The following is a 57,246-nucleotide window of genomic DNA, read 5'->3' as shown; positions in this document are numbered from 1 at the left end:
GAGGTGGGATGAATTGGATGAGAAGAAAGGGATCTGGACTGTCCCTGCTTCACGGATGAAGAACAACAAGGACCATCACGTCCCACTGACCAATCAGATCCTTGATGTCCTCGAGGACCTCAGGACGCTGAACGGTCATCAGGACTATGCGTTCTTCACAGGCAGAACGGGGAAGCACCCCTACATGAACCCTTCATCGATCAACGCCCACCTGATCAAGTTGGGATACATGGGATCCTTGTCGGGCATGGAGTGCGAGCAATCCCACTGACGTCAGGTCAAGAGGTGCTGGGATTTGCTCCTGAAGAAACAAGGAAGATTCTACTAAAGCTGTTGTGTGCCGTCCCAGGCCGTTCAGGTTCTAATGTCTCGTGGCCATTTGTGCCAGCAAATTCTAGCGAGGATTGGATGGAATGTTTACAGAATTCAGTCAATTAACTGGTACAGAAATCCAGGCAACGAGTTGAATTTGCTCAACTTTTTATACGAAAGCTGCCCAACTTAGGCCATTGAATTGATAATTGGCTTAATACTTTGCACAAAATATCAGCCTTCAGTTCTTCCTCAGCAGATTTCATGGCCTGCAGGGGTAGATTATCACATGAAAACAAGGTTTCCATATCTCAATGCCAAGAGACATAGAGAAAAGAGTTGAGTCTATAACTTCCATTATGTTTCCAGACCGGACTAAGCAAAATACAAGAAGTGCACAAAATAAGAAGCAACAAAATATAGGCCGTACGGATACAATATAATATTTCAAAACTGAAAAGCCTTCAAAATACAAATAAAAAGGGTAATCTTGAGCCGATAAATCAGGCAGCAGAATGATTTATCGACTTCAAGAGAAACGGACGCAAAAAGAATCAAGACTAGGCAGATATGCAGCAAAGAATATAATTAGAGCCTCAGGATTAAGCAAATCAATAAACTATGCTTAAGCCAATTAGCGATTCAACCAAGGATGTCCTTCTTGTTAGATATAGACGAAAAAAGATTATTATAATATTGCTCTGCTTTTCGTGAGTTCATGTATTTTTTAGTGTATTGAAGCCCTAGATCTGCATATTTATATATAAGTGAGCGATCACACAATAAATCTCTCAATTTGCAATATAGATTATGATTATAAGCAGTTACCCATAGACCCTTTTCACATGAGATAGAAGTATTCCTTTCTGGATCAGCGGATGTTATGAGGGCGTTATGGTTAGCCAAAGCTTCATAAGCAAACAATCCAGGAGCCATTGAATAAAGTTCATTAATGACGATATGAGAAGAGCGCAAAGCCCTCAATACTTCTTCGCGTGAAAGATCTACAAGCTCAATATATTCAAATAAAAACCCTTCAATTCTTAATCTGTCAATGACTGAGTGAATGACTTGAGTGCCTTTAGAGATGGGATCACGTGGACAATGTAGCAATATTAACTCCTTTGAATAGAAGTGGGACATACTTTTTTCAATTGGTATGTATACATAATCTTCTAGAAAAAATCTTACGGGAAGTGAGGGTTTTGAAAAATAAGATATCTGGCAAAAGTCATCATTTATGATCAAGCTGGCATATTTTTCAGATATTTTCGCGTACTGTTTGAGAATTTGCTCATAGTTCTCTTGGCGGGCTATTTTAACAGTCCAACCCATATAGGAATTGATTAGTCGAAGGTCAGGGAATTTATTCTTTTGCATTTCTATAGACCTTATATCATTGCCAGTGAACTGACAAATAATAGGAATTCTAAACCGGCTAACAATTTTAAACTCCCAGCTTCTGAAATCGACAGAATCCAAAAGTATGGAACTTCTTGAAAAGTAGAGAATGCATTTAGGGCGACCTATTAAAATGCAAGCTAGCCATAAAGGCCGCAAAAGATGGAGGGAATAACCAAAACGTAGTATGGCATTTCCAAAGATATACTTTTGCGGATGAGCCTTTAAGTCTGCAGATTCCTTATTAAAGGCTATTGGTATTGAATTTTGAACAGAAGATGAGATCGATAGTATGTTGCTACAGTGTTCATAAAAGCCAATAACAGTTTTATCGGCAAATATCGCCAAAAAATAATGAGAAAATGGTTTTAATGCAAACAGCAATATTTTTGTAGAGCAAACTTGATACCGAAAAAGGCAAATACGAAGGAATCGCTTGAAAGTCATTTATTAAATCCGTTTGCGAAGATGCTTAAGAACAAAAACACAAATAGCTTTTCTAATTAATTACTTTAACAAAATCAACATTCATTTGTTGTGCCATATCAAAATCTACCTTACTATCGCCTACCATGACAATACTCTTAAAGTCACAATTCGCAAATAATTTTGCACATTTAGGGGAAGGCTTGCCTCCTGAATCAACAGCAAAATAAATATTTTCAGTGCAGATGTATGAATCCAAATTGGCTAATGCAATTTTTCGCTTTTGTTGGATTTTGTTTCCATCGGTAAGTACATATAATTCGCAACTTGGTTTCAGATTTTTTAGCAAAATTTCCCTATTAGGGAGATAACGAACAGACAATTCTGATGAATCAGAGCGGAGAATTTCTAAAAAACGTTGAATAAGATTTTTTCCGATATGCTTTTCAAGAACAGCATCATAAATAAGATAATTACCATTTATTTTGTACCAAACTTCTAGCTCTAGAAGCAATGGTTGAATATCAACTTTGGGGTAGCCGATCTCGCTCAAAAGCTGAAGAACTGATGATTTCAAATAAAATAATTCATCGATTAGAGTATTATCAAGGTCAAAAATAACCAGATCATACTTTAGCAGTAAACCATATAAGTCAGAGTGTGATACGTCAATTTTATAATCATTAGACTTAGATGACAGGTTACAGGGAATACTATACAATGATGAATAAAAATTAGATTTGATGGAACGTTCTATTTTATGAGGAACAAGAGGAGCTAGTGAGAGAGGAGGCTCTTTGCCATTTAGAAGATCAAAACATGATTTAAGCAAATTACAACCTACATATTCTGGCAACAATTGGGTGCCAGCGATACGTGGATTAATTTCAATCAGCTTATGCAATCCTTCTGAATCCTCTTTAAGTTGAATATTATTCAAAAGATCTAGAGACTGCTCTTTACAAATGGTTTTACAGATGGACAATATTGATTCACTATATACATGATCAGCACTAGCAGAGTTAGTAGTGCTCCCTAGGTTACTTTGCTTTTCGTGGATTGAACAGGCGATCAGATTACCTCTGTCCGCTAATACATAGCAGCTGTATTCAACTCCAGGAAGATACTCACAAAGCAGCAGCGGGGGTAATTGATTCAGCTTTTCCGCAATTAATGCATCTTGATAATATCTCTCAATGCTCATATGACGTGAAGGCTCTGATATAAATGTATTGACACAAAAATCAGAACTTGCATCAATAACCCGAAAACCCTTACCACTACCGTTGACGCCTTCGTTAGGTCTAACCGCTATTTTTTGCTTCGGGTAATTTAGTTCTGATGCAACTCGAAGTAAATCATCGGAACTGTTGGCAACACTGTATTGGGGGGATAAATTAGGTGATAATTTATAAACATTAGACTTGATTGAGTATCTAGAAGGGTTTTCAAATCGATTAATCCAAAGACGGACACCTAAATGCTCAAAGAATAATTTGTTGTCGTGCAAATAGCAAACCTCAGAATCAATCATAGGGATTATGTCTGTTATATGATATTTACTGATAATTGTTTCTAGCTGAAGCTTATAGGCAGGATCTTGATTAGAACTAACCAAGAAAGAAATAATATTTTTATTCCGATCACCAAGCGTATCTGTACTTGCTTGGAATAAATTCACAAAAGTGTCAAGAGACTGGAAAATACTTAGGAAATCATCATCCAAAGTTTGGCCTACACCTGTGAATAAAAAAGAATATTCGGTATAAGTGCAGTATTTAATTACCATAAGAGGATGCTCTTGTGTAGTCTTGATATAGCAAGTTGGGTTTGAGCATTGAGAATGACAATTATGTGTAAATTGTGATTAATTGATCTATTGTCAAGAGTAAATCCATGTGCTGTCAAAGATTCTAATCACTGGACATCCCCCTCAGAAATTTTTACAGAAGAGTCTCTACCTACCCTACCTACCCTGCCTACCAACAATGGGTCCCCTGAGAAACAAGAAAAGATATGCTGCTTATCAGCATTGATCCACTCCAAGCGGCTTACGAGAGGGTCAGTACCAAGTACAGGCAATACCTGTTTGAACAGCATGTTGTAGTGGTTCTTAACCGTAAAAAGACCGTTGTTTATATTATGGCACTCAGGAATTAACATGACTATGGAAAGGACCAAACTCAGAGAGTTCGTGATCAGAATCTAATCAATACGGACTACAGAATAATGGAAGTCCTATATAGATCAATATTTATCAGGCTAATTTATTTGTATACTTAAGCGAACGTCCATGGAAAATTTTTTGGCCAACTCAAATCATTAGACTTACTCTGTGTTGAGCCATCAATGTTCTTCAACAGTTGATTTAATTAGTCAACACATCTGCGAAGAGGAGTCTATTTTGATATTATATTGATGTTATCAATAAGCCAGGTGATGTCAGTTAGAAAAATTTACTTTTTGGGTAATTATTTGCAGGTGACAAGGCACGTTGAAACTGCTTATTAGAAGAAAAGAGTCTCTTGAGTGCAATAGACGAAACCTGAACAGCAATTAGGCTAGAGTTGGTTGCGACACTAATTAATACAAATAAAAACCCATTATACTGATCCCTTTGCTCTTGTCTTAATTGCCGCACATAGAATTTTTCCAAAATGCTTGTTGTCTATTCCAAGGCAACGAAGGTTCCGGTATTCTTTGCGACCCGTGGTTTAATGATGGTGCTTTTATTGGATCATGGGCTCTTCCGCAAAAGCCGCACAGAACACCTATCTACGGAATAGATTTCGATTGCATATATGTATCACACATACATCCGGACCATTATGATTTAGAATTTTTGTGCCATCAACCGAAGGATATACCCATAATCATACCCCACGAAAAAATCCCTATTCTGTACAGGGCATTATTAACAAATAAATTTTCAAATGTAATTAGACTGAAAGATCGCGAAAACCTCAATATCAATGGTTTTAAGTTAACAATGTATCTTCCATTTGAAAGCCCCCGCTTCGATAAAGAGATACTCGACACTGAGAATGTTATTGATTCTGCCATTGCAATACAGAATGGCAACTTCACAATGCTAAATACAAACGACAACTTCCCAACCAAGGAATCACTATTGGCTCTTCAAAAAGAACTTGGCAAGATTAGTCTAATTACTATACTTTATAACAGTGCAGGTTTTTATCCGCAATGTGACCAAGATCTAACGCATGAAGAAAAAATTTCACTCAAGTCATCTCTTATATCCAACTGCATCAAGTCTATGCTTGATGTCCTTAGCTCAGTAGATGAGGAAACGATCATAGTACCTTTTGCTGGTGATTATATTTTGCAAGGTAAAAATTCTTCGCTCAACAAATATCTTCCAGTCTCTACTCCAACAATTGCAGCCGAAATATTAGTTAAAAACAAATATAACGCAATAAACCCGGGAAGTGGAGGTATTTTCGATGCAAAGACTTTAGCCATGAGTAGGCAGGGAAGATGTTATAGCATTGAAGAGGCTTTCAAGCGTGGCAATGATCTTACGAACGTTAAATACCCCTACGAATGTAGAGATTTTCCTTCATTAATCGATTTACGTAGTAAGGCAAAGAAAGCTGAGGCTCGATTAATTCAGCGTCTTCAAAATATTGGATGGTACGACAAATCAAGCATCCTTGATTGGGAGGTTGATTTTTACTCAAATGATGATAAATTTATTTATAAGTTGGTTATTAACCATGAATCTAAACCTAAGTTTGTACTAAAAGTACAACTTGACACTAGGCTGATGGAGGGGATTCTTAATCGTGAATTTCATTGGGACAATGCTCAAACCGGCTGTCATCTTAAATTTTCACGATCGTGTCATCCCAAGTGGAGTCCTGATCTACACTGTGCAATGAGTTTTTTTCATCTGTAGCACTAAAACATCAAAAAAAAAAGATGCATTCTAATAAAGGGCAAGGAAATAAAAAAAGATGCAATTCGCGAAATATATAAATTTTAAATGTTTTTACCGAATTAATTTTTCTGGGCAATCGAAACCTTTTCGCTACAATTCATGAAACAATCTAATTAGTAATAACAGTCTAAGTTTTATTTAGTCGGAAGGCAGGGGATGCCTTCAATAGGCCACTCCTCGCCCTTTGCCATTGCTACCAATCCGAATGTTGGCCTGCTTCCCCCAGTCCCAGGGTGAAAACATCCGACCAAGAAAGTACTTACCTGGACCTGGGTAGACGTTTACAAACTAGCCATTACCAGTCGCGATGCAATTACGATTGGTCTTGACCTCAAGCACTTGTAGATCGATTCAGAAAAAGGTAACCACCAAATACCCTAATCGTAAATTTTTTCCCTATCCGTCAAGGATTTAACCCTTACCGAGATTTAGGACTAAGCGTCACTTTGCGGGTCCCTTAATTCTTTAAGATCCACATGACGGCTGGCTATCTGGGACTACAGGTGACCCTGAGTGAATTGGTCAAAACGGAGAGGGTGGGATTCGAACCCACGAGGGTGTTACCCCTACACGATTTCGAGTCGTGCGCATTCAACCGGACTCTGCCACCTCTCCATGCGTCGTTAGACGCTTCGTCATAGTAACGGTCAATGCATGATGCTCGTTACGGCTGCAGTCTCAACTGAGAGCGCTGCAGGCTGACCCGGCGATGGCCTGCCTGCAGCACAAAACGACGGCCGCTACTCCCAATCGGTTGCAGTACTAAGCCCGCGGAAGCCAAGCGCTGGCCTGCCAGCAAAGGGAACTGCCCCAACTGCTCAGCGTGCAACGTTCTGGCCAGGCTGTGCCAACAGTCCAGCTTTGACGCGGCAACGGGGTCGAGTACCGCAATCCAATCGAGGCGAGCATGACCATGGCCGTGCGCCAACTGCTGAGCCGGTCTCCATGGCTGCTGATCAGGGCTGCCCGTCCGTGATGGCGCAACAAGACCCATTGCCGGCCCCATTGATCAACCTGCTCCACAGCATCCGCCAGCAGACCTGCTCCATGCACCAGAAGAGCCATCAACGCCAGGGGCATCAACACCCAGCGCCAGCGTCGCGAACCAGACAGCCAACACGAGGCAACCGCCACCACGATCACCAGCACTATCCACCCCGATGGGCGTCCGATCAATAGCTGTGCATGAGGCCAATTGCTGATCGCGGTGACCAGCCCCTGCAAGCAAGCCGCAAGGACTTTGACAGGCACGGCTAACACCGGGAGAAGCAGGCTCGCCACGGCCTGCGGCAACAACAGCACCAGCGTGGCCAAGAACATCGCAGCAAGGGTGAGTGCCATCAAGAAGGGCGAGGCCAACAAATTCGCCAGCACGCCATAGAGGGGCATGGCACCGAAGTGAAGCCACTGCAACGGCAACGTCCAGGCCATGGCTGCCAAGGGAACGGCCAACGCCGGAGCCATGCTGCTCAGTGCCTTCGGCAACCGAGATGTCAACCACGTTTCAATGACCGGTGCGCTCAACACCAACCCTGCTGTCGCAACAGCACTGAACTGAAATCCGATCGACCGAGCCCAGCCGGGCTGCCACCACAACATCAGCACCAGGGTGGCCAGCAACAAGCCGATGGGTCGACTGCGGCTTCCTCCTTCGCGGATCAACAGAGCCGATGCACCCATCAGCACAGCACGCACCACTGAGGGTTGCGGTCCCGCCAGCAGCAAAAACACAACCATGAGGCCACAGCCTGCGAACATCCGCCAGGAGGCCAGCCAACGGCTGCTCAGCAGCAACACACTGCCCAACAACACCGAGAGATGGAAGCCTGATGCGGCCAGGGCATGGGAGAGGCCAGCCACCCTGAAGGCCTGTCTCACACTGTCCGGAAGGTCAACCTAAGCCCCTCCAAGCACCAAGGCTGCCACCATCGCCCCATGATTAGGGCCTAGGTGAGCAGACAGTTGGGTGATGATTCGTCGCCGGGCCATTGCTAAGGGAGCCCATCCATTCGCGATCCGCTCCAAGCGTGAGACCTTGAATTGTGTCCAGCAGCCCAGCCTTGAGAGCCGTTCGGACGGAGACGGCAGCAAAGGATGAATGGCCTGAGCCGGGCGGCGCAGATGCCCATCCGCCCTGATCCAAGTGCCGGCAAGAACCGGGGTTGAACAAGGCTCAAGCAGCACCTCGGTGACACCGCTCATCCGTTTCCCATCAATGCGCTGCACACCCACAAATCCACGACAGCGACCATCACGAGGATGGGAGTCTTGGTGCCATCGCCCCTCTAGCCGCTGCAGCCGGGAGTCAGGTGCCAACGCATGAAACGGATCAAGCTCCCCAGGGCCATGCTCCAGTCCAAACGTTGCCCGCGACAGGCTCAAGACCAGCAGCAGAAGCAACAGCAGCGCCTGACGGCGCGACCACCGCTGACGACGCACCAGACAGCAGCTGCTCCAAGCCAGCGCGAGCAGCAAGAGCGCCCAATGGACAGCACTGTCAACCAGGGCTGCACCGAAAAGGCTGAAGAGAACAAGAGCCGCAACGGCCACAGCGGCGGGCATCCGAGAACAAACAACGGTTGCTGAAGCATTCCCCAGACCTTGCCTGTCGCCGCCCTCGGCCGTGGCTGCCTCAGCCAGCCACGGCAGCAGGTTGCTGCTTGAGGAGGGGGAAGCCGAGGGCTTGACGCTCCTCAAGCCAAGCTTCGGCAACCTTGCGAGCCAGATTGCGGATACGGGCGATCGTGGCGGTGCGCTCCGTTACTGAAATCACCCCTCGGGCCTCAAGCAAGTTGAACGTGTGGGAGCACTTGAGGACGAAATCGAGCGCTGGGGCGGGCAGCTGCTTCTCAATCAGATCAGCGGCTTCGGCCTCATAGATCGCAAACAACTGCTTGAGCCGATCGGGATCAGAGGCTTCAAAGTTGTAATGGCACTGACCCTTTTCAAAGGGCAACCAGATGTCTCCATAGTTGCGCTCCGCATTCCAGCTCAGATCCCAGATGCTCTCCACATCTTGGAGATACATCGCCAGTCGCTCCAGGCCATAGGTGATCTCAATCGAGACAGGCCGGCAGTCAATGCCGCCGCACTGCTGGAAATAGGTGAACTGGGTGACTTCCATGCCATCGAGCCACACCTCCCAGCCCACACCCCAGGCGCCGAGGGTGGGCGACTCCCAGTTGTCCTCCACGAAACGGATGTCGTGATCGGCTGCCTTAATACCCAAAGCCTCGAGGGAAGCGAGATAGGTCTCCTGGATCCCATCCGGAGAGGGTTTGATCAGCACCTGGTACTGGAAATAGTGCTGGGCGCGATTGGGGTTATCGCCGTAACGGCCGTCGGTGGGGCGCCTGCAGGGCTCGGGGTAGGCCACAGCCCAAGGTTCCGGGCCGATGGCACGAAGCACCGTGTGGGGACTCATCGTGCCGGCACCCTTTTCCGTGTCGTAAGGCTGCAGGAGCAAACAGCCCTGATCCGCCCAGAAACGGTTGAGGGTGCCAATGATGTCCTGGAAGTGCACTGTAGTTGCCGTGACTGGGTTTACAACTCAAGGAAAGTTGGACAGTGGTGGGACAGAGAAGCAACAAAGTGTTGTCTGCACTCCGCACCAATGCGCGCTGTCCAACCGAGTTGGACGTGAGTTGGACATATTTTCCCAAACCGTCCTCTGTCCAACCTCAAACAAGACACAAAGCACAGATTGCGAGAGAGAGGAATGGTGACGAAAGAAAGGGGTATGGGGTAAATCCGCGTCCTTGTATGTACGTAATATGGCTTCAGACATTTCTGCCAAATTTTTCTTCGTTGAAATTTCTTACCCCTCTTCTTCTGCTTGGATTAATTGGATGCAATAGCAGTACGTACCCCTCTCAGACACAAGCAGCAGAAGCTTGTGATAGATGGCGACTGGAGGGAGAGTCAATATCCTACGAATTTATATCTGAAAGAATTATATATAATGAGGGTAATGGTAATGATCCTTTTATCCCGCTTCCAACTGATAAACCTATTAATGGAGCAGATAAATATTTTGACAGTTATTCAGAAACTAATCATAATAGAAGATGTCAAAATGAATCGTCCACTAATCAATACTTAGGCAGAGAAGGTGTATTCAGTGATGAAGATAGAGAAAAGGCAAATCAGAAATTCGGGGATGGATATAGTCGCGATTACCCAGAAGCTACTGACTTTAAAGTCGTCAGACACTTCCGCTACTGAATCAATCAGCCAAAAAGGTAGTCACACCAGTCGGTGTACGTCTTTTCAATGTCCTCTCTAGTGACGACATCTATACCCGTCAATGCTTGAAGCTTGACAAGGAGACGCTCTGGTATTCCGTTACGACTAAACAAAAGGTGTCTGAGGTACTCCTCATTGATGCCTAGCTGCTCCTCTATGTCCTCTGTACCTTCTCTTACGACATTACGTACGGCATTGAGCAGCTGTTTGTTCTGCTCCTTTGTAGGTGCCACATAGATTGGAGTAGACACAACTACACCATTGGATTGAATTGCTGAAGGTGTGACATTCCCGTAGCGATTAACAGTCAGCATCACTCCTCTCCATATTTGAAGAGTTCGTTGGGATGTAATTTCTTTAGACGCTCTAAGTCTGGGTCAACTTTGACTGGTTCATAGTGGACTGCTGCCTCTTTTAGTTGTTCCTCTGTGAAGTCAAAGGGACTACGTACTTGTCGTGATTTCTTATCCATCAACCAATTACCTCTTGAAGACGACTGAAAGCTGCATATAGTTCATTATGTGGAACACCACTTGAATATGCTTTTGCATATGCTTGCTGAGAAGACATCTGTCCATCGAATACTTGATAGGCAAGATGCTTTACGACAACTGCAGCATTGTCTTGTCCAATATCTGAATTCAAAACTAGTGAAGCAACTGCTGAGTCTGGCTTGGCTTCACTGCTAAGAATAATTTGATCAATTTGCTCTGGCTTAGGTGCATCTGGATTAGGCATCTCAATACCCAAATGACTGAAGTCATCTGGCATTAGTGCCTCAGTGCTGCCAGTTACTCGTGCATCCAAGAGACGTGCAAGACGTTGTTCGTCATCACTGTTGGGTGCATTGAATACTTGTTGCTGAATAAAAGACACCTCACTGCTGGTGAGTTGCTTGCCAGATTGAAGTAGTGAGTCAGCAAACTTCTGTGCCTTGTCACCACTTAGTGAATCAAGGATTGGAGTGTGCGCTTCAAAGGGTTCAAAGGCTTCATCTTGAATGAATGAATCCTCTTTGAATTGAGGTGAGTGATGCAGAGATGTAGACACTTCTGTGTCTCCTTGCTCACCAGTTACTTGATTAAATGTTGGAGTTACTGTGTATGCCATTAGTTCTTTGATGTAAATATGAATAGTGATATGTACTAAGGAATGAATGGCATCCATCCCCTTGGCACATATTTCACTTATGGACGCAATGAGGCAGTCAGTCCACCCTCTGAATACCTCAATCACTTACTTAGCTTTTAACGTCATCAAGTCATTAGACAACCGTAGTTCAATATATGTATTACAAGATGTCTGTTCACTCATTCACTCGCTCGCTTCGCTCACTCGTTCATTCGTTCACCTAGACATATATAAATACAAGTATTGATGCCTTTAGGGAAACCTCCCACGCTTCGCGTGCTCGGTTTAGCAAGACTAGGTTCTCACTGATTTGTGTCTTATGCAGTTGGAATTGACTAACTGTCATTCCCCACTACGTGGTAGGAGGGTAAGGCACAGAAGTCAGTGACAGAAATGCTTCACAGCGAAGGGAGTGAAGAAGTCATTGATTAAAGCATTGACTATATAGTCAGAGATTCTCTCCCTATTAACAAACTCGCTATTAACTTTATGACATTCGAGCTTGCGTATTTTCCAAAGAGGCATAATCTCCTCATTCATCTGTCTCGTTCTCTTCCGTCTTTCTTCCTCCATCTCTTGCTTAGCTTTATCATATTCAATTCCAAGCAACTCACCAGTTAGGTTCGTCAAATCATTATTGAATTTAAGAAGGAGTCTCTCCTCTACCCGATAGTGCTCAAGCGCATCCCACATATCAGAAAGTTGTTTCTCAATAATCATCCATTCAGAGTCAGAAAGGACAGCTTCTGGGAACATATCCTCAAACACAAAGGGAGTAGGAGATAGTGATTCTTCAATCCAAATGTCAATCTCTTCATTAGTAGCTGCTGGACTATCGCTTCTATAAAGACGGCGTAATTCCTTGACTTGTTCCATCCACTCACCCTCTGCCTCATACATATCTTCAATGTCATCCCAAGAAGATTGTGCTGCCTTCTTAAGGCGGGTAAGTTTCGAAGGAGCACCATCGTGTGTCTTACTCCAATCCCTAAATAATTCCATCTGACTACGCATCTTGGAATCAGTTAGGTGAGTAATTGAACCGTCGTGGATTCCTCTAGACAAACGGATAATGGCAAACCGTACAAATTCCTTGTCAGTAATCTTTAGCTGCTTAGAAGCACTCAACAAAGAGTCTTTCTCATCCCTAGCCAAATTCCAACGCTGCTTCTTAGAACGTGCTGTATGCCCTTGTTCTTTGCTTCCAGACTTAGCGCGTCTAATAAGTATTTCTGAGGCATTAGAGGCGCTCCTAGATGCCTCATAGAGAGCGATTCGAATTGCTTCTCTCTCTTCACATTCAAGGTAGTTAGTAAGTCCTTCAACCATCTGCACCTCTTGGAAGGACAGAAGGGCAGCAACTGATGAGTTACAGCGCTGGGGTGACTGGATAACTGGATGACGCGAGGTGTCGAATCGAAACCTCTTGATTGGAAAGTATTGAAGAAGAGAAGCACCCACAGCACCGAGACGCTTAGATGCATTGAATTTGTTAGTTGTCATTGATTCTTTGATATAGATTTAAGGAAGCCGTCCAACAGTTATGCAAGAACTTCCACAGTCATCATTTGCTGAGAAGCTCAGAGGTGCTGGGATGTCAGAGTTTGAAATAGGATGGGTATGTTCAAAGCTGGTTGAAGAGCAATTTGACTTGAATGAGACAAAATATGTAGGAAGAGATATGGGAAAAACAGAACTAAAAGCAATCGAAAACTACCTTTGGAATAACGTCTTCCGCATATCGAGGAACGTGCAATTCAAATTACTTCGAGACTTCGGAAGAATGTTTATTGATTGGAGTGGAATGTGGGATTATCTAGTCAAGACTTATGGATTCCATTCAGTCAGACTTCCAGATGCAAAGCAACGGGAAGACAGAAGAGAAGCATCAACGCCAATACAAAGATATTGCTTTGTACGTGGTGCAAACAGAAGATGCACCAACCCTTCTGACTTCAACGAGATTCCAGAGAAAGACAGAAAGCTTTGGGCTGATATTGAAGACGGTATGTACCGCAACAACTGACTCTTGCTTGTCAAAGCTTCATCCCCTTGAGCATCATACACTGATATAATCAATACGCGTAACTTGATATGACAGTTTGTCAATTGCCATACAAGACTTGTGCTACTTGGTAGTTACTTAGTGCTGAGCTTGCTGCCAGCTTTACACCTAGCAGCAGCACGCTTGTTAGTATCGCTAATTGCCGTAACCCGTTGCTGTTGCTGGGATTTGCTCACTACCTCTCCAAGTGATTCTAAGTCAATTGACTTATCATTCTTCTTCTGTTTGGCATAACTCCTTGCCGTTGCTTCTGCACTCCTACGCTTGACATTGCTTCTGTCGTAGTGCCTCACAAGGATTTCAAGTGAATGTCCAGTCAGCTGCTTAACCAAATAGACATCTTTACCTTCATCAATCTGATTGGTTATGTAGGAAGAACGCATACTGTACATAGTGTATTTTTGCTCAGAACGAATGGGCGAAAGCTTATCTGCTAACGCTGTACGCATTGCATTCCAAGCATTAGTGAATTGTGTGTATGTATATGGCTTACCACTATTGGGGTTAAAGAAAATGTAGTCAGTTGATTTCAAAGGAGAGAATCCATTCCTCTTCCGCCATTCATTACAGAATTCGCGCCAACGAATAAAGAAGGCACCAGTGTTGCAAGGGACATCACGAGGGACACCAGTCTTTGTATATCGGATGTGCAAAGTCGCTTCAGCAACTTCAAACTCTTTGCCACTCTCTGCTTTATGTGTTGCCATCTCGACAGTTACGTCATCCCAACGCAACCCTCCTTTCAAGACTTCTTTGATGACATATGAACCATCAGCAGTGGGTTGCCTCTGCTTCTCTATCTTCCCCACCAATTCCTTGGGACGTGTGCCAGCGTTATACGAGATAAGGCAGAAGTGTCTAAACAACTGACGCCAATACTCAACCCGAGGATTAGGGTGAGATGCTCCATCTTCCGCCCAAGTCTTCAGATAATTGTGGATTAATGTCCAGTCTGGTGACAATGGGATAGGAGGATTAGCATCTAATTGATCTTGTCGGATGACAATCCTCTCCAGAGTTGGCATCGAATCGACATAACCTCTAGGAATTAGATAGTTTTGATACCAATCCTTTAGGTGAGTCAAGTCACGCTTCACCGTACTTTCCTTTACTGGACTGGGTTTACCGCTGACATTGGACTTCTTCCAACCCTCAGTCATACGCCAATTCACATAGTCCATATAAGTGTCTTTCTTTAAGTCAGCAACCTTGTTTAGCTTCTTGTATGTCAGCAAATACTCCTTAATTGAGCCCATTAGATGAGCAACACAACCACGCAATGCGTCTTCCCCTATCAATCCAGCGGACTGCTTCCCTTCTTTGACTCGTATCCAACCCTTCAGAACGTCCTCTAAAGGCATTGAACTGAGCTTCTTGGTGCCATCTACCTCCAGCTCGCTTTGGAGCCTTAGGAAGACGTCCTCCGCCTCTCTAAGAGCACTGTTCACGTCCAGCGCTGAGAGTTGCTGGTGGTAGTAGGACTTCGAACCCTTGATTAGCTGGCGATAGACAAAGACATCTGGTTGTCTGTCGAATTTGACTATCTGCGCTCTTCCACCAAGAACGCTGTGCCTCACTGGCTTTCCGTCTTCTCCGACTACGAGCTTTGGCAAACCAATAGAGACTCTTCATCCAACCTATCGAGGTTGGACAAAGTTGGACAGACCTTCAAACCCACTGCTGCAACTGGACTAATGCACTGATGTCCTGGAAATGAATCGGGGCAGGGCTCGTCATCAGCAGATGAGGGCAGACGGTCGATATGTGCAAGTTTCTAGGTCATCAACCTGATTGAGACTTGGCCTTCGCTCTGTGCTCAAAAAGGAAGAGACCCAATCACTAAGTTCAATAAGCCTTCAATAAGCACTGCTTCGCATCTGTTTCGATCAGAAGGCAAAACCCCAAAGCGATCGAACTGATCGATTGAAAAGCTTGACGACTGCATTCTTTTCAAGCCAAAAGAGTGCCAGCCATTGCTTTAACAAGCCCTGCATCAACCGCTCTGAGCCAAGCAGCGATGCAGATGGGCAATGGCGTGATGACGATGCGGATTACTTCGGCTCGGGCTCATCATTCCCAGCCAGAAACTGCCATCGCCCTGAAACACCAAGACAGGCTTGGAGACTGCCTTGCCATGGGATTCCAACAGCGACATGCAGAGCTTCTCCGCCACTTCCATGCCCTTAGGCCGGGCCCTCAGACGGCGCAGCACTGGATCCACCTGGGAAAACGACACGAACGTGGCCCGCTGGGCATCGGTGACCAGGATCATCCCGTCCAACCACTGCACCTCGAGCAACAGATCCTCGATCGAGGCCAGCAGAGAGGGAAGCGGGAAGGCCATCACATTTCTGCGTCTTAAGGTTTTCTTTCTAATCTCCCTGGCGCCCTGATCGCAAGCGGTCGGCGATCTGGCCCGGCTCAGGCTTGCAGTAAAAGCACACCCATCTGGCCTGCCATCAGTGGCCTGTGTCGTGCCGAAGCAAAGCCAGCTTCCCTTGCCATCGCTTCCTGCTCAGCGCCGCTCGCAAAACGTTCAAGGCTTGCCTCGAGATATGCATACTGGGGCTCCAGATTGGCCAGGGCCGCCGCTGGTACCACCACGCGGCGCAGGTACTGACGTTGAAAAGCAGCAGACCAGCTGGCCTCGGGCAAACGGTTGAAGTCGAGAACCCCAGCCCGACCCTCCGGCTTAAGCAAACGGTGCATTTCCGCTAGGCCTGCTCCGGCATCAGCAAGGTTGCGCAGGCCATAGGCCATCACAACACCATCAAAACTGGCGTCAGGAAGAGCCGTGGCCATGGCATCACCTTGCAGCCACTCAACATTCAGCCAGGGCTCAACAGAACGGCGCTCCTCCGCCAGTTCCAATGGCGCCCCGGCAGCATCAAGGCCCACGACCTCCCCACTGGGCCGAACCGTTCTGGCTAACGCCAGTGCCAGATCACCGGTGCCGCAACAGAGATCCAACCAGCGTTCTCCCTCACACGGTCGCAGCCAGGCGATCAGCTGACGCTTCCACTGCCTGTGCAGGCCGAGGCTGAGCAGATCATTGAAGCGGTCGTAGCGAGGCGCCACATCATTGAAAAGCTGCTCAACGGCAGCGGCATCTCCAGGTTTCACATCCATCCGTTCAAACCGGCAGACCGTTGAGGGTCATCACCATCACCAACGCGAGCCCAACAGCGGCCGAACACACCAAACATCCAGCCAGCATTAACGAAAACTCGCTCTGATCAATCGCGGACTGCATCAATTTCAGAGCCCAAACCACCAAGCCAACCACCACAACAGAACTGAGCAATCCCAGCGGGAGCATCCATTGATGGGCAATTAAAGGCACCCCATCAGGTGGAAAGCCGGTGGATCCATCAACCACAACCTTTTCAGGAACTTGTTGAAACTTTAGAGAAGACGCTCAAGCCTGCGCAGGGCGGATGGTCATGCCCCGCTGCAGCAGGTCTTGCTTGATCTCCTCCACGGTGAGCACGCCGTCATGCAAGAGCGAAGCCAACAGGGCCGCCGACGCCTGCCCCCCCTCCGGCCCGTGATCCAAAGCCGCGGCGATGTGATCCAAACAGCCAGCCCCACCGGACGCGATCACCGGTACCGGCACCGCCTGGGCCACAGCCCTTGTGAGCGTCAGGTCATAACCGGCCTGGGTGCCATCACCATCCATCGAGGTGAGCAAGATCTCACCAGCGCCCAACTCCGCCACACGACGCGCCCAAGCCACCACATCAAGGCCGGTGTTCTCCCGACCTCCCTTCACGAACACATCCCAGCCATCAGTGCCCTGCTCACGTCTCCTTGCATCGATCGCCACCACGATGCATTGGCAGCCGAAGCGGTCGGCGCCACGCGCCACAAGCTCTGGATCACGCACCGCCGAGGAATTGAGACTGACCTTGTCGGCTCCGGCCCGCAGCAACTCTGTGATGCCGTCTACGGACGAGATCCCCCCTCCAACCGTGAAGGGAATCGTCACCTCCTCTGCTGTGCGCCGCACCATGTCCACCAACGTGGCCCTGCCCTGATGACTGGCAGCGATATCGAGAAACACCAGTTCATCCGCTCCAGCTTGGCTGTAACGGCAAGCCAGCTCCACCGGGTCTCCGGCATCGCGAAGTCCCACAAAATTCACACCTTTCACCACACGGCCTTCGGCCACATCAAGGCAAGGGATCAGGCGAAGGGCGACCATGACAACGAAAGGAGATCACGAGGCGGCTGTTAGGGTGACGCCCACTTTCCAAGCCTTGCAGGCCATGTCCCAGGCGGCGATCAACATCGGCTCCAAGGTTCGGGTCACCCGCGTTCGTGACCGCATCCCAACCACCCTCGTCGAGCTGCTCCAAAAGGATGCGAGTGGCGAAGTCGTCGATTTCCGCACCGTCGATGGCCAGGGCATCGGTGTTGTGGTGGAACTCAGCAATGGCACCACCTGCTGGTTCTTCGACGACGAAATTGCTGCAGCCTGAGGCCTCAGGCTGTGAGTGACGCCCGTCAACTGCTTGGCATGAAAGGTGCCAGTGGCACCTCCAACATCTGGAAGCTGCGCTTGCAGCTGATGAAGCCCGTCACCTGGATTCCCCTGATCTGGGGTGTTGTCTGCGGTGCCGCTGCAAGTGGCAACTACCAATGGCGTCTTGACCATCTGGCCGCAGCGATCGCCTGCATGCTGATGAGCGGCCCTCTTCTGGCCGGCTACACCCAGACGATCAACGACTACTACGACCGCGAGATCGACGCGATCAATGAGCCCTACCGGCCCATTCCAAGTGGAGCGATCCCGCTGTTCCAGGTAAAGGTTCAAATCTGGCTGCTGCTGCTCGCGGGCCTCGGCGTTGCTTATGGCCTTGACCTCTGGGCCGGGCACACCACGCCCGTGGTCTTTCTGCTCGCCCTTGGCGGCTCCTTTGTGAGCTTCATCTACTCAGCCCCACCACTGAAACTGAAGCAAAACGGCTGGCTTGGGAACTACGCCCTTGGAGCCAGTTACATCGCATTGCCCTGGTGGGCAGGCCAGGCTCTGTTCGGTCAACTCACCTGGGCCACCGCCCTGCTCACCCTCGCCTACAGCCTGGCCGGCCTCGGCATTGCCGTTGTCAATGATTTCAAGAGCGTCGAAGGCGATCGGGCTCTTGGCCTCCAGTCTCTTCCTGTGGTGTTCGGCATCAAACGTGCCAGCTGGATCAGCGCCGGGATGATTGATGTCTTCCAGTTGCTGATGGTTGCCGTTCTGATCGCGATCGGACAGCATTTCGCAGCAGTGCTGCTTGTGCTTCTCATCGTTCCCCAGATCACATTTCAGGACATCTGGCTTCTGCGTGATCCGGTCGAGTTCGACGTGAAGTATCAGGCCAGCGCTCAACCCTTCCTGGTGCTCGGCATGCTTGTGACCGCACTGGCCATTGGCCACAGTCCTCTGACCCAGGTGATGTGAAGCGCACCCGCCGTCATTGGGTCCTGCTAGCCGGCTCCGCTGCGGCGATTGGTTGCGGTGTGGCCCTTGGCCAGGGAGCTCTGACCGAGGCACTTGATGCCACGCTGCCGGATGCACGCGAGATTGCCAGCTTCAACCGTCCAGGCACCATCACCCTGCTGTCCAGCGATGGACAGGTGATCCAAAAGCTGGGTCCAGCCACCCGGGAAAAGGTCAATCCAGGGGAGATGCCGCTGCTGGTGAAGGAGGCCTTCGTGGCCGCGGAAGATCGGCGTTTCTATGAGCACGACGGCGTCGACCTCTGGGGAATCAGTCGTGCGCTTGTTACCAACCTCAAGCAACGCGCGGTGCGTGAGGGCGCCAGCACGATCACTCAGCAACTGGCCCGCACGGTGTTTCTGAGTCAAGACCGCACCATCACCCGCAAGCTGCGGGAAGCAGCCCTGGCCTACAAGCTGGAACGCCAGCTGAGCAAGGAGCAAATCCTTGAGCAATATCTCAATTACGTGTACCTGGGATCCGGTGCCTATGGCGTCGCCGATGCCGCTTGGGTGTACTTCTCCAAAACCCCCAATCAGCTCAGCCTGCCGGAAGCGGCACTGATTGCCGGTCTGCCTCCAGCACCTTCGGTGTATTCACCGCTGGTGAATGAATCCGTTGCGCGCGAACGCCGAGCAATCGTGCTGAACCGCATGCAACAAGCCGGCTTCATCACCGCCAGCGCAGCCGAAACGGCCCGCAACACTCCTCTCAATCTCAAACCTGCCACCCCGAAATACTTCAACAGTGCAGCGCCTTACTTCACCAGTTGGGTGGCGCAACAACTGCCTCAGATGCTCACCCCTGAACAACTGGAAGTGGGTGGCCTCAAGATCCGCACCAGCCTCAATCTGAAGTGGCAGAAGCGGGCCCAGCAGGTGGTGCGTGAGTTCGCCCCAGGTAACGCTGAGGGTTCGATCGTCTCGATTGAACCCGGCACTGGGCTGGTGCGGGTGATGGTAGGCGGCAAAAACTTCCAGGCGAGTCAGTTCAACCGCGCCACGCAAGCCCTGCGCTCTCCAGGCTCCACCTTCAAGCTCTTCCCCTATGCCGCAGCAATCAATGCGGGTGTGAAACCGGAAGACATCTTCGTGGATGCCCCGCGCTGCTGGAACGGCTACTGCCCCAAGAACTTCGGCAACAAGTATTTCGGCAAGATTTCACTGGCGGAAGCTCTGAAGAACTCCCTCAACACCGTGGCAGTGCAGCTGCAAGACAAGGTGGGCTTTGACGCGATCATCGCCATGGCCAACAACCTGGGGATCGGCACCACCCGGCCGCTGGGCAAGTACTACCCGATGGCCATCGGCGCCTACGAGCAAACGATCCTCGATATGACCGCTGCCTATGCCGCCGTCACCAATCGCGGCGTCTACGTCAAGCCCACCGCCTTCGAAGACATCCGCGGCCCTGGCGGCCAGATGATCTGGAGCCGCCGCAGCGACGGTGCCAGGGGGCGTCGCGCCGTCGACAGTGATGTGGCTGACACGATGAACTGGATGCTGCAACGCGTGGTGACTGGAGGCACCGGCGTGGCGGCGAAGCTCGATGACCGCCCCGTGGCTGGTAAGACCGGCACCTCGGAGGGAGGGAGGGACCTCTGGTTCATTGGATCCATTCCCCAGCTCACCACCGCCGTGTGGTTTGGCTACGACAACAACCGCGAAACCAACAGCAGCAGTGGCGAGGCGGCTTGGGCCTGGAAGCAGTTCATGAACACCATCAAGGGCAACTTCCCAGTCCAGCAGTTCCCGCCCAAACCTGTACTCACCAGACTGTTCCGGGATAACCGAGGCACCAAGCGTGCCCTGCCCGAACGCAACAACGATCCCACCAAAAAGCCCGACGATCCCACCAAACCCGACACCAGCTGGGACACGAGCACCCCAGCGGACCCCAATGCCACAGCACCGCAGCGGAATGTGGTGCCTCCAGGCGGCCCCCCGGTGGACGAATTCTTCAGGCCAATGCCGGTGCAGTAGCCGGTCCTTCGATCACAGCGGCATAGAAGCCATCTCCACCATCAGGATCGGGCCAGCGCTGCTGCTGCTGGGTGAGTGTCAGCTCTGGATGTGCTGCGAGGAAGGCCTTGATCCGATCGCCATTCTCGGATGGATGAATCGTGCAGGTGGCATAGACCAGGGTGCCTCCCGGGGCTAGCAGAGGCAGCATCGCCTCCAACAATCGCGTCTGCAAAGGCAGCAACTCCGCCACTGTGGCCGCAGTGACGCGCCAACGGGCATCCGCATGGCGGGCCAAGGTGCCAAGGCCTGAACAGGGTGCATCCAGCAAGATGCGCTGAAAGGAAGAGCGCCACTGGGGCTTGTGCTCCAGAAGTTCGGCGGCATCAGCGGTCATGGCCTGCAGACAGCCAGTGCCGAGGCGGGCGGCATTGGCAGCAACCCGCTGCAGACGCCCCGCCGAACGATCCACAGCCCACACCTCACCCCGATCACCCATCAGCTCGGCGATGTGGGTGGCCTTACCCCCTGGGGCCGCGCAGGCATCGAGCACCCGGTCCCCCGGCTGAGGATCCAACAAAGGCGACACCCATTGGGCGGCGCGATCCTGCACGCACCAATGGCCCTCGTCGTAGCCAGGCCAGCGACGTAAATCGCCACCACTGCTCAACACTTGCAGACCATCGGGACACTCCGAAATCGGCACGACCTCCAACCCCGCCTGCTCAAGAGCAGCGCGGACCTCAGCGGGGCTGCTGCGCAGGCGATTGACCCGCAGATCAAGGGGCGGCACCTGATTGCATGCCCGAGCCACCCGCTCTGCTTGCTCAGGACTGCACCATTGCTGCAACTCCTGGCAGAACCAGTCCGGCAGCGACTGCTGCAGGGCCAGGCGCAGGGCCGGATCAAGCGGGAGCTCAAGCTCCTCCCCCAGGTCCCGGGCCCGCAAGGCAGCCCGGAGCAGACCATTCACCACCGGGGCCAGACGGGCCAGCCCGTGCTGTTTGGCCAGCTCCACACTCGTGTTCACGGCTGCCGCGGCCGGAATCCGCTGCATGAAGAGAAGTTGGTAAAGCCCGAGATGCAGCAGCCAACGCAGCCGAGGAGGCTGTTTACGGGCAGGAACACGACCGAGGCGATCCAACCAGCCATCCAGCCATCGCCGCTGACGGATGGCGCCATAGGCGAGTTCAGTAACCAAGCCGCGATCGACCGAGGCAAGGTTCTTTCCGCGCAGGGCTCGCTCCAGCGCCACATCGGCATAGGCACCAGCAGCCACCGCTTCCAAGACCTCCCAAGCGATGTGACGTGGGGCCACGCCAGCGGCCGGCGACGCGCTCCGGGCGGATGGATCACTCACGGGCAGCAGGCATCACACCCACATCCTCCAGCGCAGACAGACCGGGAGGTTGGGCTGGGCGCCAAAGGAAGCGCTGCAGGGAAAGACGACCATCCCCATCCACGGGGATGCCTTCCGCAAGCAGCAGGTCTCGCTGCATCCAGTCGGACCCCTCACGGCTGAGGCTCATGGCGATACAGCCGCGGGCATTCACTACCCGATGCCAAGGCAGCTCGGACGGCAACGACAGCCGGCGCAGGGCCCAGCCCACCTGGCGTGCACAACCGTAGGCACCGATCCAGTCAGCCACCTGGCCATAGGTGACCAGACGGCCGCGGGGAATCGCTGCCACCACCTCAAGCACCCGCTGGTCAAAACCGCCGCGCTGAGCAGCCAGGCTTGACGCAGCAAGGGGTAATGCAGCCATGCCCGCAGAAGCCTCTGCACTCCAGGCTGGCAGGGGTGAGGACCACTGCGGGAACGGCGTGGTGGGATGCTGGTGTGCTCGGACTCAGAAAGAACGCAATGACGGCTGACAAGGAGCTGATCAAAGAGGTGGCTCAGGAGCTGTGGGACACCACCAAGAAGCTCCGCCCTGGCCTGCCCAAGATCGTGCGCTCCCAATTGGTCCTCAAGGCGCTGATGACCATCGGCGACCTCCAGGACCAACTGCAGGCCGGAATGATTCTCGGGATCATTGCGGACCAGGAGCCCGATGACGAACCCGCAGGCGAGAGCAAGGAGAGCGGTGACGATTCCACCGTCAGCGACGCAAGCATGAGCGACACAAAAGCCAGCGTCGATGAATCCCGCAATGCGCCCCGGGTTGTTCGCAAACGCTCCGGCGCCCGCTGATCACACCATCACAGGGATTCAGCCGCCATGCTTCGCTCGAGGCATGGCGTGATCAAGCCATGACACTGCTTGATGAAACAGCTTCATGACACTGCTTAGGGCCTTGCTGTTGTTCGTGGTTGGCCTTGGGCTGACCCTGCTGATGCCTTGGGGCGTGCTCTCTTTGCTGCTCGCCGCAACGGCTTGGTTCATGATCCTTCCAGCGATCCAGGGGTAGCGCGCGATGCCCCTACTCCCCCGTCGGTTTGAACGTCTGAAGTCTGTTCTCGATGGCCGCATGCGTGATCTCACGGTGCTGCTTGAGCATGTGGAGAAACCACACAACCTTTCAGCGATCCTGCGCAGCTGCGATGCCGTTGGGGCCCTTGAGGCCCACGTCGTCAGCCTGAGTGGCCGATCGCGCACCTTCAACAGCACGGCCCAGGGCAGCCAGAAATGGGTTCCCCTGATCGATCACGCCAGCATTGAAGACGCTGTCACCAGCCTCAAGACTCAGGGATTGAAGCTCTACGGCACCCATCTGGGTGTCAATGCCCGCGACTACCGCGACTGCGACTTCACCGGCCCCACAGCTTTCGTGCTCGGGGCAGAGAAATGGGGACTGAGTGATCGGGCTCAGGCACTGATGGATGAAGCGGTGTTGATCCCGATGACAGGCATGGTCCAGTCGCTGAACGTGTCTGTGGCGGCGGCGACCCTGCTGTTTGAGGCAGCCAGACAACGCCGGGCCGCAGGAGTGCTGCCCACCAAGGGCGAGGGACTACCCGGAGAGCTGTATGAACAACGGCTGTTCGAGTGGGCCTACCCGGAGGTGGCGGACTGGTGTCGCCAGGAGAAGCGCCCTTACCCCGCCCTGAACGCGTCAGGTGAAATTCAGGAGCAACTGCCGCGCACGCTCAAACTGCGCTGCTAAGGGCTGGGTCCCGATCGACTCGCCATCGCTACGGTCTAGAGCACTGGTGCGATCACGGTGTGTTGAGCCCCAAAACCACCCTCTCCTCCCTCGGCGAGGTGCATCTGTACCGGATGTCGACCCCCGACCATGAATGCCCCTGGGGCCTGAAGGCGATCAGCCTCCTGCAACAACACGGCATCCCCTTCCAGGACCACAGGCTCATCAACCAGGAGCAAGTGGACAGCTTCAAGCAGAAGCACGGCGTTGCCACCACTCCCCAGCTGTTTGCGGGTGAGCAGCGGCTCGGCGGCTACAGCGAGTTAGCAGCCCAACTGGGCGAGACGGCGGAAGCAGCCGACTACTCCTACACACCTGTACTCGCCGTGTTCGGCACCACGCTGCTGATGGCGCTGGTGCTGGGAGAAGACACCCTGCAGCGCTTCATGGGCTTTTCGGTATGCGCTCTGGCGATGCTGAAGCTGATGGATGTGGAGTCGTTCGCTAGCAGCTTTGGCAAATACGATCTGATCACCCAGCGGTTTCGGCTCTGGGCTCGTCTCTATCCCGGCGTGGAACTGCTGATCGGTCTGGGATTTCTGCATCACCCACCCGTCGCGCTCGCCGGTTGGGTGGCGTTGGCCATCGGTGTGCCAGGCATGGCATCCGTGCTCAAAGCCGTTTATGTCGACAAGCTGGCGCTGAACTGCGCCTGCGTGGGAGGCAACAGCAAAACTCCCCTAGGAATTATCAGTTTCAGCGAATACGCAATCCTGACCGTGATGGGTGTTGCCGTGGCCTTCCAACTGGCGTTCTGATCCAGGCACGACGTGTCCAGATCAAAGACGGATCCAGATCAAAAAGGAATAAGCACGTCTTTGCGTGCCTTGGATCGCTGAGTGACCGGCTGGTTGCGACGGGCAGCAGGCAAGCGCAGGGCCACCACCAACACCAGTGACTCCAGAAGCATGTTCTGGCCGACAAACAGCACCACCAAACCCAGGGCGATGGCCAGCATCTGCTCAAGCAGGCCGATCACATCGTCCGGGTTGGAACGCCCCGACAGCCACAAGTACGTGCCCATGACCAACAGCACCAGAGTGGCCCACCAGGGCATGGGAGCGGAATGCGTAGTGCTTCCAGTGTGGCGCAGGTGGAGCGAATGCGGGATTCAGGCCTGAGAGTGCCTGTCAGGCAAACGCAACATCTCAGCCGGTAGGAGCATCACCACTGCTCACCCAAGCCTCCAACCCTTCGCCAAGGAAGGAGAGGCCAAGCACCAGCACAAACATCGCCAGTCCTGGATAGAGGGCAGTCCACCAGATGCCGGTGGGCACCGCCGCCAGGGCCAAGTTGAGGTCGCTGCCCCATTCCGGCACGGTTTCTGGCAAGCCGAGCCCAAGGAAGCCAAGCCCCCCCAGCACGAGAACGGCATCAGCAGAGTTGAGCGTGACGAGCACCGGCACCGAGGTGATCACATTGCGCAGTAGATACCGACGCAGGATCCACGCTGGCCCGGCCCCGAGCGAACGGGCCGCCTCCACAAACAGCTCCGCTTTGACTTGAGCGGTCTGGTTACGGACCACGCGGAAGTACTGGGGGACGTAAACCACACACAGAGCAGCGGCAGCATTGGGGATGCCTCGACCCAGCAAGAAGGCCAGCACCACGGAAAGAAGCAGGACAGGCAGGGTGTACAGGGTGTCCATCAACAGCACCAAGACCCGATCCACAGGGCCGCCGAGATAGCCGCTCACCATGCCCAACGGCACGCCGATCACTAAGGCGAGAGCCACCGCCAAGAGCACCACCTGCAAGGCCACACCACTGCCTTGGAGGGTGCGCACACACACATCACGACCAAGTCGATCGGTTCCGCACCAATGCTGCAAGGAGGGAGAGGCATAGATCGGGTTATCGAGCCCAGCATTCGGATCCGGCAGCCAACCGGCCCAGAGCAGCAAGGGCGTGACCAGAGCGACCAAGGCGTAGATGGCCACGATCACCAAACCCCAACGGGCCATCCGGGCCGAAAGGCTGGGGCGCGACAGCCCCAGGGGGGAGAAACCAAAGCTCAACGCCGACTCGATCCAATCGCCCTATCAGCATTCTTGCTGCAGATCCCCGCCAAGATGATGAAGATGGAGAAATGGCCACCTCTCCTCACTGGCGCGACCACCTGCTCGGCAGCTTGACCGGTCAGCTGCAGCTCGCCACCTACCTGGCGGTGTTCCTCGGGTTCAGCGGAGCCAGCATCGGAGGTCTCTGGCTGACCCAGCGCAACCAGGCCATCTCCCGAGACACTGAGCTGCGCGCCAATGCTCGTTCACTCGAGACGCACCTGCTGGCTGATCGACTGCTGGAGAAACCAGCAACAGAAAGTGCAACGGCCAGACAACGACGCAAGCAAGCCATCCGTGAAGAGCTGCGCTGGCATTCCACCATGCGTCACACGCTCTGGATCGAAGAGCCCGATGGCGAGCTGCTGCTGCCAGCCGATGCCCGCCTACCGGGGAAGAAGGCGGTGGCAGAGGCCGTGAACGGCTCGCTGAATAAACCGGGCATCACCCAATCCCTGAGCGTGAATGGGTTGGATTACATCGCTGTGCTCAATCGGGTCTATCCCTCAGGCCAGCGGGTATGGAGCAGCGCAGAGGTCACCAACATCAATCGCGCCCAGAGCGCCTTTCTGAATTGGATGATCGTGATCTGGGGGAGCTGCTTACTGCTGTCGCTCTGGATCGTGAACGGACTGGTGCGGCGGATTATTCGCCCGCTGCGCCAGCTCACCAACGCCTCAGCCCAACTCACCGCAGACACCCTCAACACTTCAGCGCTGACCATTGAAGGAGCGCCGCTGGAAGTGACACAGCTGGCCAATACCTACAACGACCTCAGAGCCCGCCTCGCCAAGTCTTGGGCAGACCAGCGCCGCTTTGTGAGTGCAGTCAGCCACGAACTTCGCACCCCCCTGACGATCGTGCAGGGCTATCTGCATCGCACGATCAAACGCGGCGACAACCTCAGCGAAGGCCAGCGCAAGGGCCTGCGCACCGCCGAAGAGGAGAGCGTGCGCATGCGCCATCTGCTCGATGACCTACTCGACCTTTCTCGCAGCGACAGCGGGCAGCTGCGCGTGAACAGTGAACCCGTCGCGATGGGGATTGCCCTCCACGAAGCCGTGGATCTGGCCCGCAGCAGCCTGGAGCGGGATGTGCTGCTGGAGCTGCCCCAGCCCAGCCACGATCAGCAGGCAGTGGTGGCCATGGCCGATCCAGATCGCCTGCGTCAGGTGCTCCTGGATCTGATCGAGAACGCCCACAAATATTCCCCTTCCGCCACACCTGTGACTGTGCGTCTGCGCCAGGAAGATGCCATGGCCGTGGTGGAAGTGGAGGATCAAGGCATCGGCATTCCCGCAGACGATTTGGCCAAAGTGTTTGACCGCTTCCACCGTGCAGCCAATGCCAGAGTGAGCAGCGGCAGTGGCCTGGGACTCTCGATTGTGCAGCTGCTGGTCGAGGCGATGGGGGGTGCGGTGAGCGTGCGCAGCCAACTGGATCAGGGCAGCACCTTCACTGTGCGACTGCCCCTCAGCAACGATGGTGCTGCAGTCACCGCGAGGAACGTGACGGAATGATCCTGTATCTGCTGCTCACCTCCCTGCTGATCCCGGTGAATCTCTGGGCCGCCATCACCCCGCACCTGCACAACGAGCTGTCGATGCGAGCCCTGCATGCGGTGTCGGTCGTGTTGCTGCTTCCCTTACTTATCTCGCTGTGGAGTGATCGCAGCTCCATCCGGTCAGTACCGGCGGTGGTGCTGGCGATCTTCCTGTGCGTGATGGTGGTGGTGAATGTGCAGATCGCCGCCCAAGGGATGGGGGTGGAATTCGGCTGGATTGATCACCTCTTCCTCGCCCTCGCGGCCCTGAGTGTGGAGGCCTACTACTTGCTTGAGCCCAACGCCACGACGCCCTTGCCGAACCAAGTTGTGGATCAGACCGACTAACACGATCAAGACACCACGGCTGCGCGCACCACTTTCCGCAATCCCGTACCGCAAGCCCGTCACATGATCGATTGCGGTCGTCGTTTAGAGAGCAGCGCGACTGCTCAGATGGATGGCAGTCGATCCATCAGCGCGCCCCGACGCGGGCAGCTCTTGCTCCAGGGTGATGGCCACCACGGGCAGCTGAGGATGGGGCAGCGCCTGCAGGCCCTTGCCTTCTCCAGCGGGCAGGCCATCCAGCAGCACCCGATTCTGGAAGCGGCTGTTCAGATTGATCTGGCCATCCAGGCCATAGGCCGGACCGCAGCGCATCAGCACCTCACCACGCCAGATAGCGGAGGGAGGCTTGCCAACGGTGTACACGATCGCCTGCTGTCGCGCCTCCGGGTCATGGGCGGAGAGCGCCAGCGCCAACACTGGCCGCCGTCCGGCCAGATTGCAGGGCCAGGTGGATGACAGCGGTGGGTCGGTCACCAGCGCATGCCCCAGCTCCCGCTCAGCCCGCATCAAGGCGATGGTGCGTTGCTGAATGCGCCGGGCTTGCAAGCGCTGAGCCATCGCCCCCGTAAAGCGAAGATCTCCCAACAACAGTTGAACGAACAAACCACACAACACCGTGCCGAGAGAGGCGGCCAGCAACAGTTCCACCAGGGAGAATCCCGCAGCAGAGCGATGCCGCGGACATGACTGCAGACTGGTCATGACCGTGGCAGGCAGTGGCTGCTACTCAACTGCGCCGCAGGATCAGCGCCATAGACACCCTGGCGGGTGACGCCGAGGGGCAGGCTCACCACCACACAAGGCCGATGCTGCGACGCCGGATGGCTGAACACCACCAAACCGCCATCCAGCAGCAAACCATTGGTGCTGAAGCGAAGCAGGCCGGAAACATTGGTGTGCAGGCTCACTCCAGAGGTGGCCAGTGGCTCCACAATGTCAACGCCGCTGCTTTGGCAAGACGGCAGCGCCCCTGCACCATCCGGCTGCAAACCGACATCAGTGAGACGAAGGGCACAGGCCTGTTGGCGATGCATTGCCGAGAGGCGGCCGCGGTCGATCGCCACCTGCAAGCGTTGAGCCGCAGCAGCCAACTGCTGGCGAGCACGATCGCCACCGGTGTGGACAACAACCACGCTGCTGAGGATGGCCAGCAGCGTGATGGCGAGCAGGCATTCCAGCAACGAGAAACCGCCATCACAGGAGCGATGGGTCATGACGAGGTCTCGCGGCTGGAGCTGCACCAGCCGCTACCAGCCGCCGTGAACAACTGGCGGCGCAGCAGACCGGTGGCGTTGTGCTCCAGCGTTAACCACACCCCCTCACGGTTGGGATCCATCGCCAAGCGACGGCTGATCCCCGCCTCACGCGGCAGGGCCTGATCCAGACCCACCTCAAGCGCGAAGGGATCCAACGGACACCCCAGCTCTGCAGCCGCCAACCAGCGACGACTGAGCAACCATTGCAACTCCAACCGCTCTCCGGCCTGCACCAGGTCGCGGGCGGCCTGGGTGGTCTGGACCGTTTGACTCCACACCTGCAATGAGGCGCAGCAACTGGAGCTGACAATGACGCCAGCCACAAGCACTTCGGCGAGGGTCATGGCGCCGCCTCATCGGGGCTGGCGATGGCGACATCGACCGCCGGCAACAGCTCTAAACCAGAGTGCAGCTGGAAGCACGCATCCGTGCGCCGCAGCGGCAGCTGAGCAGCACTACCGCTCGCAACCATCACCAACTGCAGCTGCGCCTGCTCACCGTTGGGCTGCCAATCCAGCAGTCGCCATCGGGTCTCGCCCACCTGGCCTGCACGCAACGCCTTGACGTCTGCCGTTGGGCAGGCACGGTTCAAGCCATCCCAGTCACTGGATCCCCAGGCCAGCAGGCAATCCTGGCCTGGCGCAGCAGCCTGTGCCGCAAACGCCATCGCGGCAGAGCGGAGCTGATCACGGCGCTGATGTTGCTGCGCGTCGATGCGGGCACGCAGACGGCCATGTAGCGCCAGGCTATGCATCGAGGCACTGCCGAGCAACAGCACCAGCGAGGTACCAAGCGCCAGGGGCAGCACAAAGCCTGTGTTGGGCTGGGCATGAAGGATGCGCAGCGATCCCGGCTTGGGCTTGGGGCGGTAGTGATGGCTGGGATGCCAGCGAGACGCAGAAACAAGCAGGCAGTTCGGCATGGGCCAGGAACCAAGTGGCGAAAGCATTCCCCCTGCTCTGAACGCGCCCTAAGCCGACGTGATCGGATGCCATGGCACGGCAAAACAGCGTGGATAGCCTGCGGGGAGTGGTGGTGACGGGGGTGAGCGATTCAACAGCGCAGCTGCTGGTGGTGGATGACGACCCCGAACTGCTGCATTTTCTGCAGGAGGAACTGGAAGGGGAAGGCCACCAATGCATTGCCGTACCCAGTGGCCAAGACGCACTGATGCAGCTGCGCAACGGCGACTTTGCCCTAGTCGTTCTGGACTGGACCCTGCCAGATTTTGATGGCATCGAAATCTGCCGGCGCCTGCGCAGCAGTGGTGACACCACTCCGGTGCTGATGCTCACCGCGCATGATGCCCTCGAGGAGCGCGTTTCGGCCCTTGATGCTGGTGCAGACGACTACCTCACCAAGCCCTTTGAACTGGAGGAACTGCACGCGCGAGTGCGGGCCCAACTACGCCGCGGCGGTTATGCCGCCGATCGAGAGGCCAACAGCTCACTAGACCTCGGCGATCTTTCGATTGATCTGATCAGCCGCCAGGTGATGCGAGGCGAGAGCGCCATCAATCTGTCGCAGCGGGAATTCGATCTGATCGTGTGTTTGGTGGAGGCAGCCGGCACGGTGCTGAGCCGGGAGCAAATCTTGAGCACGGTGTGGGGCGATCCGTTCGTCGGCGACCCCAACACGCTGGATGTCTACATGGGCTATCTGCGCCGAAAGCTGGAGCAACCCGGGCTCCAGCAGCTCCTGCACACCGTGCGCGGTGTGGGCTTCATGGCACGGGTCGGTGACGTCAAACCCTGAAAGCCAGCTGCAGATCTGCACCACCACCGGCGCGATCGGCAATCACCAGCTCTGCCCCCATGGCGGTGATCATCTCCTGCACCACTGCCAGGCCGATGCCACTACCGCGCGTTCCGACTGAACTGCTACCCCGCGCGAACCGACGCAACACCTGGCTGCGTTCACCCAACGAAATTCCAGGGCCGCGATCGAGCACATGCAACACCAGCCATCGCTGTTGCTCCCGGCACTCGCTGCTGGCACTCAGTTGCACTGAGCCGTCGCTGTAGGCCAGAGCGTTATCGACGAGCGCCAGTAGACATTCCTGCAAGCGTTGCGGGTCCGCCGCAATCGCAGGAAGGCCAGTTTCTGTCGCTGGCCCCAATTGCAAGCGGCCAGCGGCCACAGAAGACAGTCGTTCAAACGCTTCCAACAGCACCTGCTCGGGCTCACAAGGCTGCAGATCAAGCTGCAAACGACCCGAATCACGACGGGCCAACTCCAACATGGATGTGATTAGCGCCGCCATGCGTGAGGCCTCCTCTGCAATCTGCTGCAGCGGTTGGTGCTGTTCTGGCGCATGGGGTTTGCGCAGTAATTGCTGCGAACGGCCAGAAATCAACGTGATCGGCGTGCGCAGTTCGTGGGCCACACCATCCACAAACTGACGCTCCCGCTGCCAAGCAGCTGCCAAACGTTGCTGCAGGTTGTTGATCGCGATGGCAATCCCTTCCAGTTCCTGAGGTTGGCTGGCTGGATCGAGCAGATGCTCACCGAGGTTGTCGGCCTCAAGCGCTTGCAGCTGTTGATCAAGCTCATTCAGGGGCACCACCAAGCCACGCCGCAGCACAGGGCGGAGCAACACTGAGGTGAACAGGATGGAAACGCCAGCAGCAGCGATCAACAGCAGTTGGCTGAAGCGCTCCTGCTCCAGGGAACCGGAAACGTTCTGGCGCAGCGCCAGCCAACGGATGTCACCACTGGGCAACAACACGCGGTTGCGGCTCTCAAGCCACTGCTCCCCTGCGGGGCCGGCTGTGAGGCGAGGAGACTGCTCCGGCCCCTTGCTTCGAAGGCTCGCTTCCAATCCCACCGTGCGAAGCGGCACGGAATCGAGTTGCTCAAGAGTCGACTGCTGCGCCAGAGCAGCCACCAAGCGTTGATGGTTCTGGCGGCGCTGCCAATCCGCCAAAGCACCATTCACCACCAAGAGCACGGTGTAACCAGCGATCACCGTGAGCAGGGCGGTGTTCTGCAGCCAAGCCCGCAGTGATGGCAGTGACTGGTGTTTCAAAGCCTGAGCACAAAACTAAGAGGGTTCTTAGAGAGCTCTAGCCGTTTCTTCCTCTACCGGCCAAGCAAACAAGAGATGGTGAATCTGTGAGCACGAAACGTGCCGTTCAACCATTCACCCAATCACCAGCCATGACCACTCTCAACAGCCGCCTCCAACTGGCCATGCTCAACCGCAAAAAGAGCCGTAATGCACTCGAAAAAGGCTTCACTTTGATTGAACTTCTTGTTGTTGTTGTGATTGTTGGGATACTCTCATCCGTTGCTCTACCGGCCTTCCTTAACCAGCAAGACAAAGCCGAAGCAGCTGCGGGCGATGCATGGGCCAAAGCAAACGCACAGGCATGCGCAACACTTTTACTTACCAATGAAGCAGCTAATTTTGGCGATGCCGCTTTGGGCTCTCGCACTCAACCAGGGCCAGCAAATGAAACAGCTTTTACAAATCAAGGCAGCACCACAGATTGCGCAAACTTAGCGACCTTCACTTCTACAAATGGAACAAATACTTACATAGCGAACGACGACGGCACCGTGAGCTAATAGCTCAATCGGCGATACAGGAACATTTCAAATACACAAACAACTCTAGGCCAATGTGCGCAATGAAAAGTCATTCACAACAGGTAAGCGGCTTCACACTAACAGAAGTCCTAGTAACCGTTGGGATCATCGGGACATTGAGCACATTGGCCACCCCAAGTTTTGTCAATGCCCTTAAATCAAACGAACAAAGCTCAGCGAAAGCGACAGTAGCAGGAATTCAAACAATTATAAGCAGCTACATCGACGAGACAGGCAAAATACCCAAAAGCTGGAAAGAAATAAACAGCATAAGCGCAATCATGACCTCAAATGGCGACGGCACTTCTAGACAGGCGCTGAAAACTGACTTCAGCCAAATAACACTGCCAGGAGAAAAATACAAGCTGGAAGTCAAACCACCAAGCGGAACAGGCACAATCTTCACAATCATAGCTAGCCCAACAAATACAAACGGGCAGCAATATATTCATGCCTGCCTAGACATCAGCAATGGAGCAAGTGATCTGACAACAAGCTCTTCAAGCTCTGAAGTGATGAACCTCTGTTCATAATAATCATGAATCAACGCCAGCAAAAGAAGCTCTGGAAAACAATCGCGAGCAAAGCCGATCCACAAGAAGAAGGCATGGCCATGGTCGCAGCACTCCTTATGGGTGTTGTCTTGCTAGCTGGAACCACAGGCTTGATGATTCGCCAATTAGCAGCACGCAAGTTGGGAGCGGCAGAGAGCTATCAGCAAATGGCTGAATCAGCCGCCTTGAATGGCCTCAACCGTATTTTGAGCGACCTCAACCGCGATGACAGCAACCATTACACAGGGTTTTTGCTATCTCTCAATAATGACGAAGGCAGACGAGGTTGGGCAACGCCAAACACCAGCGGCTTCCAACTCGTCGACCTCTGCACACCAGTCACAAAATACATCAGTGCCTATCCACTAGGAAGCAATGATGCTCCACCAGAAGTGGCCATCAACACCGGCACTATGCGTTCAGATGGAGTTGAAGATGACCAAGGCAATGTCAAGCCAATTCAGATTGGCTATCGACTTAGAAGCTATAACACCACAGCAGTATCAGGCAATGGCGAAGGAACCTTTTACGTCGAAGGCATAGTCAGTCGAGGCAACAATATTCTCGCCCGTGCCCTACTAAGGCGCTCACTTTATATCAGCTCAAAAGTAGCTGGTGCCAGTGATTGGGCTGTGATCAGCGGCAACAATCTTCGCCTTAACGACACCACCATCAATGGCCCCGGAAACATCTTCTATCTCACCACTAATCCAGACCAGTACTCAGCCCTGCAATACGCCAATCGGTGCAGCAGCTCTGCACTGCTGAATGATGTGGGATCAGACAATCACTCTCTTGCTGGAAAAAACCTCCGCAATCAGATTTGGCCTCGTAATATCGACGAAACAAAGCGGGGAGTCGGTGGTATGCCTCCGATCACTCTCTTTGAGAAAGAGCCCGTCAAAGACACCACTAGGGCAAGCGGCGGCAATACCATCCGCATGTGGAGCTTTGATGACAGCCCAGCTGCTCCTGGTGACAGAGATAACATCGCCGGCAATGACGTGGATGCCGAAGGCAATCTCATCCTCTACCCAGCGCTTCCCTGCGGTGAATCCATCTGCGTGAGGGATGCGGATAAAACAGCATCATCAGACTTTCGAACCCTCGCCGAAGAAGGCATCAGCATTCATCAAAGTGGCTCAACCATCACTCTCAAGCCTGATGTGCTCTGCGCCGGATCCGACAAATTTGATTGCCATGTCTATCTCGATCACATCAAGCTCAACCAGACCAAGTTGCAGATCCAAACCTCCAGCAGCCGTTCGGTAGTCCTCCACATTGAACAACCTGAGGCGTACCCAAGTGACGGCAGCATCTCCAGGGCAATTCAGTTATCAGGCACGGCAAAACTGTGCGGCGTGGATGGAGCCAACACAGGCTGCAATGGCAGAGCTGAACAGCTTGTGATTATGGCCACTTCCGGAGCCACTCCAACCGATGCATGCAATAGCAGCGTGCGGTCCGTGAGCTTCACCGGTGAAACGCTGCCCCATGCATTGCTGTATCTGCCAACGGGGACAGTTCGGCCCAATGGCGCGACCCTGAATGGTGTTGCTTGGGCAAGCAGCATCTGCGTTGTGAATCAACAGGGGTTTCCCTCCACCTTCACACTCAATAGCAATGGTGCAAACAAATCCATCGTTCAGCAGGCCGATGAAGCTTGGGGCTGGAACAGCCGATTCCATTACCCCGGTTATGGGCGGATGGTCACCCGCGCCATTCGGGGTACCAGCCTCGATACCTTTGAGCGTTGGTAATGCTCAAATTCAACACACGCAATCTCAGCCAACTCTCACACAAACCAGAGAGAACTCCTAGCAAAGACTCGGCTCCCAATCACAAGAGCAGAATTAACTGAAGCGAGACTGAAAGGATCAAGAGCGAACACTCGCATTATCCACTCAAGATGATCTAATCCTTTACGACGGGTTAGTCCAACACCACACGGACAACCATGAAGCCTCAAGTTCTACCGAGTCAACGCAGAGTCACCTCCTGGAGGGGCAGCTCGGGCTTCACAGTGATTGAAGCCTTGATCGCAGGCCTTGTGGTGGCCAGCGTGATGACCGCCGTTGCAAGACTGAGCCTGTCTGCCATGGCGACCAGCCGCAATCAGTCATCACGTAACGCGATTGAAGCCGCCATTAATGATCATATTCAGCTTGTGCAGATGCAAGACTCCTATCTCACGCCAGAAGCCCTTGTTGTAAAAACTGGGATGAGTAACACAACAGATGCACTAGAAATTGCCTGCGGCTATAAAACTCAAAATGCAGGTGACACTGCTAGTTCTCCAAGCACCTATCTAAAGAACCACCTGCAAGACCCCACCATTGCCGGAGAGACCCCACATCCAGCAGTCACAATCGACTGGAACGATGCAAATCGATCGTTGCTCGTGCTCACTTACAGCTTTGAGGCGCCGGAATCATCCATCGGTATCGAAAAACGGATTGTGGACGTGAATCCAAACTTTTCATCCCAGTGTTACGACGTGCCATGAAGCGAACAGAAACCGGATTCACCCTGATTGAAATGGTCGTAACGGTCGCGATCCTGGCAGTCGCGACAGCGATGACAGCACCAATCATTACCCGCAATCGTTGGCAGGGAGAGGTCGACCGTTATGCCTCGATGCTGGAATCAGGGCTCTATGGTTTGAGAGCAAAACTAGGCGCCCGTAAAACAAGCTGCATCATCACCTTTCCTGGAACATTCAATTTTGCACCACCAAACGAGCTCGTAGAATTCAGCCAATCAAACAGCAACAATCAAACCAGCTTCCAATGCTGCGATTCCGAAATCAGCAGACTGAAGCAAGATCCTGATTGCAATATCGGCCATCCTGGCTACCAACTCAGTTCTCTGACCAATCGACCACTCGACAATCTACGACTGCTCCTGCATGAATCCACGCCAGAAAGCAATGCAGTTCGTGTTGCCGTCTCAGGCAAAGAGTTTGGATTCACCCCACCAGGTACAACCGCAAACTCTGGGACCCTCACTTTTCTGATCTGCCACAACAGATCTCAAACTGCAGGCAGCACTAGCAGGTGCCTTCCCGATCACGACCGGCTAAAAATGCGCTGCGTACAGATTGATGGAACAGGGGCAATCGCAAAAGGCACATGGGAAGTGACAAGTCCATCATCACCAACCAGAAGTGGGTCTTGCAAGAAGCATTAGGCCAGAAGTTCAGTCAATTCTCAGATCAAATTCAGAAGCTGCTGTTCTTAAAGAGCTGTAGAAATGCCAGATTAAAACCACCACAAGACAAGCCTGAGTAAAAGCCATGTCTTACCTAGCACTTCGCAAACGCCAATCGCATCCACAAAGGCGCAATGGCTTCACAGCAACCGAACTGCTCGTAGGAGTGGCCGCTGGAACCATGATCCTTGGAGCCTCTGCAACGGCTCTGCGCTCCACCCAAACGATCATTTCCGAATCACAAGAAAGGGCCACATTGCGCCAGAACACGACGAATGGCATGAAGTTAATGCGATCAGAGATTGAACGCAGCATGAATGTGCTGATCACCCGCACCGAAGCCATTCAGCCCGGAGAAGAAGATAAAGACCTGATAAGCAACCATGCCACAGTCGTCAATCAGTGCAAAGAGATGGCAGGAGTTCAAGGCTTCAATCCTCTCTTTGCAGTCAATATGGTAGAGCTGAATGAACCGGTGATCTATGGAATCGGCGTCAGCAGAAACGTCATCAGTGCCGATGGAATCAGCCTCAGCACTGGCGGCAGAGGCTACGCGCTACTGCGCTGTGGGGCCCCACTCAACATGGATGGCACCTACGCAGACAGTGAAGATGCAGCCGCAAACAATGGGGCTGAGCAGTATCAATCCGGGATCTTCATCAGCCACATTTTGGATGATATCGGCATGATCCAGTGCAATGCCAACGACCTTCCTGATACTGAGACCTGCCCAGATCCCAAGCCTCTCAAAGAGGTTTTAGCGGGAACAAGCTTTGCATTCAGCGGAGACAAAACACCGGCAAGGACAGCGCAGCAACCTGCCCTACGGATTCAAACTGATCAGAACACCAAGCTAATTAAGTTTATTGATCCTTACGAGCTTGATGACAACAAAAGTGCAGAGTACAAAAAAATCTCAGCGAGCTATCTGGAAACATCATCAGGAGTGAAGACACAAACCAGACAAAATCTGTACTTTGCCGCCTTCGCACGTGCAGACAAACGCGTGCGCTTTGGCTACAACTCAGCCGAGAGTGCAGAAGGTCAAGGCTACCCCGGTGGCGCCTTCTTCCAAAACATCACCAGTCAAAATCTGCGTTTTGTTCTGGATGGTTCAGGCTCAATGAGTGCCTGCGTGGCCTGGAGCGGAGAATATGGAAACACACGGCGGCGTTTTTATGACCCCCAAAAGGGCTACTTCAGAACCTATCAAATCTGTAGTTACACCCGAATGGAAGCGCTGCAAAATGAGATGATCGATATTATCCAAAACCTGCCAGATGCCACAAAAATTGGCCTGGCAGCTTTCAGTTCAGATGGATATCGCAACCACACAACCTGGGAACAGAGCCGCAGCAATCTTGTACAACTCGGCCCAGTCAATTCGGCAGAGCGCCAATCAGCAATCGACTTCGTACTCAGCCTGAGCAACAGTGATCCTCGTTACTGGGGAGGCACGATGCCATGGAACACCCTCAACAAAGCGTTCGAGGATGATTCCACCGACACAATCTATTTCCTCTCCGATGGCAAACCAAACTACGATCCCTCTCGAAGTTCATGGAACAGCAGCGACTATGAGGATGTAGCCGATTACTATGCAGGCCTCAATGCCAGCCGCATCTCCAACCAAAAAGAATCGATCAAGATCAATTCCACCAGCGTGGGGCTCGATTCGGAATGGATGCAGCTGCTCTCCAGTCGTACATCCGGGGAATACATCAAGGTGGATGGCCTTTAAGCCGTAACTCGATTTGGTTAGGTGATAGGCGCCTGCTTTAAGGCGCCTGATTCAACTTCAGCACGGCCATAAAGGCTTCCTGGGGCACATCCACCTTGCCCATCGCCTTCATCCGCTTCTTGCCCTTCGCCTGTTTCTTCAGCAGTTTCTTCTTGCGTGAGATATCACCGCCGTAGCACTTAGCAAGCACATCCTTACGAATAGCGCTGATGCTGGTAGAGGCGATGATGCGGCTGCCGATCGAAGCCTGAATCGGAATCTTGAACTGCTGGCGAGGAATCAGTTCCTTCAGTTTCTCCACCAAGGCCTTGCCCACGTTGTAGGCCTTGTCTTGGTGAACAATCGTGGTGAGTGCATCGGCCCGCTCGCCATTGATCAGCACATCCAGGCGCACCAGCTGGTTTTTGCGGTAGCCGATCAGGTGATATTCCATCGACGCATAGCCCTGGGTGCGCGTCTTCATCTGATCAAAGAAGTCAGTCACCACCTCTGCCAGCGGTAATTCGTAGATCAGGGTGACGCGATCGGTGGTGATGTATTTCATATCGAGGTAGTCACCGCGCCGTTCCTGGCACAAACCCATCAGCGCTCCGTTGAAATCATTGGGGGTATAGATCTCCATGCGCACGTAGGGCTCTTCGATCGATTCCCGTTTCTGCGGATCGGGAAGGGTGGCAGGGTTATCCACCATGATCTCGCTGCCATCGATCATGTTCACCTTGTAGATCACCGATGGTGCGGTGACGATCAGGTCGAGGTCGTACTCCCGCTCCAACCGCTCCTGCACGATCTCCATGTGCAGAAGCCCCAGGAATCCGCAACGGAAGCCGAAGCCCATGGCGCTGCTGGTTTCGGGTTCGTACTTCAGGGCTGCATCAGAGAGCTGAAGTTTGTCGAGCGCATCGCGTAGATCCGGGTACTGATCGGCCTCGGTGGGGAACAGACCGCAAAACACCATCGGCTTTGCCTCGGTGTAGCCCGGTAACGGTGCATCCGCCGGCTCATTCACCAAGGTGATCGTGTCGCCCACTCGGGCATCGGCCACAGCCTTGATGGATGCCGCCAAATAGCCCACCTCGCCGGCATGGAGCTCATCCATCTTTTTCTGATCCGGGGCCATGATCCCGATCTCATCAAGCTCGTAGGTCTTCTTGCTGGCCATCAGCAAGACCTTGTCTTTACGGCTGATGCTGCCGCTCATCACCCGGAAATAAACAATCACTCCCCGGTAGGGGTCGTAATAGGAGTCGAAGATCAGGGCCTTCGTGGGCTCCTTCACGGTGTCCGCCGGCGGCGGCACGCGGTCCACCACGGCCTGGAGGATCTCCGGCACACCCATACCGGTTTTGGCTGAGCAGGGAATGGCATTGCTGCAGTCCAGCCCGATGATCGCCTCGATCTCTTCCTTAATCCGATCGGGATCGGCTCCCGGTAAATCGATCTTGTTGAGCACCGGGATGATCTCGAGATCGTTCTCCAGCGCCAGATACACGTTGGCCAGGGTCTGCGCTTCGACGCCCTGACTGGCATCCACCACCAGCAGAGCCCCTTCACAGGCCTGCAGCGAACGGCTTACCTCATAGGAGAAATCAACGTGCCCAGGGGTATCGATCAGATTGAGCACATACTCCTCACCATCGGCCGCCTTGTAGTTCATGCGAGCGGCCTGGAGCTTGATCGTGATGCCCCGCTCACGCTCCAGATCCATATTGTCCAGGAACTGCTCTTGCATGTCGCGGTTGGCGACAGTGCCCGTGTCTTGAAGCAATCGATCGGCAAGGGTCGACTTGCCGTGATCGATGTGGGCAATGATGCAGAAATTCCGGATCCGTGAGACGGGGGCGTCGGTCATGCAGCGGCTGAGGCCCGTCTCGGGTCACGAAGTCTTCTTGAAGCGATCCTAGAAGGCCTGCCCTCTAGCGCTGAGGCAGCAGAAAGCAATGGCCCTATCCCACAGCAGCGACTGGGAAAGGGGCAATGGTGACTTCAAACACATCAAGTTAGAAGTCTTAAGGAATATTTCCCGAAAAATTAAATTCCTCAGCATCATCATGAGCATTTCAGACAGCTCTCAGCCAATTCTCAGGGGAACTTCCGGTAGTATTTAACTATGAGAAGGTTCTCAGAAACTGGTGAGTGCATTCACACTTTTGAGTGAAGGCATCCACAACTCTGGCTGGCAATGCCACTGAAATTCAGACGACTCACCCCTCAGACACTATGACGACACTCAAATCCAAGCTGCTTCAGACGCTTGCCACTCGATCGAGGGATGCAGAAGCACGTGACATCAAGGGTTTCACCCTGGTGGAACTGCTGATTGTTGTGGTGATTGTTGGCATCCTCAGCGCTGTCGCCCTGCCACAGTTTTTCAGCCAAACCAAAAAGGCTGCTGCCACTGAGGGCACCCAAACGGCGTCATCGATCGCCAAGCAAGCTGCGGCTTATTACCTAGAGCAGGGATCTCTTGGAACTGTCGATAAATCTTGCGCAACGTACGCCGGAGCGCTGAACACCACCAACACCAACTTCACATACGCCTGTGAAGGAACAAAAGACAAATTTAAAGTTATCGCAACAGGTAAAACTGACAACGACAATACCAAAGGAGTGACAGTCACCTTCACAGGTAATTTGACAGACGGCACCTTCGACAAACCTGTCGTCACTGGTATCTAAGCTTCCACCATCATGGCAACAGCCATCACCAACAAGAACCTCCTTGATTCTCACCTGAGAATTGAAGGTTTCTCGCTGGTGGAACTGTTGGTCACTGTTGCCATTATCGGCATTCTTGGAGCGATCGCCTTACCACAATATTTCAGCCAAGTTCAGAAAAACAGGCAGAACGAGGCAGCGACCGTGCTCTCCCAGATTCAAACAACGATCGCTGCCTTTGTGGATGAAATGGGAATCTTGCCAACAAGCTGGCAAGATCTCAATAAGATCACCCCATTAATGACGCCGGAAGGGCCTGCCAATCAAAATCATTTTAATTGGGTCAAGATTGCGAATGGTGGTTGTACCGAGACGCAACAGGATCATTGCTATGAGGTGAATGCAAAGGAAACCGATCAAATCTTCATCCTCACAGCACAGTCCAAGCATGCCGATGCCACGACCTACAACGTCGTGGCCTGCCTAGACCTGCGCACCGGATCCAGTGATCTGAAGAAAGGATCAGGGAGCAAAGCAGCATCACGAGCCGATCTGCGTTGTGTGAGGAATGACGCATGAAGAGGTCATTGCTGCGCCATCTGCCATTCTTCAGGCAGCGCCTGCAACAAAGGGTCTCCAATGATCAACAGGGAGTGACCCTCGTGCTCGCTCTCATGCTGGGCATGGTCTTGCTCGCAGGCGTTAGCAGCCTGTTAGCAAGACATTTGATGTCCAGGAGGCTGAGTGCAAAAGAAAGCTATCAGCAGATGGCAGAAGGGGCGGCAAACAATGGTTTGAACAGGGTTCTGGGGCAACTCAACAATCCACATCCATCGCAGAACAGAGGATTCCTGTACACATTGGATAATCGAGAGAATCTCAACGAGCCCAACAACGGCTTCCTTTGGGAACTTCTCAATACAAAACAATCACCACAATTCTCTGAAGTCTGCCTGGATACATCGATCGGCCTACCCAAGCATCCACTGGGCAAAGCAGCGGCTTTTTGGCCAACAACGGAAGTAGCACTTGAGTCCCATGAAAGCATCAACATGCGTGAAGATGGGATCTCGAAAATCGAGACCTTTTATCGACTGAGGGGATACAGCAGTCCTGGCACCTCAGGCAGCACCGATAGTGGCGAAGCAAAATTCATTATCGAAGGCATTGTGCGTCGAAAAGGAGCCTCTCCGAACTCCTATCTGGCACGAAGCCGCCTGGAGCGATCTCTCTACATCCAATCATGGGTCGACATCAGCCGGTCGGATGACTGGGCCATTCTGGCGGCCCATCACTTCGAACTGGGTCCCGTTCAACTCAACAGCCCTGGGCAAATTCTCTGGCACACCAGTGAAAATATGGCCAGCCAAATTGTGGGGCAGTGCAAAACAGCCAGTCTGGTTCAAAGGCTGGGTGGCAATGCAAGGAACACGAGAAACTTAGCGGCAAGGATCTGGCCAGTGGTCAATCAAAAGCAACCGCCAACAACCATTTTCAAAACAAAAGGAGTGAAAGATAGCATTCCTAGCCGAGCAGGGAACATCCGAATTTGGCGCATTGATGATGAATACATGAACCCCCCAGGTTGCGCATGGCGAGTGGCCTGCCAGCGGGGCAGTAATGACAACGCCTACAGCCGTCCCTCCGGGATTGAAAGGCTGGAAAGATGGCACTACATCCAGGGAAGGTGGCAAGCCACAACCACGATCCGATTACGGACAAACGACATCTGCTCAAGCCAGACCGGGGATTGCCACGTCTTTCTCGATCGCCTCAATCTCAAGCATTCAAAACTGCTGATCGAGAACGATTCAAGGCCTGTTGTGCTTCACCTGCTTGGACCAGCCCAGGGACACAGCAACACCTCAGGAGACCAGACAGCCTCAATGTCGCTTAGTACCAATGCACTGATCTGTGGCGTCGATAAAAACAGCTCCAGCTGCAATCAACGTCCAGAGCGGCTGATCATCAGCACAGAAGCAACTGCGGCACCGGATCGCTGCTCAGCTCAGCATCACAGGCTAAATCTTGCCGGGAACAGTCTGCCTGCTGCCTGGATTCTGATGCGGCAAGGCACCGTGTCACTCCAGGCAGACACCCAGCTCAAAGGAATGATCTGGGCCCACAGCTTCTGTTCCAACAATCATCGCCTCAGCCTGAACGCCCGCACGCAAGCGGCCGGCTCATCAACCCTGACGCAGCAAGCCGCCAATCTGTGGGATTGGGGTAGCAAAGGCTTTTCCGGATATGGCCGCCGGATCACCCGCGGCATTCGGGGCACAGGCCTGGATCAATTCCAGCGGTTCTAACCATGGCGAACCAACGCAACAACAACCCAATCGCGCGCCATCAACCGCCTGATGGGGGTGGCTTCACCTTGGTGGAAGTAATGATCGCCGGAGGCCTTTTGCTGATGGTGATGATCGGCGTGGCAAGGATCTCGATCCAATCGATCACCAGTGGCCGGCATCGCATCGAACGAGACAGAATCGAAGCCGCAATTCACAACAACATCCAATTGATCCAGCAAGCCGATGCCAAGCTGACGCTTGAATCAATGCCCGCGAAGGAACAACGGCAAGCCTGCATTAATCCAGCCCTCTATCTGAAGCAACAACTGGAGAAGCAAGGGGGTGAGACTGCCGTTCCTGCGCCCATCGTCACTGGCGTGGATGGCAAGAATCCAATCTCCCGTTCAATCCAAGAAAGCAACGATCCTGGCATCACAGTGATCACCTATCTTTTCTCTGCTCCAGAACATTCCATCGGCAGAGAACGTCGGGTTTTAGAGATCAATCCAAACTTTCAAACCCGTTGCATCCTGGAATAATGAACAACATTCCCAACACACCTGAAGGCTTCACTCTACTCGAGCTACTGATCGTGATTGTGATTGTGTCGCTGGCAAGTGCCTGGGCCTTACCCCAATACCGCCGCCGACTAGCCCTTAGCCAATTGGATCAATATACACAGCAAATTGAATCAGGCTTGTTCAATCTGCGTGCACGTCAATCAGCCGAGGGAACCAGCTGTGAAATCAACTTCAATCCAGCATTTGTTGGAATCGACAATGTCAATTCCGGCTTTGGCAGTGCTACAGACATGATCGAGACAAGCCACCTCACACAACAGCAACGGGACCAAAGGCTGCAATGCTGTGATGCAACAGGCTGCTCTTGGGATCCGCCCTATCGGCTCATCAGCCGGGAAGGCACTGCCAATTCAAAACTGATCGAGCTGAAAGCCTCCAAAGCGCAGTATTCACTCTCACCACCAGGCACAAGTACGGATGAAAGCCCGTTGCTGGTTGTGATCCGATCGACCCACTGGGACCAGGATCCTCAACGCCCATTACCGCTGCGCTGCGTCAGGCTTTCGACAACGGGCCATCTTCACCGCGGCACCTGGGAGAACAACCGATGTCGACGACGATGACATCACAGAAACAAAAGACCCGACTCAATAATCCATCCGATTCCCCAACCATGAACCGCCACCCTATCCATCACAAGATCCAAACCCAGGCGCTCAGCGCAAGCAAACCGGGCCAACGAGGCTTTGGCCTACCGGAAGCACTGGTGGCTGCCAGTGCAGGGGTTGTTCTGATCGGAGCCTCAACACTTGCGCTGCGATCAACAGGAAGCTTGATCAACAAAATGGACCAAAAAGCCTCCTTGCAACAGAACACAACTGGCGGCAAACGCTTGATGCGATCAGAGATTGAACGCAGCCTGCATCTTCTGATCGCAACCGACACAGCGCCTAGCGAGAATCTTGCCCATACAGACCTCAATCATCAAGACTACAAAACCTCATTGAATCAATGCAAGGCACTAGCCCAGCAATCCAACAAAGTCTTCAACCCGCTTTTCGGAGCAAAGATGGCGGAACTGAATCAGCCGATTTACTACGGCCTATCGCTCAGCAGTAGCGGCCTTGGCTATGCGATACAACGGTGCGGATCAATGATGCACCTAGACGGGCGCTACAACGAAACAGAAACACAATCACTCGCCACTGTCATCGATGACATCGGCCGCATTCGCTGCGACTCAGACAAACCCGAATGCAAAATAACGACATCAAAAGGGGAAGTTCCTCTTAAACAAATTGCCGCCAATATTAAGTTCATCTTCTCTGATGACAAAACACCAGAGCGTACATCGAGAGAGCCAGCAATCCGCCTAATGACAGACGAAAATAGAAAGCTCATTCGATTCATCGACCCCACCAAAGAAGGCGACAACATCGAAACAAGCTTCCTTAAGGTTGAGTCTGTCAACAAAGAGATCACGACCCGACCCTTCTATTTCATTGCCTACGCCCGTGCCGACAAACGCATCGAGAATGGTCAAGAAGAGGGCAGCGTTTTGAATGGCCTCTTTTTCAGGAATGTCAGCAGCAAGCGAATGCGCTTTCTTGTTGATGGCTCCGGCTCGATGAGTGCCTGCATTCTCTGGGGTAGTGGATACGGGAATTGGCAGGTGTATTGGGGCGGACGCTATTACTTCTGGAGTCGTCGAAGCTGTGCACTGACTCGCATGGAATCACTGCAGCATGAACTGATTTCGTTGATCAGCGATCTGCCCGACGACACCCACATCAGCCTGCGCTCGTTCAGTTCAGCTGGCTATCAAAACCACCGCAGTTGGGAGGATTCAGCCCGAGCCCTCACCAAAATCGGCAATGACGGTGCTCGTGATTCAGCGATCGCCTTCATCAACACACTGGATGACGGTGTTGCCTATCGCTGGGGAGGAACATCCCCCTGGGAGGGACTGGATGAAGCATTTGCGGATGAAGGTACTGACACGCTCTACTTCCTCTCCGATGGAGAGCCCAACTACGATCGCAATCGAGGCCAATGGAACACAGCTGACCACACATCAGCCCCTGCGTATTACGCCGACATCAATAACGTGCGAGATACCAGCCTCAAGGTCAACACCATTGCGTTGGGCTCGAAATCAAGCTGGATGGAAACCCTGGCCACCCGAACCACAGGTGATTACCTCTACATCGATAAGAAATACGTGCTGAGTGCCTCGCAATAATCTCCGTCATGCCATCCCTCTCACCCTGGCTATTGCTGTTGCTCGCGATCAGCGCAGAAATCGTTGGTACGTCTTGCCTCAAGCTCACCCAAGGCTTCAGTAGGCCCATGCCGACCCTGCTGGTACTGGGGGCCTACGCAATAGCCATGCTGCTCCTGTCACGGGTGGTGGAGAGCATCCCCCTTGGGATCACCTATGCGCTCTGGAGCGGAATCGGCATCGTGGCCATCGTGATCGTGGGCGTGCTGGCCTACCGCCAGGTGCCCACACCGGTGCAGCTGCTGGGCATGGGGTTGATCACCGCTGGTGTGGTGAGCGTTAACCTCGGCGGCCAAAGCGGCTAAATCCGGTTCAACGCCGAAGCCGGTGCCGCCATCCAAATCCGTCAACCCGACCCCGACAGCCCCAGCACCGCATCCACACGCTGACGTGTGCGCCCCAGCAACTCGGCATCGGTGCTCAGATCTTGCCCGTAGCTCGGCAACAATTGCCGCAGCCTCAACTGCCAGGCCTCGCTAGCAAGCTTCAGCGGGAAGCAGCGCTCCAGCACCTCGAGCATGATCGTGACCGCCGTGCTCGCACCGGGAGAGGCCCCGAGCAATGCCGCCAGCGAACCATCGGAAGCGGCCACCACCTCGGTACCCAGTTGCAACCTGCCGCCCTGCTTGGTGCGCTTGATGATCTGCACCCGCTGACCGGCCACCGACAGGGTCCAGTCATCAGCCCGGGCCGTGGGCAAGAACGATTGAAGCGCCTCCAGACGGTCAGCCGGGCTCTGACGCAACTGATCGATCAGGTAGGTGACCAGATCAAAGTTGCTCAGCCCCACCTGAAGCATTGGCAGCACGTTGCCCACCCGCACGGAACTGGGCAGATCAAGCAGCGATCCCTGCTTGAGGAACTTGCTGCTGAAGCCTGCATAGGGTCCGAACAACAGCGAGCGCTGGCCATCGATCCAGCGGGTATCGAGATGGGGCACCGACATCGGCGGAGCACCCACCTTTGCCTTGCCATAGACCTTGGCATGGTGATGCTGCGCCAGCTGGGGGTCGTTGCACACCAACCACTGCCCACTCACAGGGAAGCCGGCATAATCCGCCGCTTCCGGGATACCGGACGACTGCAATAGCGGCAGAGCACCGCCACCGGCACCAAGAAACACAAACGGAGCCGCAACCTGCCGACGTCCCGACGGGCCACGGAGCTCCAAACGCCAATCGCCCTCGGCCATGGCCCCATCCCGACAACGTCTGAGCTTGGAAACCGTGGTGCCGTACAACACCTCCACGGCCCCACTGCTCTGCAACGTCGCCAGATAGGCCCTAGTGAGGGTGCCAAAGTCCACATCAGTACCGCGGCCAATTCGGGTGGCAGCGACAGGTTCACGGCCCTGTCGGCCCGCCATCACCAAGGGCATCCAGGTGGCGAGTTCTCCAGGATCCTCGCTCCACTCCATCGCAGCGAAGGCCGGCAGAGCACTGAGCTGACGGTGACGCTGACGCAGGAAGGCAATGTCGTCTTCGCCCCAAACCGCACTGAGATGCGGCACCTGATGAAGAAAGTCCCCGGGGTCCAGGCGCCCCTGCTCAACGAGCGACGCCCAAAGCTCAAGGCTGAGTTCAAACGAGGCATTGATCGCCAAGGCCTTGGCTGTGGCGATCGACCCATCCGCCTGCACTGGCGTGTAATTGAGCTCGCAGTTGGCTGCATGGCCAGTGCCGGCATTGTTGCCTGCGGCGCTGCTTTCCATCGCCGCCCCTTCCAGCCGCTCCACCAGCAGCAGGCGAAGGGTCGGATCGAGCTCTTGGAGCAAGGTCGCCAGGGTGGCGCTCATGATCCCCGCACCCACCAGCACGACGTCGTAGCGGTTCACAGCGGCGGCGTGGCTTTGTTCAGGCTATGGGTCGACCGTAACGGTGCCTTCCTAGGCTGAATGCACTCCAATCCCTCATCACCGGTCATGAGTACTGAAACGCTGCCGCTCACAAGCGAAAACGTGGAAAAGGTGCTGGATGAGCTGCGCCCATTCCTGATGGCCGATGGTGGCAACGTCGAGGTCGTGGAGATCGATGGGCCTGTGGTGAAAGTGCGTCTGCAGGGCGCCTGTGGCAGCTGCCCGAGCAGCACCATGACCCTCAAAATGGGGATTGAGCGCAAGATGCGCGAATCGATCCCTGAAGTGAGCGAGGTGGTGCAGGTGCTTTGAGAACCACTTCGTTGAAAGCCGAATAAATTTGGGCAGGTCAAGTCTGCTTAATGGTCACCGAGGAACAACTTGCAGCCCTAGATTTGACCCTCTGGCTTGGCTCGACAGATCGAGCAGCAGAAGCTGATTTCTCGACCCAAAGCACGATTTCTCGGCGCAACCACAAGGTTCTTGGTCGATTCGGAATTGAGCTGAAACGCACCAAGCGAGAGTTGGAGGTATCAGGCGACCTTCAGCTTCTGGATCTAGAACGCCAGGTGCACCAGATGGCTCGACTCAAACGTCGGTTACGCCTTCGTCTCCAGGCTCCCTTCTGGCTTCAGAACAGACACGGCGTTGTTCCACCCGAGGGCTGGACAATGAACCCGCAGCTAGCAGACCTCAGCTGCACAGATCCCGTGACGCTGTTGAGAGAGCACGTCCTGGACGCCTGCCTGGCCACGCCAACGCAGATTCCCGACGATCGCGACGATCTCTTCATCCTTGAGCTGCACAACCGCCCGATCGACCTCACGCTTCTGTGCCGGAACAATCAAAGCGAAAGCGACCTCGCGGATCGTTTCCAATGGAGCCTTGAGAAGGGCAATCTGCAGCTGAAGCTGATGCCCTTCCTTCCCGCCAGTTGTCGCGAGCGCTCCCAAGAATGGTTTGAAGAGTTGCTCTTGATCAACCAGCCAGAGCGACACAAAACCTTGGCCCTGCGGCCATCAAGGCATTCGGGACAAAGCTTCCTGATGGCTTATCTCACCCCAGAGATGCGAATGGCTCAACCACTGCCCTGGCAGGTGGATCAAAACTTTGAGCCGTACACCTATACCGAACACCTGGTGGTTTTGGCGCAACACGCCAATGAGCCGGCCGTGCTGGCCTTGCTAGAGAGCCTTCAGCAGCAAATCGGCCAATAAGACAGTGGAGTTCCAAGCAAAGCTGTTGCCTTGTTGATCGACGGTCATCACGCTCTACGGACAGCTCCGTAGAACGAAATCGCACCCATACACCGCTGGTTTTTGCCAGCTCAGCGGAATCTCGAGCAGATCCCTCGTGCCGGTGATGCCCTGCATCACAAAGAGCAGTGTTGCCAGCACCGACGCCGTGACATGCAAACGGCGCAGGCGAAGATCGCGCAGGATCTCTGGCCGGGCGCCAAGAGAAAACAGCATCAGTCCAGTGACGCCAACACCAGCCCAGTAATGCGATTGCCAGAAAGCAGGCGTCCAAGGGTTGTCAGAAAGACGCCAGACCTCTGGCTGCGCTCCAAGGGTGAAAACTCCAAGCCAGGTGATGAGCGAGAACGCCAGGCGCAGGCCAGGAGCGCGACTGCGCCAGAGGGCTACCAAGCTCATCAGCGTGCCGAGCAGAACCAGCATGAGCTGAATGGCACGGGGGGCACCTCCCGAGAAATCGGCGAGGGACGCCTTGGTGGCAATCACCACAGTGAGGGCCAGCAGCACCAGCACCACCACTCCTGCCGCTAACCACCGACCCAAATCGGTATGACTACGGCCAACCGTTGGCGGAAGCTTGAGGTTGGTCTTCTGCCGGCGTGCCCTGGTCTGAAGACCGAGGCGCAACACCATGCCGATGAGGGGATAGATCAGAACCACAGCCAGACAAGGATGAAGAATCCAGAGCCAGTCCACTGCCGTCATGGCCAATCCGCGCAGGCTCTCGGACGCTAGCCATCAGCTTCAGTCATGACCTGGGAGTCAACGGCGTGATTCAAGAAGTGCAAAGAACGAACCGCCAACCACGACGTCATTCAGCCATCAAAAAAGTGTTTAGTCATCAACCTGCGTGCAGACATCCTGGCAAGATCCACTCACAAGGAACGAGAAGAACTCAGCGATCCTGATCTGACGACCCAGACCATTGATGAGGCGACGACGATCATCACTGAAGGCCATTGGGCCGGCAGACCACACATCACTGCAGCAGGCAGGATCAAACACGCCAAGAGCGACACCTGCCACCGAGAGCTATCACCCAAACAAGAGGCAAGACAGCAGCCCAGACCGAGCAATAAAGCAAAGAAAGCCAATCAAACTAGAAGCCCAAAATCAATCCTCACTCTTCCAAAGATAATATCCACCAAGAACCCCAGCTTTATTCGAATGGAGCTGAACATGTTCAGGCAGATCAACTTCCTTTAAAAGCTTGGCATTACCACCACCTAGATGCATGAGATCCCAATTCCAGATTGGCATGGTTTGCCGAATAACCTTTTTGACCCGCTTCACCCATTTCTCCTTGCCAATCAGCTCAAGAGCCTGTCGACCAACATAGTCTTCATAGGTCAAACCCTTCTTCAAAGGATGATGCGCGAGCTCAAGATTAGGCACCAAAACCCCATCAATAAAGAGCGCAGAACCCATTCCTGTACCCAACGTCAACACCATCTCCACTCCTTCGCCAGTGATGCAGCCATACCCCTGAACATCCGCATCATTGGCCACCTTGACAGGCTTATGGAGCAGCTGCTGGAGCTGCAAACCGAGCTCAGTACCTGGCCAATTCTCATCGAGATTGACAGCAGTCACAACCACACCAGCCCGAACGACCCCTGGAAATCCAACTGAAATCCTTGAGAAAACTGGCACGTCAAGCGTGAGCTCGACAAGGGCCTTCAAAACGGCATCAGGTGTTGCTGGATGGGGTGTCTCAACACGTTTCCGATCGCAAAGTGGAGCACCATTTGAGTCAAGGACAATCAGCTTCAGGCCTGTACCACCAATATCAACAGAGAGCGTATTTAGAGCTGAATCCATTGGACCCATGTTTGACAGCTCATCACATGATAGAGGCTTCAAGACAATGATTCAATCGTTTTGAAGTGGAAGACAAAGGCAGCAGAGACTACGCATCTTGCATGCAACCACACACGATCACTTATCAAGAAACAACAGGCTGACCAGTCGCTTGCAACAGTCACTCAGGGCCACTCCAAACAGAAGAGGAATTGTGTCATCAGCAAGCATCAGGGCGAAATTTAGATCAGTCCCATCTCAGGCGAGATGCATTCTGTCGCACATATCACCAGATCGATTCACACCGCCCAGCCCAGCAACCCCTAAACCAGAAGAGATCGCATTGAACTGATGCCCGTCAACCACGACGCCACCCGCTCCGAGAACGGCAGCGACGCACCAAGCGAGATTTGCATGCTGCCGAAAACCGGTCACTACGTGATCATCAACGAACACGGCAACCCCACAATCACAAACGACAAGCGATGGTGGATGGGTCAAGTCACCTGCGGCAGGCCAGAGCCAAACGCTCTGAAAGGCGAAACAAAGCTCGAGATTACCAACGTCACCGATGGAAGAACCAAACAGGTAAAAAGAGACCATATCATCCACATCCTTCACGATCTAGACCACATTCAGACGACAAGCTAAGTGAGCAGAAATGACAGGGATGGTCGCACTAATGATTATCGATTGCTAGATCAATCCAGCGCAGCAGCATATCTTTCAAGCAATGCCTAGTAAGCCACAAAGACACAAGGCCGGCTCTTGATTCAGACAGCAATCGGAACTGAGGAAACAGCCATGAACACCATCAATCAAAAGATCAGTCTAAACCATATCAATCAACAATCTCTAACTCTCCCAGCAGAACATTGCTTCTAACGAGAAGCCACGAAGCTGGGGCACCGAGCACAATTTGGTCCAACTTTGAGCTGAGGCTGATGCGGCATCGCCCCTAGCAGTAAGAGAGGAGAACAGAGGAAGGAACAGGTCATCCCTCCTCTGTTAACCGTTCACCAACAGAAGAGCCGTTTGAGCTCTTCCGTGGCGGAAGGTTCAGGAGAGACGCGACCGCCTCTCCTGAACCTTCTACCCAGCTGATTCGACTCCATCTGAGTTCGATGATTGTCCGCCATCAGCTGCGCAGATCGCGAAAGGGATGATGCATCGCTGAGTACCGAAAGGTGCTGTGGCCCATGTCCCGAGGCCTCCACAAAACGCACGCACACCATTCGAGTACAGGCGGATCCTCTTGCTTCCGTACGTCTCCATCAAAGTGCCAGCCTGACTTGATCCAAAGCTGAGCTTCAAGACTCGCCGGAACAGGCGGGATGACAGAACGCCATAGGCGGAGATTGTTTTAGCTCCAAAAACTGCACTGCAAAGCCGAGCAGATGCAGCGAATGGATTGGAAAGCAGGGGAGAGGATGCGACAACCAATCCCCCACTAACCAGGTCGGACCAAGGGAAGCCATTAAACCCTTGCCCACATCAAGTTTGAGTCAGAGCCCAAAAACAGACCGCATCAAAGAGTCCCCTTGGAGCGATGAAAGGATCCTGGTGCCTGTCGCCGATGGACTGCGACTCAGCAGTGGGGCAAAAGATGGCACCAAACCATGAACGCCACAGCCGTCGAGTTCCGAACACAGGAAGCTGGAGGAAGGCAATGCCAGCTGGAGAGATGGGCATCTCACCGCGCAGGAGAGGGGCGGAAGATCTCAAGCAACACAAAACCAACGCGCAATGAGCACAGATACCCAGGCATAAGCTCACAAGAGAGCAGACACTGAAGGGGGGATCCGTCCCTGACGACAAGAAAGGGGTGTACGAGGGGTACACCCCTTTCTTGTCGTCAGGGACGGATCCAGGAATAGGTAAGAGACCTCATGCAAATGTTCCTAGGGCTACAGACAATGAATACAAGGGGACGTCGAGCACCCCTAACTGAAACCTGAAGGGTGGCTGTTGTGGGGCCGCCCTTTTTTGTGGCGCTGCCAGGGCTTGCGCATGATCCATCACCAACAATTTGTTTGGCAAAAAGAAAACTGATCGGCCAAAAAGGCAAAGGGAGCACCCACCTGGAGCGGAGACCCAACTGGTGACATAGCCAACCAGCGAGGTGATCAATCCGACTCCGGAGCTATCCCTGTCATGGTCGTCAGCCCCGAAGCAAAGGGTGGATGAAGATCAGCTGCCTGCAGTCGACAATCAGTTGCAATCTTGTTGTGGGAGCTGTCACACACAATCAAGAGCTGCTCTGTGGCGAGAGAATCCAACGATTGGATGGTCCAGAAGAGTGGGAGGAGAAGAGCCTTGCTGATGCCCAGCACTAGAGAGGATCAGAAGTGACCCTCGATTCAGTCTTCACCAACGCTTGAAGGGGATGCACAGAGCATTGAGGGGTCGTATCGTAGGGCCAAGCGGAAAGGCTGCTTCAGCAAATAATCCGAATGTCGACCCATCCGAAGCCAATACCAAAGAGGCTTATTGCACTTATTGACAAGGTGAGGAGACGCATTGCGTATGTTCCGGCGGTGAGTGACACGATCAATTCCATGAAGGAGTTAGGCATCAACCTGACAAACGATGCCAAAAAGAACGACTCGCCCCGTTCATGAGGCCGAAGAACTCTGCGGAAACAACAGCCACTCATCAACAGTGCTTGACCACAACACGGATCGCGCATGCACAGGCATGACACCTGGTGCACACACAATGGAGTGGATCACAGCAGAGAAACAAACAGCGCCAAGCCAACAGAATCTCGAGCATGCCAATCCGCTCATTGACCCACTAGGCGAGCCTCCCTCCTGAAGAGAAGCCAGTTGCTCAACAGGGAATAGACGCTATAAATCGACAAATGGATGGTCGCCATGTTTATTACGGTCTTTGGTCAAAAAGGGGGAGTTGCCAAGACCTGCACGAGTGTTCACATAGCCGCAGGTCTTGCTAGCTCTTACCCATCGGTTGTTCTCGTCGATGCAGACCGCAACCGTTCTGCCAGCGCCTATGCCGCTCGAGGACTGCTTCAATTTGAAGTCGTACCGATTGAAGCTGCTGCAAAAGCCAGCCGCTATGCAGACGTCATTGTGACGGATGGTCAGGCAAGTAGCAGCAAAGAAGAGATCAAAAATCTTGTTGATGGCGCTGATGTCATCATTCTGCCGACAGCAGCACAAACTCGCTCACTAGAGCTCACTCTTGAGATGGCCGAACATTTAAAAGGTTTCAATGTGCCATTTGCCGCACTACTAGTCAAAGTCGACGCAAGGAAAAGCCAAGTCGCGAAAAAGATACGCCGCCAACTTGAGGAAGCAGATATCCCAGTTCTAAAAGCTCAGATTCCTCTTCTCAGCGCTTTTGAGAAAGCAGAGAATGCTGGAGTGACCGTCGACAAAGCAACAGCAAATTCAGGCAAATCAGACCCAAGACGAATGATTGGTTGGCACGCCTACCGAGTGGCCTGTGAGGAGATCAAAAAGCTAGTGCCTGAACGAGCAACCCTCATTCCGATGCAACCCATTGGCTGGGACACAACGCTGATCGAGGAGAGAATCGCCGCCTGAAGCAGGCTGCTGAAAAGGTTGAGATGGTCGGAAGACTCAACAACAAGACCGTTCCAGAGGGGAATAGAGACTTCTTGACCCTTCAAGATTGAACGAAAGCAAGAACGGGATCTCTCCTCACAGACGTGTGTCGACAACGACAACAGAGAACGATGTCGGCGTCGCCGGCATCGAACAACGCAGAGGAAGTAAGCCTGAGCCACCTACTCATGCCGACCACTCAGAAACCTCTGCTGTCTCAAGCAGAACCCCATGGCTGGCGATCCATTCACCATATTTGCCCATAAATTGACCTGCCGCACCCTCTGGGTGCTGGTGGATGATCATGATTTCCGAGGGATCTGTTGTACTGACACCACGAAACAAAGGCTTGATTCCGAATTCAAAATGACGCTCGGCCGCCAGCTCGCTGTCAAAATCTTTCGCCCACTGCGAGAAAGGTACGTTGATTTTGACTTTGATCACGCTGGTGACAGACATGCAATGCATCCATTCGTTTCACAAAGGATGCCGCTATCCAGGCCAGGCCCGCAAGAGACGATCAGGGCATCAAATTCAACACTGACACCCTTGAGCTGCAACGGTCAAAGACCGCCATGCTCTTAGGCGGCCGTGCCTAGGGATGGCCTAGGGGGGAGCTGCTTTGCCAGACGGATTGGGAGCAGCGCGATTGTGAAGACAAGCAATGGCAGATAAAGCCAATCCGGACCTTGCTTCACATGCTTGATATACGTGAATAGAAAAACCGTCCAAAGCCAATAACTACCAGTTAAATGAAGCCTTTTCCAACTTTTCATTCCCATCCAATGCTGGGCCCGATCACTTGAGGTTACTGCCATTAGAAAAACAAAACCATAACCAATTCCTCCAAATATCCACTGCCCCATGGACTGCCGACTCAAGAAAGGTTCAGGGAAGGCCAAGGACATCGAGAGAATCAAGGCGAGGTGAATGAAATGAGACGAAGCAAAACCCAAACCAATCCAACGCCTATTCAGCAATGTCCAAGTTGTAAGAGGTACCCCCCAAAGGCGGTGAAGACTAGACGCGGTGAAGGCAACAGAAAAGAGCAGCAAAGAGCAACGGCCCGTGGCATCAATCCCGCTCGTGATGGTTGTCGGGCTCCAGCCAGACAAGCAAAATAGAATTAATAAGGCCAGAAGGATCAGACCAGCAATCCAAGCAGTAATCGCCCAACCCTCAAGCTTCATCACTCAAGCAAAAACCCATCTTGATCAGGGAGAAAGGCAGAGACCACTTGGCGTAACACATGCTCATAGCAGAGCCTCATTAGGCCCAGGCCCAGTCAATGCAACGTCAAAGGCAAAGCCAAACTCCATTGCAATGATTTTTTTCAGCGTCTGTGATCGCGAACCTCGATGTTGATCAGACACAATCCAGGTTGATCAGAGCATCAACAGCCACAACAACCCAAATCGAACAATCGCTTGGCAAAACGAGGGGATGAGCCCTTTGCAGTCCCCTCCCGGTTGGGCCATGCCTACACCGCAGGGGAATGAAGACTCGACGAAGACTTCAGCGGCCATCAAGAAAGATCGATGGATTCAGCATGGACGGAACCAACAGAGCCATGACGCGAGGGGCCACCCAGTTCCATCCCCTTGTGGTGGCCCCTTTCCCCTTTGCAATGGGTCAGGCGGAGTCCTTAGCGCCTCTTACCCACGCAGATGAGTTGCATTGGCAGACCGCGACCGTCTTCGACAAGTCAAGAAAAAGCCCTGGTGTTCGACCCAGGGCTCCGTCTCATGACGTGACTTTGTTCTAACAGGTCGCGTAAGTATTAATACGTACGGCTTGTACGACCGAGTGGTTCGGCCTCGTCATCCTTTATGGGCGTGATGGGATGGGCCTGGATAGACGGGACGATTCAAAAGCTTCGGTTGCTTCGGGGCTATCTGCGGCTTGGCTTGTTCTGCTCTTTGGTTTCCGAAAGGCATAGCACCAGAAGCGGTTGGACTGGGTCTAGCCCTGGTCGTTGGTCGTGAGCAACCGTTCTCTTGCTCAACGTGCACCGAGGCAGCGGAACGGCGTCTTGTGCGCAGCCAGTACTGCTTGTAAATAGCGGTTGCTGCATGCAGCACATCACCATGGATGCGCGCTTGAGTGGGTCGATGACCTGACGTTCGTGCTGACGTCTTTTCCCAAGAGCTGAGTGATGGCTGAACAGCAACCAGTCACGCCAATGACCGCTTTGAGGCTGGATCAAGACGGACGGCTCACCTACATGGCCGAGGACGGCAGCCGGCGCGTCATTGTTGGAGATGCAGAGCTTTTCGAGCGCCTGCAACAGCTCAATCAAGAAGAAGGTGACGAGCCACCTCAGGGCACCCAGCTGCGTTGACAGGGTTGTTGCAGGGTCAACTGTCGCCGGAAGTTCAAGAACTGATCCGAGCCTGAGGCAGCGCATCAAGCGCTCTCAGCCCAGCCACTGACTGGTGTTTGCGCTGTTGTGAGCAAGCTCACAACAGCCCTTGAGTCAGATCAGCAGGTCAGCTGGTGATTCCGGAGATGGTGAATGCATCGGAGGGAGCGATCCCACCTCACTCATCACCCCCATC

General features: G+C 53.5%; 60 protein-coding genes and 1 tRNA gene (1 of these 61 only partly in view). 31 read left to right on the top strand and 30 right to left on the bottom strand.

Annotation, left to right across the window (positions count from 1 at the left end):
• Positions 1-271: the 3' portion of a tyrosine-type recombinase/integrase gene (locus tag DXY16_RS07300; RefSeq protein ID WP_170953888.1), read on the top strand. Its footprint begins 233 nt before the window's first position; the window shows 271 of its 504 coding nt (coding positions 234-504); its start codon lies off the left edge, out of view; its stop codon occupies positions 269-271.
• Between the two features lie 683 nt (positions 272-954).
• Here the strand turns inward: DXY16_RS07300 and DXY16_RS14415 are convergent.
• Positions 955-2,160, bottom strand: a complete 1,206-nt coding sequence (locus DXY16_RS14415) for a hypothetical protein (RefSeq protein ID WP_137007072.1) — start codon at positions 2,158-2,160, stop codon at positions 955-957.
• 52 nt (positions 2,161-2,212) lie between these two features.
• Positions 2,213-3,928, bottom strand: a complete 1,716-nt coding sequence (locus tag DXY16_RS07295) for an ATP-grasp domain-containing protein (protein ID WP_115120597.1) — start codon at positions 3,926-3,928, stop codon at positions 2,213-2,215.
• A gap of 843 nt (positions 3,929-4,771) precedes the next feature.
• On the opposite strand from DXY16_RS07295, the gene DXY16_RS07290 reads away from it, so the two are divergent.
• A complete protein-coding gene (locus DXY16_RS07290; RefSeq protein ID WP_115120596.1) occupies positions 4,772-6,058 on the top strand; it encodes an MBL fold metallo-hydrolase in 1,287 nt (428 codons plus the stop codon).
• Between the two features lie 570 nt (positions 6,059-6,628).
• On the opposite strand, the gene DXY16_RS07285 is transcribed toward DXY16_RS07290, so the two are convergent.
• From DXY16_RS07285 to glyQ, 4 genes are all read right to left on the bottom strand, one after another.
• A tRNA-Ser gene (locus tag DXY16_RS07285) sits at positions 6,629-6,715 on the bottom strand.
• Positions 6,716-6,862: 147 nt separating this feature from the next.
• Positions 6,863-7,960, bottom strand: a complete 1,098-nt coding sequence (locus tag DXY16_RS15165) for a ComEC/Rec2 family competence protein (RefSeq protein ID WP_244281601.1) — start codon at positions 7,958-7,960, stop codon at positions 6,863-6,865.
• A gap of 36 nt (positions 7,961-7,996) precedes the next feature.
• Positions 7,997-8,662, bottom strand: coding sequence for a hypothetical protein (locus DXY16_RS15160; protein ID WP_244281600.1), 666 nt, complete (start codon positions 8,660-8,662; stop codon positions 7,997-7,999).
• 70 nt (positions 8,663-8,732) lie between these two features.
• Complete coding sequence (glyQ, locus tag DXY16_RS07275; RefSeq protein ID WP_115020082.1) at positions 8,733-9,623, bottom strand: glycine--tRNA ligase subunit alpha; 891 nt, start codon at positions 9,621-9,623, stop codon at positions 8,733-8,735.
• Positions 9,624-9,907: 284 nt separating this feature from the next.
• On the opposite strand from glyQ, the gene DXY16_RS14410 reads away from it, so the two are divergent.
• Positions 9,908-10,324, top strand: a complete 417-nt coding sequence (locus DXY16_RS14410) for a hypothetical protein (RefSeq protein WP_137007071.1) — start codon at positions 9,908-9,910, stop codon at positions 10,322-10,324.
• Positions 10,325-10,329: 5 nt separating this feature from the next.
• Here DXY16_RS14410 and DXY16_RS07265 read toward each other — a convergent pair whose 3' ends face one another.
• The 3 genes from DXY16_RS07265 to DXY16_RS07255 form a co-directional block, all read right to left on the bottom strand.
• A complete protein-coding gene (locus tag DXY16_RS07265) occupies positions 10,330-10,659 on the bottom strand; it encodes a hypothetical protein (RefSeq protein WP_137007070.1) in 330 nt (109 codons plus the stop codon).
• Between the two features lie 157 nt (positions 10,660-10,816).
• Positions 10,817-11,512 carry a hypothetical protein gene (locus DXY16_RS07260; RefSeq protein WP_137007069.1) on the bottom strand — a complete coding sequence of 232 codons (696 nt, stop codon included), beginning with the start codon at positions 11,510-11,512 and terminating at the stop codon, positions 10,817-10,819.
• A gap of 345 nt (positions 11,513-11,857) precedes the next feature.
• The gene (locus DXY16_RS07255) at positions 11,858-12,805 is read right to left on the bottom strand and encodes a hypothetical protein (RefSeq protein ID WP_115120592.1); all 948 of its coding nucleotides are present in this window, start codon (positions 12,803-12,805) and stop codon (positions 11,858-11,860) included.
• A gap of 214 nt (positions 12,806-13,019) precedes the next feature.
• Between DXY16_RS07255 and DXY16_RS07250 the strand changes: the two genes are divergently transcribed.
• The gene (locus DXY16_RS07250; RefSeq protein ID WP_115120591.1) at positions 13,020-13,502 is read left to right on the top strand and encodes a hypothetical protein; all 483 of its coding nucleotides are present in this window, start codon (positions 13,020-13,022) and stop codon (positions 13,500-13,502) included.
• Between the two features lie 113 nt (positions 13,503-13,615).
• Here DXY16_RS07250 and DXY16_RS07245 read toward each other — a convergent pair whose 3' ends face one another.
• The 5 genes from DXY16_RS07245 to hisF all read right to left on the bottom strand — a co-directional run bounded on the left by DXY16_RS07245 (position 13,616) and on the right by hisF (position 17,745).
• Complete coding sequence (locus DXY16_RS07245) at positions 13,616-15,118, bottom strand: site-specific integrase (RefSeq protein WP_206749554.1); 1,503 nt, start codon at positions 15,116-15,118, stop codon at positions 13,616-13,618.
• A 416-nt stretch (positions 15,119-15,534) separates the two neighbouring features.
• Complete coding sequence (locus DXY16_RS07240; protein ID WP_115020008.1) at positions 15,535-15,885, bottom strand: hypothetical protein; 351 nt, start codon at positions 15,883-15,885, stop codon at positions 15,535-15,537.
• Positions 15,886-15,962: 77 nt separating this feature from the next.
• Positions 15,963-16,664 carry a bifunctional demethylmenaquinone methyltransferase/2-methoxy-6-polyprenyl-1,4-benzoquinol methylase UbiE gene (gene ubiE, locus DXY16_RS07235; protein WP_115120936.1) on the bottom strand — a complete coding sequence of 234 codons (702 nt, stop codon included), beginning with the start codon at positions 16,662-16,664 and terminating at the stop codon, positions 15,963-15,965.
• A gap of 10 nt (positions 16,665-16,674) precedes the next feature.
• Positions 16,675-16,920, bottom strand: a complete 246-nt coding sequence (locus DXY16_RS07230; protein ID WP_244281599.1) for a hypothetical protein — start codon at positions 16,918-16,920, stop codon at positions 16,675-16,677.
• A gap of 39 nt (positions 16,921-16,959) precedes the next feature.
• Entirely contained in the window at positions 16,960-17,745 is a 786-nt protein-coding gene (hisF, locus tag DXY16_RS07225; protein WP_115120589.1) for an imidazole glycerol phosphate synthase subunit HisF, read from the bottom strand.
• A gap of 64 nt (positions 17,746-17,809) precedes the next feature.
• Here hisF and DXY16_RS07220 point away from each other — a divergent pair, with 64 nt between their 5' ends.
• The 3 genes from DXY16_RS07220 to DXY16_RS07210 are packed head-to-tail and all read left to right on the top strand — an operon-like array spanning position 17,810 to position 21,008.
• A complete protein-coding gene (locus DXY16_RS07220) occupies positions 17,810-18,022 on the top strand; it encodes a DUF2862 domain-containing protein (protein ID WP_115020079.1) in 213 nt (70 codons plus the stop codon).
• Between the two features lie 11 nt (positions 18,023-18,033).
• Positions 18,034-18,987 carry a chlorophyll synthase ChlG gene (gene chlG / locus DXY16_RS07215; protein WP_115120588.1) on the top strand — a complete coding sequence of 318 codons (954 nt, stop codon included), beginning with the start codon at positions 18,034-18,036 and terminating at the stop codon, positions 18,985-18,987.
• Positions 18,984-21,008 carry a transglycosylase domain-containing protein gene (locus DXY16_RS07210; RefSeq protein WP_115120587.1) on the top strand — a complete coding sequence of 675 codons (2,025 nt, stop codon included), beginning with the start codon at positions 18,984-18,986 and terminating at the stop codon, positions 21,006-21,008. Before chlG ends, DXY16_RS07210 begins: the two co-directional genes overlap by 4 nt.
• Here DXY16_RS07210 and DXY16_RS07205 read toward each other — a convergent pair.
• Together DXY16_RS07205 and DXY16_RS07200 are read right to left on the bottom strand one after the other, a co-directional pair.
• Positions 20,986-22,347, bottom strand: a complete 1,362-nt coding sequence (locus DXY16_RS07205) for a 16S rRNA (cytosine(967)-C(5))-methyltransferase (RefSeq protein ID WP_115120586.1) — start codon at positions 22,345-22,347, stop codon at positions 20,986-20,988. The two genes, DXY16_RS07210 and DXY16_RS07205, sit on opposite strands and share 23 nt — an antisense overlap.
• Positions 22,340-22,753, bottom strand: coding sequence for an MGMT family protein (locus tag DXY16_RS07200; RefSeq protein ID WP_115120585.1), 414 nt, complete (start codon positions 22,751-22,753; stop codon positions 22,340-22,342). The genes DXY16_RS07205 and DXY16_RS07200 overlap by 8 nt, the downstream gene beginning before the upstream one ends.
• Before the next feature lie 98 nt (positions 22,754-22,851).
• On the opposite strand from DXY16_RS07200, the gene DXY16_RS07195 reads away from it, so the two are divergent.
• From DXY16_RS07195 to DXY16_RS07185, 4 genes are all read left to right on the top strand, one after another.
• Positions 22,852-23,181 carry a TIGR03894 family protein gene (locus DXY16_RS07195; RefSeq protein ID WP_115120584.1) on the top strand — a complete coding sequence of 110 codons (330 nt, stop codon included), beginning with the start codon at positions 22,852-22,854 and terminating at the stop codon, positions 23,179-23,181.
• An 85-nt stretch (positions 23,182-23,266) separates the two neighbouring features.
• A complete protein-coding gene (locus DXY16_RS15275) occupies positions 23,267-23,398 on the top strand; it encodes a hypothetical protein (protein ID WP_256359589.1) in 132 nt (43 codons plus the stop codon).
• Between the two features lie 6 nt (positions 23,399-23,404).
• Positions 23,405-24,094 (top strand): tRNA (guanosine(18)-2'-O)-methyltransferase TrmH, encoded by a 690-nt coding sequence (trmH, locus tag DXY16_RS07190; protein WP_115120583.1) that lies wholly within the window; start codon positions 23,405-23,407, stop codon positions 24,092-24,094.
• Positions 24,095-24,207: 113 nt separating this feature from the next.
• Complete coding sequence (locus DXY16_RS07185) at positions 24,208-24,891, top strand: glutaredoxin (protein ID WP_115120934.1); 684 nt, start codon at positions 24,208-24,210, stop codon at positions 24,889-24,891.
• A 38-nt stretch (positions 24,892-24,929) separates the two neighbouring features.
• Here DXY16_RS07185 and DXY16_RS07180 read toward each other — a convergent pair whose 3' ends face one another.
• Both DXY16_RS07180 and DXY16_RS07175 read right to left on the bottom strand, forming a co-directional pair.
• Entirely contained in the window at positions 24,930-25,190 is a 261-nt protein-coding gene (locus tag DXY16_RS07180; RefSeq protein ID WP_115120582.1) for a hypothetical protein, read from the bottom strand.
• Between the two features lie 91 nt (positions 25,191-25,281).
• A complete protein-coding gene (locus DXY16_RS07175) occupies positions 25,282-26,097 on the bottom strand; it encodes an ABC transporter permease (protein ID WP_244281598.1) in 816 nt (271 codons plus the stop codon).
• A 125-nt stretch (positions 26,098-26,222) separates the two neighbouring features.
• On the opposite strand from DXY16_RS07175, the gene DXY16_RS07170 reads away from it, so the two are divergent.
• Positions 26,223-27,713, top strand: a complete 1,491-nt coding sequence (locus tag DXY16_RS07170; RefSeq protein ID WP_115120580.1) for a HAMP domain-containing sensor histidine kinase — start codon at positions 26,223-26,225, stop codon at positions 27,711-27,713.
• A complete protein-coding gene (locus DXY16_RS07165) occupies positions 27,710-28,084 on the top strand; it encodes a hypothetical protein (RefSeq protein WP_115120579.1) in 375 nt (124 codons plus the stop codon). Before DXY16_RS07170 ends, DXY16_RS07165 begins: the two co-directional genes overlap by 4 nt.
• Positions 28,085-28,168: 84 nt before the next feature.
• Here DXY16_RS07165 and DXY16_RS07160 read toward each other — a convergent pair whose 3' ends face one another.
• The 4 genes from DXY16_RS07160 to DXY16_RS07145 are packed head-to-tail and all read right to left on the bottom strand — an operon-like array spanning position 28,169 to position 30,262.
• A complete protein-coding gene (locus DXY16_RS07160; protein WP_115120578.1) occupies positions 28,169-28,786 on the bottom strand; it encodes a type II secretion system protein J in 618 nt (205 codons plus the stop codon).
• Complete coding sequence (locus tag DXY16_RS07155; protein ID WP_115120577.1) at positions 28,783-29,298, bottom strand: prepilin-type N-terminal cleavage/methylation domain-containing protein; 516 nt, start codon at positions 29,296-29,298, stop codon at positions 28,783-28,785. Before DXY16_RS07155 ends, DXY16_RS07160 begins: the two co-directional genes overlap by 4 nt.
• Positions 29,295-29,684 (bottom strand): hypothetical protein, encoded by a 390-nt coding sequence (locus DXY16_RS07150; RefSeq protein ID WP_115120576.1) that lies wholly within the window; start codon positions 29,682-29,684, stop codon positions 29,295-29,297. The genes DXY16_RS07155 and DXY16_RS07150 overlap by 4 nt, the downstream gene beginning before the upstream one ends.
• Positions 29,681-30,262 (bottom strand): hypothetical protein, encoded by a 582-nt coding sequence (locus DXY16_RS07145; protein WP_137007068.1) that lies wholly within the window; start codon positions 30,260-30,262, stop codon positions 29,681-29,683. Before DXY16_RS07145 ends, DXY16_RS07150 begins: the two co-directional genes overlap by 4 nt.
• A gap of 71 nt (positions 30,263-30,333) precedes the next feature.
• Here DXY16_RS07145 and DXY16_RS07140 point away from each other — a divergent pair, with 71 nt between their 5' ends.
• Positions 30,334-31,095, top strand: coding sequence for a response regulator transcription factor (locus DXY16_RS07140; protein ID WP_170953886.1), 762 nt, complete (start codon positions 30,334-30,336; stop codon positions 31,093-31,095).
• On the opposite strand, the gene DXY16_RS07135 is transcribed toward DXY16_RS07140, so the two are convergent.
• Entirely contained in the window at positions 31,085-32,368 is a 1,284-nt protein-coding gene (locus DXY16_RS07135; protein ID WP_244281597.1) for a HAMP domain-containing sensor histidine kinase, read from the bottom strand. The genes DXY16_RS07140 and DXY16_RS07135 overlap by 11 nt on opposite strands.
• Before the next feature lie 131 nt (positions 32,369-32,499).
• Between DXY16_RS07135 and DXY16_RS15325 the strand changes: the two genes are divergently transcribed.
• The 6 genes from DXY16_RS15325 to DXY16_RS07105 all read left to right on the top strand — a co-directional run bounded on the left by DXY16_RS15325 (position 32,500) and on the right by DXY16_RS07105 (position 38,436).
• Complete coding sequence (locus tag DXY16_RS15325) at positions 32,500-32,910, top strand: prepilin-type N-terminal cleavage/methylation domain-containing protein (protein WP_115120931.1); 411 nt, start codon at positions 32,500-32,502, stop codon at positions 32,908-32,910.
• A gap of 62 nt (positions 32,911-32,972) precedes the next feature.
• Complete coding sequence (locus tag DXY16_RS07125; RefSeq protein ID WP_170953885.1) at positions 32,973-33,464, top strand: type II secretion system protein; 492 nt, start codon at positions 32,973-32,975, stop codon at positions 33,462-33,464.
• A gap of 5 nt (positions 33,465-33,469) precedes the next feature.
• Complete coding sequence (locus DXY16_RS07120; RefSeq protein WP_115120573.1) at positions 33,470-35,245, top strand: hypothetical protein; 1,776 nt, start codon at positions 33,470-33,472, stop codon at positions 35,243-35,245.
• Positions 35,246-35,583: 338 nt separating this feature from the next.
• Positions 35,584-35,991 carry a hypothetical protein gene (locus DXY16_RS07115; protein WP_137007067.1) on the top strand — a complete coding sequence of 136 codons (408 nt, stop codon included), beginning with the start codon at positions 35,584-35,586 and terminating at the stop codon, positions 35,989-35,991.
• A complete protein-coding gene (locus DXY16_RS07110; RefSeq protein WP_115120571.1) occupies positions 35,988-36,674 on the top strand; it encodes a Tfp pilus assembly protein FimT/FimU in 687 nt (228 codons plus the stop codon). The genes DXY16_RS07115 and DXY16_RS07110 overlap by 4 nt, the downstream gene beginning before the upstream one ends.
• Before the next feature lie 106 nt (positions 36,675-36,780).
• Entirely contained in the window at positions 36,781-38,436 is a 1,656-nt protein-coding gene (locus tag DXY16_RS07105) for a VWA domain-containing protein (protein WP_115120570.1), read from the top strand.
• 37 nt (positions 38,437-38,473) lie between these two features.
• Here DXY16_RS07105 and lepA read toward each other — a convergent pair whose 3' ends face one another.
• Positions 38,474-40,288: a translation elongation factor 4 gene (gene lepA, locus DXY16_RS07100; protein WP_115120569.1), complete on the bottom strand. Its 1,815-nt coding sequence runs from the start codon at positions 40,286-40,288 to the stop codon at positions 38,474-38,476.
• A 302-nt stretch (positions 40,289-40,590) separates the two neighbouring features.
• Between lepA and DXY16_RS15320 the strand changes: the two genes are divergently transcribed.
• The 7 genes from DXY16_RS15320 (at position 40,591) to DXY16_RS07065 (ending at position 46,492) form a co-directional block, all read left to right on the top strand.
• On the top strand, positions 40,591-41,115 hold the full coding sequence (locus DXY16_RS15320; protein WP_305791105.1) for a prepilin-type N-terminal cleavage/methylation domain-containing protein: 525 nt from the start codon (positions 40,591-40,593) through the stop codon (positions 41,113-41,115).
• A 12-nt stretch (positions 41,116-41,127) separates the two neighbouring features.
• Positions 41,128-41,673 carry a type IV pilin protein gene (locus DXY16_RS07090; protein WP_115120567.1) on the top strand — a complete coding sequence of 182 codons (546 nt, stop codon included), beginning with the start codon at positions 41,128-41,130 and terminating at the stop codon, positions 41,671-41,673.
• Positions 41,674-42,665: 992 nt separating this feature from the next.
• Positions 42,666-43,403 (top strand): hypothetical protein, encoded by a 738-nt coding sequence (locus tag DXY16_RS15015; protein WP_137007066.1) that lies wholly within the window; start codon positions 42,666-42,668, stop codon positions 43,401-43,403.
• A 2-nt stretch (positions 43,404-43,405) separates the two neighbouring features.
• A complete protein-coding gene (locus tag DXY16_RS07080; RefSeq protein ID WP_115120565.1) occupies positions 43,406-43,924 on the top strand; it encodes a hypothetical protein in 519 nt (172 codons plus the stop codon).
• Positions 43,924-44,529 carry a Tfp pilus assembly protein FimT/FimU gene (locus tag DXY16_RS07075; protein ID WP_115120564.1) on the top strand — a complete coding sequence of 202 codons (606 nt, stop codon included), beginning with the start codon at positions 43,924-43,926 and terminating at the stop codon, positions 44,527-44,529. Before DXY16_RS07080 ends, DXY16_RS07075 begins: the two co-directional genes overlap by 1 nt.
• Positions 44,530-44,579: 50 nt before the next feature.
• Complete coding sequence (locus tag DXY16_RS07070) at positions 44,580-46,148, top strand: vWA domain-containing protein (protein ID WP_244281596.1); 1,569 nt, start codon at positions 44,580-44,582, stop codon at positions 46,146-46,148.
• A gap of 8 nt (positions 46,149-46,156) precedes the next feature.
• Positions 46,157-46,492 carry a multidrug efflux SMR transporter gene (locus tag DXY16_RS07065; RefSeq protein WP_115120563.1) on the top strand — a complete coding sequence of 112 codons (336 nt, stop codon included), beginning with the start codon at positions 46,157-46,159 and terminating at the stop codon, positions 46,490-46,492.
• A gap of 41 nt (positions 46,493-46,533) precedes the next feature.
• Here DXY16_RS07065 and DXY16_RS07060 read toward each other — a convergent pair whose 3' ends face one another.
• Positions 46,534-48,021 (bottom strand): malate:quinone oxidoreductase, encoded by a 1,488-nt coding sequence (locus tag DXY16_RS07060; RefSeq protein WP_115120562.1) that lies wholly within the window; start codon positions 48,019-48,021, stop codon positions 46,534-46,536.
• Positions 48,022-48,108: 87 nt separating this feature from the next.
• Between DXY16_RS07060 and DXY16_RS07055 the strand changes: the two genes are divergently transcribed.
• Positions 48,109-48,354, top strand: a complete 246-nt coding sequence (locus tag DXY16_RS07055; protein WP_115019983.1) for a NifU family protein — start codon at positions 48,109-48,111, stop codon at positions 48,352-48,354.
• A gap of 50 nt (positions 48,355-48,404) precedes the next feature.
• Complete coding sequence (locus DXY16_RS07050) at positions 48,405-49,259, top strand: hypothetical protein (protein ID WP_115120561.1); 855 nt, start codon at positions 48,405-48,407, stop codon at positions 49,257-49,259.
• Positions 49,260-49,313: 54 nt separating this feature from the next.
• Here the strand turns inward: DXY16_RS07050 and DXY16_RS07045 are convergent, their stop codons facing one another.
• From DXY16_RS07045 to DXY16_RS15145, 3 genes are all read right to left on the bottom strand, one after another.
• Positions 49,314-50,003, bottom strand: coding sequence for a DUF4079 domain-containing protein (locus DXY16_RS07045; RefSeq protein ID WP_115120560.1), 690 nt, complete (start codon positions 50,001-50,003; stop codon positions 49,314-49,316).
• A gap of 408 nt (positions 50,004-50,411) precedes the next feature.
• Positions 50,412-51,128, bottom strand: coding sequence for an ROK family protein (locus DXY16_RS07035; protein ID WP_115120558.1), 717 nt, complete (start codon positions 51,126-51,128; stop codon positions 50,412-50,414).
• Between the two features lie 228 nt (positions 51,129-51,356).
• Complete coding sequence (locus DXY16_RS15145; protein ID WP_244281595.1) at positions 51,357-51,719, bottom strand: hypothetical protein; 363 nt, start codon at positions 51,717-51,719, stop codon at positions 51,357-51,359.
• A 2,255-nt stretch (positions 51,720-53,974) separates the two neighbouring features.
• On the opposite strand from DXY16_RS15145, the gene DXY16_RS07020 reads away from it, so the two are divergent.
• Entirely contained in the window at positions 53,975-54,667 is a 693-nt protein-coding gene (locus DXY16_RS07020; RefSeq protein WP_115120929.1) for an AAA family ATPase, read from the top strand.
• Between the two features lie 207 nt (positions 54,668-54,874).
• Here the strand turns inward: DXY16_RS07020 and DXY16_RS07015 are convergent, their stop codons facing one another.
• Positions 54,875-55,147, bottom strand: a complete 273-nt coding sequence (locus tag DXY16_RS07015; protein ID WP_244281594.1) for a DUF3764 family protein — start codon at positions 55,145-55,147, stop codon at positions 54,875-54,877.
• Between the two features lie 122 nt (positions 55,148-55,269).
• Positions 55,270-55,878 (bottom strand): ferric reductase-like transmembrane domain-containing protein, encoded by a 609-nt coding sequence (locus DXY16_RS07010; RefSeq protein WP_115120554.1) that lies wholly within the window; start codon positions 55,876-55,878, stop codon positions 55,270-55,272.
• A gap of 965 nt (positions 55,879-56,843) precedes the next feature.
• Between DXY16_RS07010 and DXY16_RS07005 the strand changes: the two genes are divergently transcribed.
• Positions 56,844-57,029 carry a hypothetical protein gene (locus tag DXY16_RS07005; protein ID WP_115120553.1) on the top strand — a complete coding sequence of 62 codons (186 nt, stop codon included), beginning with the start codon at positions 56,844-56,846 and terminating at the stop codon, positions 57,027-57,029.
• The last annotated feature ends 217 nt before the right edge of the window (positions 57,030-57,246 follow it).

This window comes from Synechococcus sp. UW105 (assembly GCF_900473935.1).
GTDB lineage: Bacteria > Cyanobacteriota > Cyanobacteriia > PCC-6307 > Cyanobiaceae > Synechococcus_C.
Note: the sequence above shows the minus strand (reverse complement) of the source record. Positions and strands in the feature narration are given on the sequence as shown.

Coding starts and splice junctions, on each gene's coding strand:
- DXY16_RS14415 (WP_137007072.1), bottom strand. CDS start 2,160: ATGACTTTCAAGCGATTCCTTCGTATTTGCCTTTTTCGGTATCAAGTT.
- DXY16_RS07295 (WP_115120597.1), bottom strand. CDS start 3,928: ATGGTAATTAAATACTGCACTTATACCGAATATTCTTTTTTATTCACA.
- DXY16_RS15160 (WP_244281600.1), bottom strand. CDS start 8,662: ATGCCCGCCGCTGTGGCCGTTGCGGCTCTTGTTCTCTTCAGCCTTTTC.
- DXY16_RS07265 (WP_137007070.1), bottom strand. CDS start 10,659: ATGCTGACTGTTAATCGCTACGGGAATGTCACACCTTCAGCAATTCAA.
- DXY16_RS07260 (WP_137007069.1), bottom strand. CDS start 11,512: ATGGATGCCATTCATTCCTTAGTACATATCACTATTCATATTTACATC.
- DXY16_RS07255 (WP_115120592.1), bottom strand. CDS start 12,805: ATGGTTGAAGGACTTACTAACTACCTTGAATGTGAAGAGAGAGAAGCA.
- DXY16_RS07250 (WP_115120591.1), top strand. CDS start 13,020: ATGCAAGAACTTCCACAGTCATCATTTGCTGAGAAGCTCAGAGGTGCT.
- DXY16_RS07240 (WP_115020008.1), bottom strand. CDS start 15,885: ATGGCCTTCCCGCTTCCCTCTCTGCTGGCCTCGATCGAGGATCTGTTG.
- hisF (WP_115120589.1), bottom strand. CDS start 17,745: ATGGTCGCCCTTCGCCTGATCCCTTGCCTTGATGTGGCCGAAGGCCGT.
- DXY16_RS07220 (WP_115020079.1), top strand. CDS start 17,810: ATGTCCCAGGCGGCGATCAACATCGGCTCCAAGGTTCGGGTCACCCGC.
- DXY16_RS07200 (WP_115120585.1), bottom strand. CDS start 22,753: ATGGCTGCATTACCCCTTGCTGCGTCAAGCCTGGCTGCTCAGCGCGGC.
- DXY16_RS07195 (WP_115120584.1), top strand. CDS start 22,852: ATGACGGCTGACAAGGAGCTGATCAAAGAGGTGGCTCAGGAGCTGTGG.
- DXY16_RS15275 (WP_256359589.1), top strand. CDS start 23,267: ATGACACTGCTTAGGGCCTTGCTGTTGTTCGTGGTTGGCCTTGGGCTG.
- trmH (WP_115120583.1), top strand. CDS start 23,405: ATGCCCCTACTCCCCCGTCGGTTTGAACGTCTGAAGTCTGTTCTCGAT.
- DXY16_RS07185 (WP_115120934.1), top strand. CDS start 24,208: ATGTCGACCCCCGACCATGAATGCCCCTGGGGCCTGAAGGCGATCAGC.
- DXY16_RS07180 (WP_115120582.1), bottom strand. CDS start 25,190: ATGCCCTGGTGGGCCACTCTGGTGCTGTTGGTCATGGGCACGTACTTG.
- DXY16_RS07175 (WP_244281598.1), bottom strand. CDS start 26,097: ATGGCCCGTTGGGGTTTGGTGATCGTGGCCATCTACGCCTTGGTCGCT.
- DXY16_RS07170 (WP_115120580.1), top strand. CDS start 26,223: ATGGCCACCTCTCCTCACTGGCGCGACCACCTGCTCGGCAGCTTGACC.
- DXY16_RS07165 (WP_115120579.1), top strand. CDS start 27,710: ATGATCCTGTATCTGCTGCTCACCTCCCTGCTGATCCCGGTGAATCTC.
- DXY16_RS07160 (WP_115120578.1), bottom strand. CDS start 28,786: ATGACCAGTCTGCAGTCATGTCCGCGGCATCGCTCTGCTGCGGGATTC.
- DXY16_RS07155 (WP_115120577.1), bottom strand. CDS start 29,298: ATGACCCATCGCTCCTGTGATGGCGGTTTCTCGTTGCTGGAATGCCTG.
- DXY16_RS07150 (WP_115120576.1), bottom strand. CDS start 29,684: ATGACCCTCGCCGAAGTGCTTGTGGCTGGCGTCATTGTCAGCTCCAGT.
- DXY16_RS07145 (WP_137007068.1), bottom strand. CDS start 30,262: ATGCCGAACTGCCTGCTTGTTTCTGCGTCTCGCTGGCATCCCAGCCAT.
- DXY16_RS07140 (WP_170953886.1), top strand. CDS start 30,334: ATGGCACGGCAAAACAGCGTGGATAGCCTGCGGGGAGTGGTGGTGACG.
- DXY16_RS15325 (WP_115120931.1), top strand. CDS start 32,500: ATGACCACTCTCAACAGCCGCCTCCAACTGGCCATGCTCAACCGCAAA.
- DXY16_RS07125 (WP_170953885.1), top strand. CDS start 32,973: ATGAAAAGTCATTCACAACAGGTAAGCGGCTTCACACTAACAGAAGTC.
- DXY16_RS07120 (WP_115120573.1), top strand. CDS start 33,470: ATGAATCAACGCCAGCAAAAGAAGCTCTGGAAAACAATCGCGAGCAAA.
- DXY16_RS07115 (WP_137007067.1), top strand. CDS start 35,584: ATGGCGACCAGCCGCAATCAGTCATCACGTAACGCGATTGAAGCCGCC.
- DXY16_RS07110 (WP_115120571.1), top strand. CDS start 35,988: ATGAAGCGAACAGAAACCGGATTCACCCTGATTGAAATGGTCGTAACG.
- DXY16_RS07105 (WP_115120570.1), top strand. CDS start 36,781: ATGTCTTACCTAGCACTTCGCAAACGCCAATCGCATCCACAAAGGCGC.
- lepA (WP_115120569.1), bottom strand. CDS start 40,288: ATGACCGACGCCCCCGTCTCACGGATCCGGAATTTCTGCATCATTGCC.
- DXY16_RS07090 (WP_115120567.1), top strand. CDS start 41,128: ATGGCAACAGCCATCACCAACAAGAACCTCCTTGATTCTCACCTGAGA.
- DXY16_RS15015 (WP_137007066.1), top strand. CDS start 42,666: ATGAACCCCCCAGGTTGCGCATGGCGAGTGGCCTGCCAGCGGGGCAGT.
- DXY16_RS07080 (WP_115120565.1), top strand. CDS start 43,406: ATGGCGAACCAACGCAACAACAACCCAATCGCGCGCCATCAACCGCCT.
- DXY16_RS07075 (WP_115120564.1), top strand. CDS start 43,924: ATGAACAACATTCCCAACACACCTGAAGGCTTCACTCTACTCGAGCTA.
- DXY16_RS07070 (WP_244281596.1), top strand. CDS start 44,580: ATGAACCGCCACCCTATCCATCACAAGATCCAAACCCAGGCGCTCAGC.
- DXY16_RS07065 (WP_115120563.1), top strand. CDS start 46,157: ATGCCATCCCTCTCACCCTGGCTATTGCTGTTGCTCGCGATCAGCGCA.
- DXY16_RS07055 (WP_115019983.1), top strand. CDS start 48,109: ATGAGTACTGAAACGCTGCCGCTCACAAGCGAAAACGTGGAAAAGGTG.
- DXY16_RS07050 (WP_115120561.1), top strand. CDS start 48,405: ATGGTCACCGAGGAACAACTTGCAGCCCTAGATTTGACCCTCTGGCTT.
- DXY16_RS07045 (WP_115120560.1), bottom strand. CDS start 50,003: ATGACGGCAGTGGACTGGCTCTGGATTCTTCATCCTTGTCTGGCTGTG.
- DXY16_RS07035 (WP_115120558.1), bottom strand. CDS start 51,128: ATGGGTCCAATGGATTCAGCTCTAAATACGCTCTCTGTTGATATTGGT.
- DXY16_RS07020 (WP_115120929.1), top strand. CDS start 53,975: ATGTTTATTACGGTCTTTGGTCAAAAAGGGGGAGTTGCCAAGACCTGC.
- DXY16_RS07015 (WP_244281594.1), bottom strand. CDS start 55,147: ATGTCTGTCACCAGCGTGATCAAAGTCAAAATCAACGTACCTTTCTCG.
- DXY16_RS07010 (WP_115120554.1), bottom strand. CDS start 55,878: ATGAAGCTTGAGGGTTGGGCGATTACTGCTTGGATTGCTGGTCTGATC.
- DXY16_RS07005 (WP_115120553.1), top strand. CDS start 56,844: ATGGCTGAACAGCAACCAGTCACGCCAATGACCGCTTTGAGGCTGGAT.